The organism is Pseudomonas sp. MF08817 (genome assembly GCF_059862705.1).
This window is the reverse complement of record NZ_JCBCUY010000010.1, coordinates 57672-115342: the sequence shown is the minus strand read 5'-3', so window position 1 is coordinate 115342 and position 57671 is coordinate 57672. Positions and strand designations below refer to the sequence as shown.

48 protein-coding genes (1 of these 48 only partly in view) are annotated in these 57671 nt (G+C 65.0%); 27 read left to right on the top strand and 21 right to left on the bottom strand.

Features of this window, described 5'->3' with window-relative positions; all coding sequences use genetic code 11:
• The 3 genes in view from AC19YR_RS08480 to AC19YR_RS08470 are tightly spaced (each overlapping or abutting the next) and all read left to right on the top strand, a layout consistent with a single transcriptional unit that may run on beyond the window.
• On the top strand, positions 1-1549 hold the 3' portion of the coding sequence (locus tag AC19YR_RS08480) for a TonB-dependent receptor plug domain-containing protein (RefSeq protein ID WP_095110731.1). 419 nt of this gene lie to the left of the window's left edge; the window shows 1549 of its 1968 coding nt (coding positions 420-1968); its start codon lies beyond the left edge, outside the window; it ends in the stop codon at positions 1547-1549.
• Complete coding sequence (locus AC19YR_RS08475) at positions 1549-2307, top strand: (2Fe-2S) ferredoxin domain-containing protein (RefSeq protein WP_500597966.1); 759 nt, start codon at positions 1549-1551, stop codon at positions 2305-2307. Before AC19YR_RS08480 ends, AC19YR_RS08475 begins: the two co-directional genes overlap by 1 nt.
• On the top strand, positions 2300-3223 hold the full coding sequence (locus AC19YR_RS08470; RefSeq protein ID WP_095110733.1) for an ABC transporter substrate-binding protein: 924 nt from the start codon (positions 2300-2302) through the stop codon (positions 3221-3223). Before AC19YR_RS08475 ends, AC19YR_RS08470 begins: the two co-directional genes overlap by 8 nt.
• 246 nt (positions 3224-3469) lie before the next feature.
• Here AC19YR_RS08470 and AC19YR_RS08465 read toward each other — a convergent pair whose 3' ends face one another.
• Complete coding sequence (locus tag AC19YR_RS08465) at positions 3470-4522, bottom strand: diguanylate cyclase (RefSeq protein WP_500597965.1); 1053 nt, start codon at positions 4520-4522, stop codon at positions 3470-3472.
• Between the two features lie 204 nt (positions 4523-4726).
• On the opposite strand from AC19YR_RS08465, the gene hglS reads away from it, so the two are divergent.
• Positions 4727-6115, top strand: coding sequence for a 2-oxoadipate dioxygenase/decarboxylase HglS (hglS, locus tag AC19YR_RS08460; protein WP_095110735.1), 1389 nt, complete (start codon positions 4727-4729; stop codon positions 6113-6115).
• Between the two features lie 237 nt (positions 6116-6352).
• On the opposite strand, the gene AC19YR_RS08455 is transcribed toward hglS, so the two are convergent.
• From AC19YR_RS08455 to AC19YR_RS08445, 3 genes are all read right to left on the bottom strand, one after another.
• Positions 6353-7240: a serine protease gene (locus AC19YR_RS08455; protein WP_176465158.1), complete on the bottom strand. Its 888-nt coding sequence runs from the start codon at positions 7238-7240 to the stop codon at positions 6353-6355.
• Between the two features lie 4 nt (positions 7241-7244).
• A complete protein-coding gene (locus AC19YR_RS08450) occupies positions 7245-8741 on the bottom strand; it encodes a hypothetical protein (protein WP_500597964.1) in 1497 nt (498 codons plus the stop codon).
• A gap of 114 nt (positions 8742-8855) precedes the next feature.
• Positions 8856-10565: a sulfatase-like hydrolase/transferase gene (locus AC19YR_RS08445; RefSeq protein ID WP_500597963.1), complete on the bottom strand. Its 1710-nt coding sequence runs from the start codon at positions 10563-10565 to the stop codon at positions 8856-8858.
• A 442-nt stretch (positions 10566-11007) separates the two neighbouring features.
• Between AC19YR_RS08445 and AC19YR_RS08440 the strand changes: the two genes are divergently transcribed.
• The 18 genes from AC19YR_RS08440 to nirD all read left to right on the top strand — a co-directional run bounded on the left by AC19YR_RS08440 (position 11008) and on the right by nirD (position 32132).
• On the top strand, positions 11008-12360 hold the full coding sequence (locus AC19YR_RS08440; protein WP_095110739.1) for a UDP-glucose dehydrogenase family protein: 1353 nt from the start codon (positions 11008-11010) through the stop codon (positions 12358-12360).
• A complete protein-coding gene (locus tag AC19YR_RS08435; RefSeq protein WP_095110740.1) occupies positions 12357-13439 on the top strand; it encodes an NAD-dependent epimerase in 1083 nt (360 codons plus the stop codon). Before AC19YR_RS08440 ends, AC19YR_RS08435 begins: the two co-directional genes overlap by 4 nt.
• On the top strand, positions 13436-14179 hold the full coding sequence (locus AC19YR_RS08430) for a sugar transferase (protein WP_500597962.1): 744 nt from the start codon (positions 13436-13438) through the stop codon (positions 14177-14179). The genes AC19YR_RS08435 and AC19YR_RS08430 overlap by 4 nt, the downstream gene beginning before the upstream one ends.
• Position 14180: 1 nt before the next feature.
• A complete protein-coding gene (locus AC19YR_RS08425; RefSeq protein ID WP_500597961.1) occupies positions 14181-14828 on the top strand; it encodes a CpsD/CapB family tyrosine-protein kinase in 648 nt (215 codons plus the stop codon).
• 21 nt (positions 14829-14849) lie between these two features.
• Positions 14850-15872: a polysaccharide biosynthesis/export family protein gene (locus AC19YR_RS08420; protein ID WP_095110743.1), complete on the top strand. Its 1023-nt coding sequence runs from the start codon at positions 14850-14852 to the stop codon at positions 15870-15872.
• A 16-nt stretch (positions 15873-15888) separates the two neighbouring features.
• A complete protein-coding gene (locus tag AC19YR_RS08415) occupies positions 15889-17469 on the top strand; it encodes a GumC family protein (protein WP_095110744.1) in 1581 nt (526 codons plus the stop codon).
• A complete protein-coding gene (locus AC19YR_RS08410; RefSeq protein WP_500597959.1) occupies positions 17466-18554 on the top strand; it encodes a glycosyltransferase family 4 protein in 1089 nt (362 codons plus the stop codon). Before AC19YR_RS08415 ends, AC19YR_RS08410 begins: the two co-directional genes overlap by 4 nt.
• Positions 18551-19924, top strand: coding sequence for an O-antigen ligase family protein (locus tag AC19YR_RS08405; protein ID WP_500597958.1), 1374 nt, complete (start codon positions 18551-18553; stop codon positions 19922-19924). Before AC19YR_RS08410 ends, AC19YR_RS08405 begins: the two co-directional genes overlap by 4 nt.
• On the top strand, positions 19921-20886 hold the full coding sequence (locus tag AC19YR_RS08400) for a glycosyltransferase family 2 protein (protein ID WP_500597956.1): 966 nt from the start codon (positions 19921-19923) through the stop codon (positions 20884-20886). The genes AC19YR_RS08405 and AC19YR_RS08400 overlap by 4 nt, the downstream gene beginning before the upstream one ends.
• Positions 20879-22015, top strand: a complete 1137-nt coding sequence (locus tag AC19YR_RS08395) for a glycosyltransferase (protein ID WP_500597954.1) — start codon at positions 20879-20881, stop codon at positions 22013-22015. The genes AC19YR_RS08400 and AC19YR_RS08395 overlap by 8 nt, the downstream gene beginning before the upstream one ends.
• Positions 22016-22026: 11 nt before the next feature.
• Positions 22027-23028, top strand: coding sequence for a polysaccharide deacetylase family protein (locus AC19YR_RS08390; RefSeq protein ID WP_500597952.1), 1002 nt, complete (start codon positions 22027-22029; stop codon positions 23026-23028).
• A complete protein-coding gene (locus AC19YR_RS08385; RefSeq protein ID WP_095110749.1) occupies positions 23025-24329 on the top strand; it encodes a lipopolysaccharide biosynthesis protein in 1305 nt (434 codons plus the stop codon). The genes AC19YR_RS08390 and AC19YR_RS08385 overlap by 4 nt, the downstream gene beginning before the upstream one ends.
• The gene (locus tag AC19YR_RS08380; RefSeq protein ID WP_500597950.1) at positions 24326-26245 is read left to right on the top strand and encodes a hypothetical protein; all 1920 of its coding nucleotides are present in this window, start codon (positions 24326-24328) and stop codon (positions 26243-26245) included. Before AC19YR_RS08385 ends, AC19YR_RS08380 begins: the two co-directional genes overlap by 4 nt.
• Positions 26246-26282: 37 nt before the next feature.
• On the top strand, positions 26283-27488 hold the full coding sequence (locus tag AC19YR_RS08375; protein ID WP_500597948.1) for a GNAT family N-acetyltransferase: 1206 nt from the start codon (positions 26283-26285) through the stop codon (positions 27486-27488).
• Positions 27425-28255, top strand: coding sequence for a carbohydrate deacetylase (locus AC19YR_RS08370; RefSeq protein WP_500597946.1), 831 nt, complete (start codon positions 27425-27427; stop codon positions 28253-28255). Before AC19YR_RS08375 ends, AC19YR_RS08370 begins: the two co-directional genes overlap by 64 nt.
• A gap of 37 nt (positions 28256-28292) precedes the next feature.
• Complete coding sequence (locus AC19YR_RS08365) at positions 28293-28685, top strand: VOC family protein (protein ID WP_095110753.1); 393 nt, start codon at positions 28293-28295, stop codon at positions 28683-28685.
• 526 nt (positions 28686-29211) lie between these two features.
• Complete coding sequence (gene nirB / locus AC19YR_RS08360; RefSeq protein ID WP_095110754.1) at positions 29212-31770, top strand: nitrite reductase large subunit NirB; 2559 nt, start codon at positions 29212-29214, stop codon at positions 31768-31770.
• Positions 31770-32132 (top strand): nitrite reductase small subunit NirD, encoded by a 363-nt coding sequence (gene nirD, locus AC19YR_RS08355; protein ID WP_095110755.1) that lies wholly within the window; start codon positions 31770-31772, stop codon positions 32130-32132. The genes nirB and nirD overlap by 1 nt, the downstream gene beginning before the upstream one ends.
• An 890-nt stretch (positions 32133-33022) precedes the next feature.
• On the opposite strand, the gene AC19YR_RS08350 is transcribed toward nirD, so the two are convergent.
• The 7 genes from AC19YR_RS08350 to AC19YR_RS08320 all read right to left on the bottom strand — a co-directional run bounded on the left by AC19YR_RS08350 (position 33023) and on the right by AC19YR_RS08320 (position 38706).
• Positions 33023-33922, bottom strand: coding sequence for a SphA family protein (locus AC19YR_RS08350; protein ID WP_500597944.1), 900 nt, complete (start codon positions 33920-33922; stop codon positions 33023-33025).
• Positions 33923-34094: 172 nt separating this feature from the next.
• Positions 34095-35156, bottom strand: coding sequence for an NADH:ubiquinone reductase (Na(+)-transporting) subunit F (locus AC19YR_RS08345; protein ID WP_500597942.1), 1062 nt, complete (start codon positions 35154-35156; stop codon positions 34095-34097).
• A 10-nt stretch (positions 35157-35166) separates the two neighbouring features.
• The gene (locus AC19YR_RS08340; RefSeq protein ID WP_095110758.1) at positions 35167-35526 is read right to left on the bottom strand and encodes a phenol hydroxylase subunit P4; all 360 of its coding nucleotides are present in this window, start codon (positions 35524-35526) and stop codon (positions 35167-35169) included.
• Between the two features lie 61 nt (positions 35527-35587).
• On the bottom strand, positions 35588-37102 hold the full coding sequence (locus tag AC19YR_RS08335; protein ID WP_095110759.1) for an aromatic/alkene/methane monooxygenase hydroxylase/oxygenase subunit alpha: 1515 nt from the start codon (positions 37100-37102) through the stop codon (positions 35588-35590).
• Positions 37103-37159: 57 nt separating this feature from the next.
• Positions 37160-37432, bottom strand: a complete 273-nt coding sequence (locus AC19YR_RS08330) for an MmoB/DmpM family protein (protein ID WP_095110760.1) — start codon at positions 37430-37432, stop codon at positions 37160-37162.
• On the bottom strand, positions 37429-38424 hold the full coding sequence (locus tag AC19YR_RS08325) for an aromatic/alkene monooxygenase hydroxylase subunit beta (protein WP_095110761.1): 996 nt from the start codon (positions 38422-38424) through the stop codon (positions 37429-37431). The genes AC19YR_RS08330 and AC19YR_RS08325 overlap by 4 nt, the downstream gene beginning before the upstream one ends.
• Before the next feature lie 39 nt (positions 38425-38463).
• Positions 38464-38706 carry a phenol hydroxylase subunit gene (locus AC19YR_RS08320; protein WP_095110762.1) on the bottom strand — a complete coding sequence of 81 codons (243 nt, stop codon included), beginning with the start codon at positions 38704-38706 and terminating at the stop codon, positions 38464-38466.
• 352 nt (positions 38707-39058) lie between these two features.
• Between AC19YR_RS08320 and AC19YR_RS08315 the strand changes: the two genes are divergently transcribed.
• The 5 genes from AC19YR_RS08315 to AC19YR_RS08295 all read left to right on the top strand — a co-directional run bounded on the left by AC19YR_RS08315 (position 39059) and on the right by AC19YR_RS08295 (position 44141).
• Positions 39059-40741 carry a sigma 54-interacting transcriptional regulator gene (locus tag AC19YR_RS08315; protein WP_500597939.1) on the top strand — a complete coding sequence of 561 codons (1683 nt, stop codon included), beginning with the start codon at positions 39059-39061 and terminating at the stop codon, positions 40739-40741.
• Between the two features lie 287 nt (positions 40742-41028).
• Positions 41029-41559, top strand: coding sequence for an iron transporter (locus AC19YR_RS08310; protein WP_095110764.1), 531 nt, complete (start codon positions 41029-41031; stop codon positions 41557-41559).
• Positions 41560-41913 carry a cupredoxin domain-containing protein gene (locus tag AC19YR_RS08305; RefSeq protein WP_500597937.1) on the top strand — a complete coding sequence of 118 codons (354 nt, stop codon included), beginning with the start codon at positions 41560-41562 and terminating at the stop codon, positions 41911-41913.
• Between the two features lie 15 nt (positions 41914-41928).
• Positions 41929-42783 carry an FTR1 family iron permease gene (locus AC19YR_RS08300; RefSeq protein WP_095110766.1) on the top strand — a complete coding sequence of 285 codons (855 nt, stop codon included), beginning with the start codon at positions 41929-41931 and terminating at the stop codon, positions 42781-42783.
• Positions 42771-44141 (top strand): 4Fe-4S binding protein, encoded by a 1371-nt coding sequence (locus AC19YR_RS08295; protein WP_500597935.1) that lies wholly within the window; start codon positions 42771-42773, stop codon positions 44139-44141. Before AC19YR_RS08300 ends, AC19YR_RS08295 begins: the two co-directional genes overlap by 13 nt.
• Before the next feature lie 78 nt (positions 44142-44219).
• Here AC19YR_RS08295 and AC19YR_RS08290 read toward each other — a convergent pair whose 3' ends face one another.
• The 10 genes from AC19YR_RS08290 to AC19YR_RS08245 all read right to left on the bottom strand — a co-directional run bounded on the left by AC19YR_RS08290 (position 44220) and on the right by AC19YR_RS08245 (position 57606).
• The gene (locus AC19YR_RS08290) at positions 44220-44915 is read right to left on the bottom strand and encodes an anaerobic ribonucleoside-triphosphate reductase activating protein (protein ID WP_176465159.1); all 696 of its coding nucleotides are present in this window, start codon (positions 44913-44915) and stop codon (positions 44220-44222) included.
• On the bottom strand, positions 44912-45079 hold the full coding sequence (gene nrdD, locus AC19YR_RS08285; protein WP_095110769.1) for an anaerobic ribonucleoside-triphosphate reductase: 168 nt from the start codon (positions 45077-45079) through the stop codon (positions 44912-44914). The genes AC19YR_RS08290 and nrdD overlap by 4 nt, the downstream gene beginning before the upstream one ends.
• A gap of 31 nt (positions 45080-45110) precedes the next feature.
• Positions 45111-47126 (bottom strand): ribonucleoside triphosphate reductase, encoded by a 2016-nt coding sequence (locus AC19YR_RS08280; RefSeq protein ID WP_095110770.1) that lies wholly within the window; start codon positions 47124-47126, stop codon positions 45111-45113.
• 305 nt (positions 47127-47431) lie between these two features.
• Positions 47432-48424, bottom strand: coding sequence for a GTP 3',8-cyclase MoaA (moaA, locus tag AC19YR_RS08275; protein ID WP_500597933.1), 993 nt, complete (start codon positions 48422-48424; stop codon positions 47432-47434).
• A 25-nt stretch (positions 48425-48449) separates the two neighbouring features.
• A complete protein-coding gene (locus AC19YR_RS08270; RefSeq protein ID WP_095110772.1) occupies positions 48450-49385 on the bottom strand; it encodes a peptidylprolyl isomerase in 936 nt (311 codons plus the stop codon).
• Positions 49378-50076, bottom strand: coding sequence for a respiratory nitrate reductase subunit gamma (narI, locus tag AC19YR_RS08265; RefSeq protein WP_500597931.1), 699 nt, complete (start codon positions 50074-50076; stop codon positions 49378-49380). The genes AC19YR_RS08270 and narI overlap by 8 nt, the downstream gene beginning before the upstream one ends.
• Positions 50069-50824 carry a nitrate reductase molybdenum cofactor assembly chaperone gene (gene narJ, locus AC19YR_RS08260; RefSeq protein WP_095110774.1) on the bottom strand — a complete coding sequence of 252 codons (756 nt, stop codon included), beginning with the start codon at positions 50822-50824 and terminating at the stop codon, positions 50069-50071. Before narJ ends, narI begins: the two co-directional genes overlap by 8 nt.
• 2 nt (positions 50825-50826) lie before the next feature.
• On the bottom strand, positions 50827-52365 hold the full coding sequence (gene narH, locus AC19YR_RS08255) for a nitrate reductase subunit beta (protein ID WP_095110775.1): 1539 nt from the start codon (positions 52363-52365) through the stop codon (positions 50827-50829).
• Between the two features lies 1 nt (position 52366).
• Positions 52367-56140, bottom strand: coding sequence for a nitrate reductase subunit alpha (locus tag AC19YR_RS08250; RefSeq protein WP_095110776.1), 3774 nt, complete (start codon positions 56138-56140; stop codon positions 52367-52369).
• 68 nt (positions 56141-56208) lie between these two features.
• Complete coding sequence (locus AC19YR_RS08245) at positions 56209-57606, bottom strand: NarK family nitrate/nitrite MFS transporter (RefSeq protein WP_095110777.1); 1398 nt, start codon at positions 57604-57606, stop codon at positions 56209-56211.
• Between the last annotated feature and the right edge of the window lie 65 nt (positions 57607-57671).

Sequence of the window (57671 nt, the reverse complement as noted above, 5' to 3'; positions counted from 1 at the left end):
GCCTGCCAACGCCATCGAGCGCATCGAAGTGCTCAAGGGCGGCCAGAGCCTGCTGTTCGGCACCCAGGCCGTGGCCGGCGTCATCAATATCGTCACCCGCAGCCCGCAAAGCCGCGACATCGGCGGCGAGGTCAACCTGGGCCTGGACAGCTTCATGGGCAAAACAGGCGACGCCCGCGCCGAGCGCATCGTCAGCAACGGCTGGGGCGACCTGGGCCTTTTGGCCTACGTCAGCCACAACGTCTCCGACGGCTACCAACCGTTTCGTAACCGCGACTACAGCGCCAACACCACGGACAAAAAGCGTTCCTACGAGGTCACCACCTTCGGTGCCAAGGCCATCCAGGCGTTGGGCGACGATGCGCGCCTGGAGCTGTTCTACCAATACTCCGACGCCAACCTGGACTTCGCCCGGCCCGCCAACAACCGCAAAACCACCAACGACCGCGTGCAGCAAATCGCCACGGCCACCTTCGAGCACAGCCTCAGCGAACGCCTGAGCTATTTCGTCAAAGGCCACGTCAACGACTGGGACACCCGCTACACCCGCATCAACAACGCCCCGGGCGGCGCCACCACGGTGGTCAACGACAAGGATTACTGGGGCTTCACCGACTGGGGCGTGCAGGCCGAAGGCAAGGCCGAACTGGACGGCGGCCACGTGCTGGTGTTCGGCGCCGACAACCAGTGGTTCAAGGGCCAGGACGATGTGCTCATCATCGACGACAACCAGGCCCAGGCCCACGCCCTCTACACCCAATTGCGCCCGGTGATCGCCGCCCTGCCCGACTGGCACCCCAGCCTCGGCATCCGCCACGAAGCCATGAGCGGCGGCGATAGCGCCACCGTGGGCATGCTCACCTCGCTCTATGACCTCAACCCCAACTGGCAGCTGCGCGGCCAGTACGGCAGCGCCTACAAGCTGCCCAACGCCGAACAGTTGTTCGCCCGCGAAGACGATGAAATCGGCAACCGCAACCTCAAGCCCGAAAAAAGCCGCAACGCCGAGCTGGGGCTGGACTACAAGGGCGAACTGCTGAACCGCGACTTCAGTGCCAGCGTCACTGGGTTTAGGCGCAAGATCACCGACCTGATTGCCCTGGACGACATCCACTGGACCAACAGCCAGGGCGAGGTGCGGGTGCGCGGCGTCGAACTGGACGGCAAATGGCAGCTGGACGAGCGCTGGAGCCTGTCGGCGGACATGACCCGCAACCTGGTGGAAGGCAACCACGGCGTCACCCTGACCAACATCCCCAGCTTCTTCGCCCGCTCGCGCCTGGCCTTCGACGCCGACAATCGCCTGTGGGGCGTGGCCGGCGCGGTGCGCTACATCCGCAGCGTGGTGGGCGCCAAGGAGGTGGAATACGGCCACTACGCGGTAGTGGACGCCGACGCCTACCGCTACCTCGACAACGCCCGCCAGCACCGCATCAGCCTGCTGGTGGAAAACCTGCTCGACCGCGACTACGTCACCAGCCGCGCCAGCTCGGTGGACAACCTGGGGCGCCCGTTCACCAGCGAAGTGCGCTACACGTACCGCTTCTGATGAACACCCCACGCCCATACCAACAGGTGCTGTTCGTCGGCCCGGGCCTGCGTGACGGCTCGCAAGGCCAGGCCTTTGCCGCCGCGTTGCGCACCTTGCGCGGCGCGGCGCCGAACGAGCGGATCATCGACACCCTGCACAGCTTCGACGGGCTCTGGCAGGCCCTCCAAGCACCGCGCCAGCACCTCGGCGAGCAGGTGCTGGTGGTGGACCTGGAGCCCGCGTCCGACAGCGCCTACCTGGACTGGTTGCGCGATGAGCTGGCGCGCCGCGCGGCCGCCCACCCGCAGGCGCCAAGGCTCTGGGTCACCGCCTCGGCCCTCGGCCGCCGGGGCCTGGAGGCCGACGCGGTGTGCGCCGAGGTGGCGCGCAGCGAGCGCCACTTGCCCTGCGAGCGGGTGGCCCCGGTGGCCGCCGACCCAGGCTGGGAACACCCGCCGGCCCACGCCCGCCACCTGTTTTTGTGCACCGGCCCGCGTTGCGTGCGCCGGGGCGCCCTGGCGCGGTGGAAAACCCTGCGCCGCCATTTGCTCGACCATCACCTGGTAGAAACCCCGGGCGGCGTGCTGCTGACCCGCACCGCTTGCCAGTTCCCATGCAACCGTGGGCCGCTGCTGACGGTTTACCCCGATGCCTGCTGGTACCGCATCGCCACCGACGACGACGCCCGGCGCCTGGTGGACGAACACCTGCTGGGCAATAGGCCGGTTGCGGCCCTGCTGATCCATCCGCCCCCAGGAGGCGTGCCCGATGCGTAGATTCTTCGTTGCCGCTACGTGGCTGTGCCTGGCCGCCCCAGCCTTTGGCCAAACCTATGGCAACTGCGGCCAAACCTGGGCCGTGGCGCAGCCGCCGCAGCGCATCGTGGCCCTCAACCAGCACAGCGCCGACACCCTGCTCAGCCTCGGCGCCGGCGACTTGCTGGCCGGCGTGGCCTATATCGACGACGACGGCGCAGCCATTGAACACGGCGCCTATCGCGCCATCCCGGTGATTTCCCGGCTCTACCCTTCAGCCGAAGTGCTCTATAGCCAGCATGCCGACCTGGTGGTGGGCGGCTTTGCTTCGGCGTTCGACAACAACCTGACCTCGCGCGCCACCCTGGGCGCCAACGGCATCGCCAGCTACTTGATGGAATCGGCCTGCGACGGCCGCTCCCTGGATTTTTTCGGGCATATCCGCAACGACCTACGCACCCTCGGCGCGCTGGTGCGCCAGCCCGAGCGCGCTAAGCAGTTGATCGCCCGCCTGGACGCCGACCTGGCCGGCGCCCGCGCGCTGCATGACGAAAGCCGAGTGCTGTCGGTGTTCTACCTCGACAGCGAGGTCAATGGCCTGCACAGCGTCGGCACACGGGGTTTTATCACCGCCCTGCTGGCCGCCGCGGGCGGGCGCAACAGCTTCGCCGACGTCGACATCCCACGCCTGAACGTGAGCAATGAAGTGCTGTTGATGAACGACCCCGACGTGATCCTGCTGGCCGACGCCGTGTGGTCCCCGGCCAGCCGCAAGCGCCACCTGCTCCAGACCGACCCGCTGCTCTCACGCCTGCGCGCCGTGCGGGAAAACCGCCTGATCGACATCCCCTTCGCCCACCTCGTGCCCACCCCGGCCAGCGGCGCCGTGGCCCTGGACCTGGCCAAGCGGTTCAAGGCCATGGCGGGCAAGCGGTAGGGGTTTCACAGCGTAAAGAGCGACCTCTGTGGGCCGCGTTGCCGGGCTTTTGTGGGAGCGGGCCCGCCCGCGATGGCGGCATTGCAAGCGCTAGAGGGGCATCGGCTGTACCGACCTCATCGCGGGCGGGCCCGCTCCCACAGTTGAACTGTGATTTTCCTCTGTATGAGCGAGCCTGCTCGCGAGGGCGGCACGCAGTGGCGGTGACCAGGGGTAAGGGTAAGACAGTTGCTCCTACAAGGTGCTTCAGCCCACCGACGCCGCCACTCCACAAATCACCCGATTACGCCCCGTGGTCTTGGCGGCATACAAGGCCTGGTCGGCGTGGCTGAGCCACAGGGTGGCGTCGCTGTGGGCCGGGTCGTAGGCGGCCAGGCCGATGCTCAGGCTGACTTTCAGGCTCGGGCTCTGGGCATAGCCCAGGCAGGCAAAGCGCTCGCGCAGGGCCTCCATCACCTGGGCGGCGCTGTGCAGGGGCACATCCGGCAGGATCACGCAAAACTCGTCACCGCCATAGCGCCCGGCCATGTCGCTGGCGCGCAGGTTCTGCGTGAGGATGCGGCTCAACTGGCGCAGCACGATGTCGCCGGCGACATGGCCGTAGGTGTCGTTGATGGTCTTGAAGTGGTCGATATCGATCAAGGCAATTGCCCCGCTGCGTGATTGCTGGCGGCAGCGTTGGAACTCCAGGTCCAGTTGATCCTTCCACGCACCGTGGTTGAGCAGGCCGGTGAGGCTGTCGGTGCGGCTCAGGGCCAGCAGCTCGCGTTTGTGCCGGCCCAGGGTGGCGGCCTGGCGATAGCAGATCCAGCCCAGCGCCAGCGGGTAAAGGCTCAGCAACGGCAGGCTGGCATACAACTGCACAGGCGTGGTCTGGGGGATGAACAACGGGGCGAAAATCATCAGGGAAGTCGCCACGCCAAGGCCCTGGGCCATGAACCCGGCCAGCAGAAAGCGAACCCCGCCGATGGCGACGTTGTTCATCGCCATCATCGACAGCGAGGTGACACTGGGCAGCGGATTGAAATGCATGGCGCCGACCCAGAACCCGGCCATGTAGGAGTCGATCAGCAGGTTACGCCGCTCGCTGTCGTAGGGCGCCTTGGCCAGGCGCGAGCACAGGTACGCCAACGGCGCCCAGGCAAAGCCGTTGAACAGCATCAAGGCCCAGACCCAGGCCGGCGGGTGCAGCGGATACATCGCCGCGCCCACGCAAATAAACCCCAGGGCCAGGCCCAGGGTACGTGAGCTGTAAAGCCTCCTTGCCAGTGAACGTCCCTTGTCGCCGGTGTGAGGCATCGGGGGCCAAACTCCTGTGACAGGTAAACAGCGTGAGGGGAGTCTATCAGGGCAACGTCAAATAGCCATCACCGACCGGCAGACCGCGATCCAGGCACCTACAGCAGTCCGGCAAAGAATGAAGTCGGGAAGAAACTTCGTTTGCCAGCCCCCCGCTTGCCCAACAGAATCGCGCCATCGCCCTGTTGCCTGGAACCTACCGCCATGAGCCACCCGCGTTTTGTCAGCCCCGACCTGATCCGCCAGCGTTTTTCCCGGGCCATGTCCGACATGTACCGCCACGAAGTGCCGCTGTACGGCGTGCTGATGGAACTGGTCGCGCAGACCAACGCCCGGGTGCTGGCCAACGACCGCCAGGTGGCCGAGCAACTGCGCATGACCGGCGAAATCGAACGCCTGGACCTGGAACGCCACGGCGCCATCCGCGTCGGCACCGAGGCGGAACTGGCCACCCTCGCCCGCCTCTTTGCGGTCATGGGCATGGAGCCGGTGGGCTACTACGACCTCACGCCTGCCGGGGTGCCGGTGCATTCCACCGCGTTCCGCGCCGTGCACGAGGCGGCGTTGCAGGTCAGCCCGTTCCGGGTGTTCACCTCGCTGCTGCGCCTGGAGTTGATCGACAACCCGCCGCTGCGCGAATTCGCCCGCGCCACCCTGGCCCGGCGCGAGATCTTCACCCCCGCCGCCCTGGCCCTGATCGACAAGGCCCACACCGAGGGCGGCCTCGACGAGCGTGACGCCAATGCATTCGTCGCCCAGGCCCTGGAAACCTTCCGCTGGCATTCGCGCGCCACGGTCAGCGCCGCGCAGTACCAGCAACTGAGCCAGCAACATCGCCTGGTGGCCGACGTGGTGGCCTTCCCCGGCCCCCACATCAACCACCTGACCCCGCGCACCCTGGACATCGACGCCGTGCAGGCGCAGATGCCCGCCCACGGCATCACCCCCAAAGCTGTGATCGAAGGCCCACCGCGCCGCCACTGCCCGATCCTGTTGCGCCAAACCAGTTTCAAGGCCCTGGACGAGGCCATCGCTTTTGCCGGCCAAGATGCCAGCCAGGGCAGCCACAGCGCCCGTTTCGGCGAGATCGAACAACGCGGCGCCGCCCTGACCCCGGCCGGCCGCGCCCTCTACGACCGCTTGCTCGATAGCGCCCGCGACGCCCTGCAAGCGTTCCCCAACGAAAGCAACGCCCTGCGCTACGAGCAATTACTGGCCGAGCACTTTGCCGACTTCCCCGACGACTACCCCAACCTGCGGGACCAGGGCCTGGCTTATTTCCGCTATTTCGTCACGGCCAAGGGCCAGGAAGCCGCCGGCCAACTGCCTGCCAACGCGGGCCTGGAGGCGCTGGTCGCCGCCGGCCATCTCGGTTTCGAGCCAGTGGTGTACGAGGATTTCCTGCCGGTCAGCGCGGCGGGGATCTTCCAGTCCAACCTAGGGGACAACGGCCAGGGGCACTACGATTCGGCGTCCAACCGCCAGGCCTTCGAGCAAGCCTTGGGCCGCCCGACCATCGACGAATTGGCACTTTACGCCCAGACACAACAACGCTCCCTGGAGCAGTGCTTCAAGGTGCTGGGGCTGGGGTAACAGGAACGGGAATGAAACGCGGGAAGGAATAAGAAGGGAGTTCGCCCAGTGCAGTGGCCTCGGCAATCCATGCACCGGTAAAGAGCCGTGACACTGGGCGAACGGGGTGGATTCTAATCCAGGAAAAGCGCGCTGTGGGCGCTCATTTCAAGGTTTTTTCCGGGCAACGCAGAACCCGCTGAAACCCCCGGCCTAGAGCCTTCTTGAACTCACCAGTCCGACCATTTACAAGCCTGCTCAGCAGCGCTCGTAGCCACGGCTATCGAGCACCCTGCAATCGAGTTTGGCCGTGTCTTGAATCCACGTTTTGTGCACGGACACCTGGGTGTACACGCCCGGCAGCGGCGTGTCCTCGCAGCCCTCGCCAAAACTGACGATGCCCAGTTGCATCGCCTGCTTGTCCTTGCCCAGCACGTACAACGGACCGCCGCTGTCACCGCGACAGGCGCGCTTGGCGTCGCCGCCGCCCTGGTCACCAGCACACAAGGTCCCGCCCGGCAGATTCGGGCGTAAGTGCTTGCAGGCGGCGTGTTCCATCACAGGCACCGAGGCTTGGATCAAATCCCGCGAGCCCAGCCCCAAGTCACTGCGGGCCCCCCAGCCGGCCACGTGGAACTGCGGCTTGGCCGCCACCACACTCTTTTCCTGCGCCGCATCCGGCAGCTCAATGGCATGCAGGCCAGGCACCGGCTTGGCCAATTTCACCAGGGCGATGTCGTAGTACTTGGCCTTGCAGTCATAGCCGGGGCGAATCACCACCTCTTCAACCTGATAGGCCGGGGTTTGCTCGTTGAGGGTGACCGAGCCGAGCAACAAGTAAAACCCGTTCCTAGTCAGGTTCTGTTTACAGTCGCCCTCGCCATTGTGAAAACAATGGGCGGCGGTCAGAGCCCATTGGTCGTTAATCAACGTGGCGCTGCAAAAGGCTCCCGCCGCTCGGGGCTGGTCCTTGCGCAGCATCGCCACCTGCCAGGTGTTACTGCCCTGTGCCACCCGCGTGCCGCCCCTGGTCAACAAGTCATAGGCCATTTGTATGGTTGCCGTGTCCGCCACGGCCAGGCTCGCCACCGCGAGTGCCAGCAGCGCCGCGTGCGCCCAACGGGCGCTCATTCTTTTAAAGCCCATGGCATCAGTCCAGGTGCGGGTAAGGGGCGGCCCGCCCGGCATCGCGGTAGGCCTTGTTGGCTTTGATCTTGCTGTCCAGCAGCTTGGCCTTGGCCGCGCTCAGCTGCGAAGCTGGAATGTCGGGTACGGCACTGGTTTCAATCAGCACAGCTTGGGCGTACTCCACGGCGTAGTCGGCTTGCAGCATGCCCTCATAGCCTTCGCGCTTGGCCTTGTCCGCCGCATCCCGGGCCGCTTCCCGTTGCGCGGGGATCACTTTCGATTGCACCAGCGTCGAGAGTTCGTCCTTGGAGGCAGCCAGCGCATTGCCCAGGTAAGCGGCGAACTTGCTGCCTTCGCGGGTTTCCACCAGGGTGGCGGTGGTGATGAAGTAGCCGGTGGTGCCAGTGACCGTTGGCAGTGTCGAGCACTTTTGGGCCTCAAGCTCTCCCTCTGCATTGCGGGTGGGCGGTATTTGGCAGACCGAATTGGCCCAACTCACTTGCGCATCGCTGATATAGGCGTCCTTGAGGCCCTTCTCCAACGCCAAGCGCGAAGGTTCATTGCCATAGGTACAACGCTCGTCGTTCAACGCGAAGTTGCGCGGCACACTGCGATTGTGTTGCTGCAACTGGTGGCAATAGGCCTGCGCCGCCGCTTGCACCGAGGTGTCGTAAATCGGGGGCCGAGTCGGCAGCGCGGGCGTCTTGGGATGGTCGTGCCGGTAGCGGCTATTGATGATGTCGTAGGCCAGCACATAGGGCGCCGCCTGGGCTTCTTGGCGGGTTTGGGCGACCTTCGCGTCAGCCATGTCCGCGGGCAAGGGGACGGGCAAGCTCTCCATGCCGACCATATCGCCGATCTGCTTCTCGTCCCCGGCCCTGACGCCGGCGAACTTGAACTCGAAGGCGCTGAAGGGCGCAGCACTGCCCGGCGTGGCAAAGGTAACCGCGATTGAATAATCCCGAGTTTTCTTAAACCAGGAGCTTTCCTGAAATTTCTCAACTTTGAAGTAGGTAGGAATCAACTTTAAGTATTGTTTTTCCACTACCACCGCAATCGCTGACAGCCTGAACTGGACATTATTTATCCCTGCGAAGTTAGTGATTCCGTCAGCCCATGGATGCTCGGCAACCGTATCTTTGGTAGGGTCACCGAAGTTGGCGCGGACAATTTCCAGGCAACGGCTGCCATCACTCTTTTTTAAATCCCCCTCTTCGGTGACGTCATAAAACTTGCCGTCGACCCGCGCCTGGCTACTCACCGCCTTGCTCTGCCCTGCCGCTTTCAAGTAATCGGCCCCGGCATCAATGGCCCCCGAGATCAACTTCGGCACCACAATGGCAACCACAGCAGCCCCCACCACTGACTGGTAGGCCGTGTTGTTGGTAATGGTTTTCACACCACACTGAGTGCGCCACCCCACCCGCGTTTCAATCACCGAAGAAGGCGCTTTACTGGCAGGCGCAGACGCACAACCGGCAACTAACGAAGTTGCCAAACACAGACTGACAAGGCGCATGATTTCCTTCCCTTTATGACCTTGGCAAGGAACTGACTGCATCCCTGCATTGTTTTTTAAGTTGATGACCCGTGGTGACTTTCCGACAACGCTAGCAGTAGGCCATTAATCTGTCTAATCACCAAAAGCGCTTGGCCTTAGTGTGAAATCAACGGGGCCGGGGGGCGTGACGACCTGGCCCAGATCAATGTGTTTGAACAGTGGTTTAGCGCCCAGGCGTGCGTTGAAGCGGTAATTGAAGCTGAACGCATCCTCGGTGGGTTCGCTCAAGGGCTTGCCGTAGAGCGGGCGGATGGCCGCCAGGTCGTAGCCCATTAGCGCCAGCAACGTAGGAAAAATGTTGTAGTGGCTGGAACGGTCCTTGTTGCCGGGCAGTGCGGCTTGCCAGTCGAGGGTCTGCAACTGGCGGCCCTGGATCACCACCAGCGGCACCAGCCCTTCTTCTGGCATCGGGTCGCTGCCGCAATGGGTGTCCAGCCCCGGGTTGCCGCGTTCGTGCAGGTCCTGGCCGTGGTCGGAGGTGTAGATCAGCACCGCGCGGCTGAGGTCGGCCTGGGCAAATACTCGGGCAAAGAACTCGCCGACGTTCCACAGCAAGGTGTTCTGGTAGGCGTTGCGGTAGCGCTGCCAGTCGTCCGGCCGGCCGTCGAAGCCGTCGCGCGCGCCGGTGTCGGAGATATCGGCATAGCCCCCGCGCGGCAGCGCCGGCCGGTAGCGCATGAAGGCGTCGGGGTATTTGTCGTGCACCGGAAAGTGCGCGCCCACCTTGTTGATGACCACCAACTGCGGTTGGCCGTCGTTGAGCAAATCGATCAATTGCCGGGCCACGGCCATGTCGCGGTCACGCACGGGGACGTCATCGAACTGGATAAAGCGCTGGATGTCCTGACGCTCCAGGCGTGTCATCAGGTTCTGCAAATGCCCGCCGGTGCGCTGGGCGTCGATGTACACCGTGGCCAGCCCGGCCTGGCGGGCGTACTGCCAGATCGACGGTTGGGTGGCGTTGATCCGCAGGTAGTCCTCGCGGGTGCCGCCAAAACGCAGGGTGACATTGGTATCGGCACTGCAATTAGCAATCGCGGCGCCATAGCCGAAGTTGAAGATAGCCACCCCGGCGGGCGCTTGCCCCAGGTGGCTGGGCACACCGCCGGGGGTGTTGATGTCCAGGTAGTTGCCCGACACGCTTTCGTCGATCACCAATACGATATCGTGCCCCACCGCCCCACCCTGGCGCGCCAGGGTCACCGGTTGGCGCGAGCCCACGGAGGCCTGGGCGCTCTCGTAGGCCAGCAGGTTCAGGTACACCAGGGGCGTGAACAACCCCGGCAGGCCCATGGCCCCAGCCCCCGCCCGGGCGAACAACAACACCGACAGCGCCAGCACGGCCACGAAGGGCGCCGCCACCGCCAGCACCTGGGGCACCCGCGAAGGCTGGCGCGGCGCCACGCCAATCCCCAGCAACAGCAACAACCCCGAGCCCAAGGGCCAGATGAGCGCCGCGCCGTATTGCTGCAACGCCTCCCCGATAAACCCGGCCGAGTACACCAGCGAGACAAACTGGCTGTAGGTCAGGTAACTGGCTGTCACCCTCGCGTAGCCCTCGAAAAATACCGCCGCCCCCGCCAACACCACGGCCAGGCCCCAGCGCAGCACAGGTGGGCGGATGGCAGCAGTGAGCCACAGTGCCAGCACCAGCGCTGCGAACAACACGCCATAGGCCAGCAGCGGCCAGCCCCAGCCTAGGGCGGCGAGGCGTTCCTGGTACTGGCCCAGGCCCGTGAGCAGGTACAGGCCAAGCAAGATGGGTTTGAGGCTGTGGCGCATGGCGTCCCCGGAAAGAAGGCTCGATAGCCTTTATCAAAAAACCGCAGGGCGAAGAGTCAATAATTTGGCGATAGCAATTCGCGTGCCGTTTTTCTGATGAATCGACTCGAAAACTAGCAGCACCTGGGCAAAGAGCAAGTTCATGTTTCATTTTTACAAGCGTCAAAAAACGAACCGTCTCATTTCTGACGCAGACGGCTGCGCAGCCCTTCCAAATCAAGGCCTACAGCCGTTCGTCGTGTAAATCTGGCGAGAGGCTTTCACAGAAAAATGGGCTAAATCCCCGACCGCAAAGCAATTCATGGTCATTGGCAGAGCGTGGGAAAAAGATCGTCCGATAAAAAACATGTCATTTCATTGACACGATTTTTCCAGGCTGATCTATACCAACTCCAAGGTATTAATTCTATTTAGATAAATTGATTATTTAAGAGGCGTGAATATGGACGTCAGCGTATTCGGCACGGGCTACGTGGGCCTGATTCAAGCAGCCGCTTTGGCTGATATCGGCCATCGCGTGCTCTGCGTGGACACCGACGCCCAGAAGATTCGCCAGCTCCAGCAAGCCGTGCCCCCCATCAGCGAACCCGGCCTGTCGCTGATGCTCGAAGACAACATCAAGCACGGCCGCCTGCTGTTCAGCACCCAGGCCAGCGACGCAGTGGCCCATGCCACCCTGGTGTTTATCGCGGTGGGCACCCCGCCCGACGAAGACGGTTCCGCTGACCTGAGGCATGTGCTGGAGGTCACCCGGCAAATCGCCCAGCACATGGCTGCCGACCGTACCCTCATCATCAAATCCACCGTGCCGGTGGGCACCGCCGACCAGGTACTGGCCTGCGCCCGCGCCGAACTGCAACGCCAAGGCAAGCCAGAGCTGTGCGTGCGGGTGGTATCCAACCCCGAGTTCCTCAAGGAAGGCAGCGCCCTGCTCGACTGCATGCGCCCCGACCGGATCATCATCGGCACCAGCGACCCCATCGCCCAGGCGCAACTGGCCGACCTGTACGCACCACTGTGCCGCAACCACGAAAAACTGATGGTGATGGACAACCGCAGCGCCGAACTGACCAAGTACGCCGCCAACGCCATGCTGGCCACCCGTATCAGTTTCATGAACGAGTTGGCCAACCTGTCCGAACACCTGGGCGCGGATATCGAGGCGGTGCGCAAAGGCATCGGCTCGGACCCACGCATTGGTTACCACTTCATCTACCCCGGCTGCGGCTTTGGCGGCTCGTGCTTTCCCAAGGACCTGCGTGCCCTGCTGCACACCGCCGACCACAACGGCATGCCGCTGCGCCTGCTGCAAAGCGTGTGCGACGTCAACGACAGCCAGCGCAACATCCTCTTGGGCAAGTTGCGCGCCTACTTTCCCGAAGGCCTGGGCGGTAAATCGATCGCGCTCTGGGGCCTGGCCTTCAAGCCCAACACCGACGACATGCGCGAAGCCCCCAGCCGCTACTTGATGGAAGCCCTGTGGCACGAGGGTGCCACAGTGCGTGCCTTCGACCCCGAGGCCATGGCCGAATGCCGGCGCCTGTACGGCTATCGCGATGACCTGCAACTGTGCGCCACCCGCGACGACACCCTGGAAGACGCCGACGCCCTGGTGATCTGCACGGAATGGAAGAACTTTCGTGTGGTGGACTTCCCCTGGTTGGCCAGCAAGTTGCGCGCGCGGGTGGTGATCGACGGGCGCAACCTTTACAACCCCGAGCACATCGCGGCCGCCGGGCTGCACTATCGCGGCATCGGCCTACGCCACGTGGCCCCGCAAGAGGCCGCGAAGTGAAGGTCCTGGTCACCGGCGCCGCCGGGTTTATCGGCGCCCATTGCGTGTTGCGCCTGTTGCGCGACGGCCATCAGGTGCTGGGCCTGGACAACTTCAACGGCTACTACGACCCGGCGCTCAAGGAAGCGCGGGTGCGCTGGGTGCGCGAGCAGGCCGGGGACTTTGCCCTCGAACGCCTGGACCTGGCCGATGGCGTGGCTATCGACCAGTGGTTCGCCCGCGAGCAACCCGAGGCGGTCATCCACCTCGCCGCCCAGGCCGGGGTGCGCTACTCCCTGGAAAACCCGCGGGCCTATGTGGACAGCAACCTCACCGGGTTCCTCAACATCCTCGAAGGCTGCCGCCAGTACCCGGTGCGGCACCTGATCTACGCCTCGTCCAGTTCGGTGTACGGCGCCAACACGCGCACGCCCTATTCGGTGCACGAGGGCGCCGACCACCCACTGTCGATGTACGCCGCCAGCAAAAAAGCCAATGAGTTGATGGCCCACAGCTACAGCCACCTGTTTGCGATCCCTTGCACCGGCCTGCGCTTTTTTACCGTGTACGGCCCCTGGGGCCGGCCGGACATGTCGCCGATCCAGTTCGCCCGGGCCATCAGCGAGGGCCGCCCGCTGCAACTGTTCAACCACGGCCTGCACCTGCGCGACTTCACCTACATCGACGACATCATCGAAAGCCTGGTACGCCTGCTTGATCGGCCGCCCCAGGGCAACCCGCAATGGGCCGGCGACGCCCCGGACCCGGCCACCAGCCTGGCACCCTGGTGCCTGTACAACATCGGCGGGCAACGCCCGGTGGCGCTCAAGGCTTACGTGGCACTGCTGGAAAAACACCTGGGCCGCCAAGCCCGCGTCGAGTTACTGCCCCTGCAACCGGGGGATGTGCTCGACACTTGCGCCGATGCCGCGCCGCTAGAGCGCGCCAGCGGTTTTCGCCCACGGATCGCGCTGGACGAAGGCCTTGGGCGCTTCGTGGCCTGGTTTCGTGACTACTACCCCTTGCCCGATGTTGAGACACCACAAAACCGTGGAGCTTCGTCAGCGGCAGCGACCCATAAGCCGTGGAGAACCCCATGACAGGCCAACAATCCCATGCCACCACCCAACTGCGCCGCGACAAGCGCCTGGACGCCACCCACCGCATGCGCCTGGACGCCGCCATCCACCGCCAGGGCCGCGGCTGGCTCACCGGCCGCGAGGGCGGGCGGCCCTGGAGCCTGTCGCGCACCAACCGCGTGCTCGCCTGCCTCGGTGCCGTGGCCTTGCTGGTGCTGCTCTCGCCCCTGCTGCTGGCCCTGGCCGCCCTGGTCAAATGGAGCAGCCCGGGGCCGGTGTTTTTCGTGCAACAGCGCACCGGTTATCGCGGGCGGATGTTCGGCATGTACAAGTTGCGCACCATGGTCGCCAACGCCGAAGAGCTCAAGGAATCGCTGCGCTACCTGAACAAGCACGGCAGCGAGGCCATCGACTTCAAGATCGACCGCGACCCGCGCGTGACCCCGATCGGGCGCTGGCTGCGGCGCAGCAGCCTCGATGAACTGCCCAACCTGTTCAATGTGGTCATCGGCGACATGCGCCTGGTGGGCCCGCGCCCCACCTCCTTCAATGCCTACCGCTACCAGGACAACCACTTGGTACGCCTGAGTATTTATCCCGGCATCACTGGCCTATGGCAGATCAGCGGGCGCAGCAACATTGATTTCGACCAACGGGTAGAACTGGACCTGAGCTACATCAGCCAACAGAGCCTGATGCTGGACATGAAGATCCTGTTGAAAACCCCTTTCAAAGTGTTCAGCGGCCAAGGAGCAAGTTGAGATGGACGGTTCAACCAGCAAAAGCCCCACCTTCGCTCAACCCAGCGAAACCAACCTGACCTCGGCCCTGCTCGACCCGGACCTGCGCCTGTTGCTCATCACCGCCGCCAACACCGGCGATGGCACCAGCACCAGCGCCCTGGCCCTGGCCGGCCAACTGGCACAGATGAGCTGTGGCCGCGTACTGCTGCTGGACGCCTGCCAGGATAGCCACAACCTCAGCCAGCAACTGGGCCTGGGCCGCGAGCGCGGTTTTCGCGACTTGCTGTTCGATTCCCAACCACCGCCCCTGGTGCAGGACTGCATTGTCCAAGTGCCTAACCTGCCCTTCGACGTGATGCCCAATGGCCGCTCGCCGCGCGACGCCAGCCACTTGCACAGCGAGCACCTGCGCCCGTTGCTCAAGCAGTTGGGCGGCAAGTACCGCTTTGTGGTGATCGACGGCGGCGCGGTGTACTCGGCGGCCGACGCCCTGGTCATCAGCCCCCTGGTGGACGGCGTCATTCTCGTGGTGCGCGCCGAAGACACCCGCAGCGAAGTGGCCCAGGCCGCCACCCAGCGCCTGGCCCAGGCCGGGGCCAAGCTGATCGGCAGCATTTTCAATGGCCGCAAGTACTACATGCCCAAGTGGCTGTACGACAACCTCTGAGCCGCCACGAAGGATGACGCCATGAACACCCGACTGCTTGTCCTGCTGTTGCTGCCGCTGGCCGGTTGCACCAGCCATACCGAAACCCGCAGCACCCCGGTGCAGATCCTCACCGCTGCGCCCGCCAACGCCCAGGCCACCGATATCGGGCAAGTGGAACAAACCCTGCGCCCGCAGGACGTGCTGGAAGTGATCTTCCATATCGGCACCAGCGGCTCCAACGCCTACCAAGTGCAGGCCGGCGACCAAGTGGCGCTGACCTTCAACGCCGCCAGCCAGCTCAACGGCAATCGCCTGGTACTGCCCGACGGCACCATCGACCTGCCCGGCGCCAATGCCTCGGCGAAAATCGCTGGGCTGACCAGCGAGCAGGCGCGCGAGGAGATCCAGCGCATCTACACACAAAAGAGCCTGTTCAAGCCCAACCGCAACCAGTTGTCGGTGCAGGTCACCAGCCCGATGACCAACGAACAGAACCTCAAGAACACCCTTAACCACCCGGCCACCGGCATGAGCCGCGACATCACCGTGGGCACCGACGGCTACGCCAGTTTCCCCGAGATCGGTGCCCTGCCCCTGCAAGGCATGACCCTCAACCAATTGCGCGACCAACTCAACCAGCGCTACGCCCAGCTACCGGGGCGCATGACGGTGGATGTGCTGCTCAAGTCCACGGCGGGCAACGAGGTGTATGTGCTGGGTGAAGTGGGCATGCCCGGGGCGTACCCGATCCGCCGGCCGGTGTCGATCCTCGAAGCCCTGTCCCTGGCCCGCGGCCCCAGCATCAAGGCGCAACTGGGCTCGGTGGTGGTGATGCGGCGCAAGGGCAACCAGGTCGAGGCCTACCACTACGACGTGGCCAAGGCCCTGGAAGGCGATGCCACGCAAATGGCCTACCTGCAACCGGACGACATGCTGTTCGTGCCCAAGACCGGGTTGGCCAGCGCCGGCGAAATCGCCCGGCAACTGGCCGACGTGGTGCTGTTCCAGGGCATCGGGTTCAGCGTCGGCTATGACCTGAACGACAACAGCAATGACAACTAAAGCGCAGGTGCCCGCCATGAATCCCCAGGAAAACTACCTGCACGAGTTCTTCAGGATCCTGTTCGCCAACCGGCAACTGGTCAAACGGGTGTTCCTGCTGTTCGCCGTGATCGCCCTGCTGCTGCCCCTGTTGCTCAAGCAGAGCTTCGACATCACCGCCCAGGTCATCGTGCAGTCGAAAAAACTCTCGCAAAGCGACACCGCGACCCTGCTGGCCCAGGACACCGACAAGTTCGTGCAACCGTCGCTGTCGGACATGGAGACAGAGAGCAACATCCTGCGTTCGCCCACCCTGATCCGCCAGACCATCAGCCAGTTGCGCGAACGCGGCGAATACACGCCGCCCAAGGGCCTGCTCAGCCGCTGGGTGATGCGCCCGCTACGCGAGCAGGTACTCACACCCTTGCGCGAGCATCTGGTCAACCCAGCGCGCCAGGCCTTGGGCATGGAGGTGGACCCGCCGCGCGATAACACCCTGGACATGCTGGTGGAGAACGCCCTGCATAACCTCAAGGTGGAAACCCTGCCCGGCTCCAACGTGATCTCCATCACCTACCGCTTTGCCGACCCGACCCAGGGCACCCTGTTCGTCGCCCAATTGCTGGATAACTACCTGCAAAACCGCCAGGACCTGCAATCCAATGACCTGCCGCAGACCTTTTACGAGCAGAAGAAAAGCCAATACCGCGCGCGCCTCGATGGCCTGGAAGGCAATCGCCTGGGCCTGCTCGAAGGCATCGGCGCCTCCGACCCCAAGGAGGAAATCACCTTTCGCCTCAACGCCATCAACGTCGAGGAACAGGCCCTGAACCAGGCCCGCGACCGCTTGCTGCAAGGCCAGCAGTGGCTCGATTACCTCAAGGCCAGCCTGGCGGCGGCCAGCAGCCGCGACTTCACCTTCCCCTACACCTTCACCACCACCGTGGACAACCTCACCTATCAGGACCGCGAAATCGGCCAGATGGTCGAGCAACTGACCACCCTGGTGGCGCGCTACAACAGTGACCTGGCGATCTTCCAGCCCGGCAGCGAGCCGATGCTGTTGATCCGCGAGCAGATCAGCCGCGCGCGCCAGCAGTTCCTCAAAGTGGTCAACAACCGCATCCAGGAACGCAGCAGCGACCTGGACATCGTCCGCTCGGTGGTGGCGCAGAAAACCCAGCGCATCGCCGACTTCAAGGCGCGCATCCACCAACTGCAAGAAACCCTGAGCAAGCTGCGCCAGATGGACACCGAGATCGACGCCTTACACGCGGCGTTCTTCACCTATACCCAGCGCTATGAGGAAAGCACCCAACGGCCCCAGGACAACGGCCTGTCCAACGCCCGTGTACTGAGCCCGCCCTACGAGCCCACCGAAGCGGCGTTCCCCAAGCCCATGCTGATTATTCCGTTCGGCCTGCTCACCGGCCTGCTGCTGGCGATCACCCTGGTGTACCTGCGTGAGTTCTTCGACCACCGCTTCAAACACCCGGCGCAGATCACCCGGCAACTGGACCTGCCGGTGCTGCTTGTCATCAACGACCAGCAGCACGAGCAACCCAACCCGCACCCCAACTGGTCGATGCCGCGCCTGATGCACTGGGTGCGCAATTGAACAGCGCCGTCGAGGCTGCACTGCCGATCATCCACCTGCTGGGCAGCGGTGGTTTCTACGGCGCCGAGCGGATGCTGCTGGACCACTGCCTGGCGACGGCGGGCCGGCATCAGGTGCTGTTCCTCGGCGCGCCGGCGCCGCTGGTAGCGCGTTTTCGCGCCGCCGGGGTGCAGTGCCATGACTGCCCCGACCTGAGCACGCTGCTGCGCAGCCTGCATCGGCAAAGGGCCCAGCGGCCGTTGCTCAATGCTCACAATTTCAAGGGCCTGGTGTTCGGCTGGCTGGCGGCCTTGCTGTGGCGCCTGCCGTTGGTCATCACCCAACACGGCTTTACCCCGCGCAGCCGCAAGCAGCGCCTGTACACCTGGCTGAGCCTGCAACTGTGCCGCACCCGCGTGGTGGACCGGGTGGTGTGCGTGGCCGAGAGCATCGCCGTGCTGCACCGCCAGGCGCAGGTACGCGCGGACAAACTGCACGTCATCCCCAACGGCTTGCCGGCCGCGCTGGCCGCGCTGCCCAGCAGCCCGGGCGAGCACCCCTGGCTGGCTGGTTTTGTCGGGCGCCTGAGCCAGGAAAAAGGCCCCGACCTGTTCCTCGATGCCTTGATCCCGCTGTGCCGGCAACACCCCACGCTGAATGCGGTGATGCTCGGTGACGGCCCCGAACGCGAGGCCTTGCAGGCGCGTATCGACGCTGCCGGGTTGGCGGGGCGCATCCACCTGCCCGGTTACCAACACGACATGCAGCCCTGGTGGGCGCGGCTCAATGCGCTGGTCATCAGTTCGCGCACCGAAGGCACGCCGATGATCCTGCTCGAAGCCATGCAGGCCGGCGTGCCGGTGGTGGCCTTCGCCGTGGGCGGGATTGGCGACGTGATCGTCGATGGCCACAACGGCTTGCTCGCCCCGGGCCTGGACAGCCCCGCGCTGGCACGCCAGCTCACCTGCCTACTGGAGCAGCCGCAACGCGCCGGGCAATTACGCGACAACGCCCGCCACACCCAGCGCGAGCGCTACGACCTGGCCGCACTGGCCGGGCGTTGGGGGCAGTTGTACCTGAACACCGCACGGGGCGCACGGCCATGATCGTGCCACTGTCGCTGGTCGCCCTGGTGGCGCTGTTGGCCCTGGCCTTATTGGCCAGCCCTTTTCCGTACCTGGCACCCGGCGCCGTGCTGGGGTTGCTGGGCGTGGTGCTGCTGTATCGGCGCCCGGCCTGGGGCTTGCTGGCGTTGGTGGCGGTGCTGCCGTTCGAGGGGTTGTTCCGCGACAGCAGTTTTTCCGCGGCCAAGTTCCTCGGGCTGTCGCTGATGCTGGTGCTGGCGCTGCAACTGGCCCTGCGGCAAATCCCCGCCAGCCACTTGCGCAGCAACCTGTGGCCGCTGCTGCTGGGCTTCAGCGCCCTGTACCTGCTGAGCCTGTGGGCCTCCGATGACCGCCAGGCATCCCTGGGCGACCTGCGCAACCTGCTGGTGGGCCCGGTGGTGTTCGTCATCACCCTGGTGCTGGGCCGCGGGCTGAACCTGGGGCTGTTCTGCCGCTTGACGGTACTGGGCATCGCCCTGACCTGCGCCATGGCCCTGCTCTCCAGCCACTTTCAAGACGAGGGCCGCGCCGCCGGCCTGCTCGACGACCCCAACCTGATGGCGATGATTGTCGCCTTTGCCGTGCCCCTGGCCCTGTTGCTGGCGATTCACAGCCACAGTGCCGGGCAACGGCTGCTCTGGCTGGGCTGCACCGGGCTGTTGCTGGCGGGCATGACCGCCACGCAATCGCGCTCGGGGCTGCTGGTGCTGCTGCTCAGCCTGGGCCTTGGGGTGTGGCATTACCGCTCGCACCTGCCCGGCATTCGCCCACGGCACTTGGGGTTCGCCATGCTGGCCCTGGCCATTGCCGTGCCCCTGGCGGCCTACACCGTGCCGGCGTCCTACTTTGCCCGTATGCAGTCGTTGGCTGCGCTGGGGGGCAACGTCAGCACCCAGGCCGACGAATCCCTGGGCCGGCGCGCCTCATACGTGTTGGTGGGGGGGCAATTGATCCTGGAGCACCCGTTGCTCGGCGCCGGCCCCGGCACTTTCCCCCAGCATTACGCCAACAGCGGTTACGCCAAGCTGTTCATTGCCTCGCACCGCAAACCCGGCGACCTGCTGCGCGAAGCCCATAACACCTACCTGGGGCTGCTGGCCGAAACCGGCATCCCGGCGGCGCTGCTGTTTATCGCCATGATTGCCCTGGGCCTATGGAATTTCCTGCGCGCGCGCGCCCTGTGCCTGCGCCGGGGCGCCCACGAGCAGGCCGACCTGCTCACTCACCTGGGCATCAGCCTGTTGGTGCTGGCCCTGTTTTTGTTGTTCCTCAGCGTGCCCAACCTCAAGTACCTGTGGATCATGCTGGCGCTGTCCGCCGTGCTGCGCCAACAGGTGGAACAGGCCACACGCCAGGAGGCGCGGCCATGACCGGGATCAGCATCGTCATACCCATGTACAACGAAGCGCGGCACATTGGCCGCACCTTGCAGGCCGCGCGCCTGGCGGCACGGGCGGCTGGCCTTGAGTGCGAGCTACTGGTGATGGATAACGGCTCCCAGGACCAGGGCCCGCAGATCGCCCGCGACTGCGGTGCCCGCGTGTGGTCGCTGCCGGGCCTGGCCATCGGCGCCCTGCGCAATGCCGGCGCGGCCCAGGCGCAGGGGCAATGGCTGGCGTTTATCGACGCTGATATCGAAATGCCCCCCGACAGCCTGGCACTGCTCACCGGCCTTGAGGCCAGTGGCCAGGCCGATGTGCTGGCGCTTGATTGCGACACCCCGGCCCAGGCGCCGTGGTTCGCCTGTGCCTGGCAGCGGCGTACCCTGCGCCCGGCCCATCGCCCGCGGCCACCGGCGCCGTGGCTGCCCAGCGCCAACCTGCTGATGCGCCGCCACTGGTTCGAGCAGGTCGGCGGCTTCGACGAACACCTGCGCACCGGCGAAGACAAGGACCTGACCCAGCGCCTCAGCCGCGCCGGCGCACGCCTGCTGGCGGTCAACGACAGCCTGGCGCTGCACTGGGGCTATGAAGTCAATTGGCGCGAATGGATGGGCAAGGAGCTGTGGCGCCAGGGCAGCCATGTGCAACTGCTGCGCAGCCGTTTCAACTGGCGCCTGCTGCGCTTGCCCCTGCTCTCGCTGGGTGTGTGGGCCCTCGATGCCCTGGCCCTGGCGGCGCTGTTCGCCGGCCAGGCGCGCCAGGCCTTGTTCCTTTTGCTGCTGACCAGCCTGCCGGCGCTGGCCCTGAGCCTGCGCCAAAGCCTCAGTCACCGCGACCCCTGGCTGAGCCTGCAACTGTGGGGCCTGCACTGGGTACGCCTGCACTTGGCGGGCGCCGCGTTCGTGCTCAGCCTGTGTCATTGGAAAGCAAGGAGACCTGCCCGTGGCTGAAGTGATTTTCTGGTTGTGCCTGCTGTTGCCGTTCTATGCCTACGTCGGCTACCCGCTGCTGCTGACCTTGTTGGCGCCGCTGTTCAAAGCACGCCGGGTCGAGGCCGCCCGGCCGATGACGGTGAGCGTCATCATTGCCGCCCACAACGAGGCGCGGCATATCGAAGACAAGCTGCGCATGCTGCTGGTGCAGGATTACACCCCCCTGGGTCTGCAAATCATCCTGGCCAGCGACGGCTCCAGCGATGACACCGTGGCCCGTGCCCAAGCCGTGGTCGACCCACGCATTGAAGTGCTCGACCTGCCACGCCGGGGCAAGACCGCCACCCTCAATACCGCCGTGGGTCACGCCACGGGAGAGATACTGGTATTCACCGACGCGGACAATCAGTGGGCCAGCGACACCCTGGGCCACTTGCTCGCACCGCTCAACGATCCCCAGGTTGGGGCGTGCGCCGGGCACATGAGTATTCCGGTGCCGGGCAACGGCCTTAGCCTGGGCGACAGCCTCTACCGTCATTACGAGGGCTGGCTGCGGCGCATGGAAAACCGTACCGGGTGCATGGTGTCTGCCGACGGCGCGCTGCTGGCCCTGCGGCGCGAGTTGCTGCAATGGATCCCCGCCGAAGTCAACGATGACTTCTTTCTCAGTACCTGCGCGGCCGTGGGCGGCAAAACCATCGTCTACGTCGAATCGGCGCGGGTCACCGACCAGGGCGTCGATCAAGCCAACAGACAGTTTCGCCGCCGCCAACGGGTGACCGTAGGCGGCCTGCAAAGCCTGGCCCAGCGCAGCGAACTGCTCAACCCGCTGCGCCACGGCCTCTACGCCGTGGCGCTGATTAGCCACAAGCTGCTGCGCCGCCTGGCCCCGGTGCTGCTGGTGCCGCTGCTGCTGAGCAACCTGTGGCTGTGGGGCGAGCATGGCTTCTACAACCTGGCCTTGATCGCCCAGGTGCTCGGCTATGGCGTGGCCATCGCCGGGTTGCTGGACGTGCGCCATCGCCTGCCCAAGCCGTTTCGCCTCGCTGCCTTCGTGGTGGTGACCCTGGCCGGGATGAGCGCGGGCCTGTGGCAGTTCCTGCGGGGCCATCGTTACCCCCAGTGGACCCCCGACGAAAACCGCTGAGGACGGCGCCCATGGCTATCAAACAACTCGTCAAGCGCAGCGCCGGCTGGCTCTACCTCAACACGCCCCGGCCAGCGGCGCCCTTGCGCGGCGCCGGGGTGATCCTAATGCTGCACCGGGTGCTGGCCGACGACACCAGTGCCCTGCTCGCTCATCGCACTGAGCTGTGCATCGGCCCTCAGGCGTTCGAGCATTTGTTGCGTTGGCTCAAGCGCCATTTCGACTGTGTACCGCTGATGGACTTACTCACCGCCCCCGTGCGCGCCGCGCGGCCACGGGTGGCCTTGACCTTCGACGATGGCTGGCGCGACAACGCCATCAACGCCTTCCCCTTGCTGCAACACCATCAGGTACCGGCAAGCATTTTCCTCTCCACCGACTTCATCGGCAGCCGCCAGTGCTTCTGGTGGGAAAGCGTCGGCGAAACCCTGTGGGGCAGCTTCGGCGCCCAGGCGCGGCAGAACCTGATCGAGCACCTCTACGGCATCGGCCGCCCCGTGCCCGTCGCCCTGCTCGACAGCGCCACCGAGCCACAACGCAGCCAGGCCCTGGCCCAGTACCTGCAAAGCCTCAAGGCCATGTCCGCGCAAGGCTTGAGCCAATTGGCCGACGCCTGCCCCGCCCAGGGCACGCCCCAGGCACTGGACTGGCAACAGGTGCGCCAGTTGGAAGATTCCGGGCTGGTGCGTTTCGGCCCCCATGGCGCCAGCCACGCCATCCTCACCGGGCTGGACGATGAGCAATTGGAGCATGAGTTGCGCCGCAGCCACGAAGCCCTGCTGCGCGGCTGCCGCCAGCCGCTGCCGGTGTATTGCTACCCCAATGGCAACCACGACACACGGGTACGCGAACGCGTGGCCGCCCACCGTTACCCCTATGCCCTGGGCACCCGCCCAGGCGTCTGGCGCGGCGCCCACGACCCACTGGCACTGCCGCGCATCGGCGTCAGCCAGCACACCGCCCACCACCCGTCGCTGCTGGCCTGGCGCATGTATCAAGGGGCACGGCCATGACCCGCAGCCCCTACCTGCGGCACCTGGCCATGAGCATGGGCACCCGCGTGGCGATGATCGTCCTGCGCTTGCTGCGTAACGTGCTCCTGGCGCGCATCCTGGGCCCCAGTGAGCGGGGCCTGTTCGCCCTGCTCAGTGCCCTGCCCGAACTTATCAGCGCGGTCACCAGCGGCGGGCTCAACTCGGCCATCGCCTACCAGGCCGCCCAGCAACGGGCCATGGGTTTGCTGCTCAGCCAGGTATTGGTGTTCGGCTGCCTGCTCGGTGGGCTGGCGACCTGGCTGGGGGTGTGGCTGCTGCGCGAGTTCGGCGCCAGCCTTGAGATCACCCGGCAACTGGGCCTGCTGGCCTGGTTGCTGCTGCTGGCGGTGCCGTTGGCGGTGCTCAAGAACGGCCTGCTCAACCTGCACAATGCCTCCGGCGGGGTGGAAGGCTACAACGGCTTGCGCCTGATCGAGTCCGCCGCGCCGCTGCTGCTGTTCCTGGCGTTGTTCTGGATGTGGCAAACCGCGGCCCTGGAAGCGGCGCTGATAACCTGGCTGGCGGGGCTGGGGCTGGTGGTAGCGGTGGGCTGCTGGTGGCTTTCGCACAACCACGAACTGGCCCTGAGGTGGGACCGCCAGGGGCAAAACGAACTGCTGCACTACAGCGCCAAGAGCCACCCCGAAACCCTGTTCAGGCAGGTCATCTCGCGGGCCGATTACCTGTTCATCAGCACCCTGTTGGGCAGCACCGCCCTGGGCTTCTATGCCATGGCCAGCGCCGCCGCCGACCTGCTGACCATCGTCACCGAGGCCGTCACCACCCCGCTGATGAAACGCCTGTTGCAACAGGGCGAAGGCATCGAGAGCCTGACCGCCATGGCCCTGCGCCTAACCAGCACCGTGATGATCTGCGCCTGTGCCGGCATGGCGCTGCTGGGCGAATGGCTGATCGTCACCTTGTTCGGCGCCGAATACCGCCCCGCCTACCCGGCGCTGTTGGCCCTGCTGCCGGGCAGCCTGGGGCTGTGTTTCGTCAGCACCCTGCGCCTGGACCTGTTGGGCAAGAACCGCCCCGGCAGCATCTCCCTGGCCACCGGCCTGGGGGCCCTGCTCAACCTGGTGCTCAACCTGGTTCTGATCCCCCGGTACGGCATCGTTGGCGCCGCCATAGCTTCGTCCGCCACCTATTTGGCGGTGGCCGCCTGCCTGCTGGCGCTGTACTGCCGGCTCAACCGGGTGCCGGTGTGGCAGACGTTGTTCATCCTGCCCGGCGATTTGGTGTCGGTACGCAACCTGCTCACCCGGAGCCCGGCATGAAAGCCATGGCCCTGCTGCTCGGCCTGCTGCTGTGCCAGGGTGCGGCGGCGCAGGCCCTGAGCTGGGCGGCGATCCGCGATGGCAGCCTGTATCTGCAAACCGGGCAAGGCGACACCCTGGCCGTCAGTTGGACCCCAGCCTGGCAAGCCGATGCCAACCAGGAGCACCTGTACCTGCTGGACGGCCAGGGCCGTCTGCACGCCGAGCGCGTGATCGACGCCGACGAAACCCGCGGCCGCCAGCGCTGGCCCCTGGCCGCCGGCCGCTATCGCCTGGAGATCCCCGGCTACAGCTTCCGCCGCTACCGGGTAGAGCACGATGAACGAACCGCAGCCCTGTACGCACCGGTCAAGGTTCACTTCAACGCCGAACTGCCCGCCGACACCGAGCTGTACTTCAAGGTGGGCGCCGGCGAGCGGGCCTTTCTCGCGGGCAAGTTCCATGGCGGGGTGCGCGCCCTGCAAGCCGAACGCCTCGCCGATGGCCAGCGCCTGGCCCTGGCACTCAAACCCTACCCGCAGCACTGGCATTTCGACCAAGTGGCCCTGCCCGTGGCCACCACCGAGCAGGTCTGGCGCCTGCGCCTGCTGGGCAGCGGCAAGGCGGCGTTCTGGCTCGATGGCACGGCCAACCTGTTCGCCCAGCGCCCCGAACACCTGCAACCGCTGCGCGAGGACGACGGCCAAGTGCGCCTCACGCTGTACGCCGACGTGCTGGGCAGCACGCCGCGCCTGGGCAGCGGGTTGCCCTATGAACGCCTGCCGCCCGCCACCCATGAAGCGGTCCAGGCCCTGGGCCTGCGCACCGCCGGCTATTACAGCTTTGTCGATGTGGTAGGCAACCGGCCGCAGTTCGAAGATAAATTCCGCCAGCTCTACCGCGAACGGTTTGCCATCGACCACGACCTCACCCTGATGGCCGCCACCGGGCGCAAATCCGACCTGGTGGCCGACGACACCACCCAAGCTGCGCTCCAGGCCTGGCTGGCGAGCACCGTGGCCATGGCGAAGCCTGGGCTGCACTACATCAGCTTTGCCGACGAACCCAATGCCAGTTACCGCAACTACAGTTCCTTTCAACAGCTGTTCGACAGCCTGGCCTGGCAGGTGCGCCGCTACCCCGGCGCCCACGAAGCCGGCGTGCGCATCGCCATGCCCGCCAGCTCGCGCTTCGTCAACGGCCCGTTCTTGCCAAACGCCCGTGACTACCGGGGCATCGACTGGGCCCGGCGCCTGTTGCAGAACTCGGGGGAAAACGTCGACGCCCTGGCTTGGCACGAATGGATGGTGCGCGACCTGTTGGCCACCCGCACCTACCGCGACGCGGTCCGCCAGGCCGCCCAACTGGTGGGCCTGGACAGCGATGGCCGCCCGCGCAAGGCGCTGCTGCTGGACCAGACCAACATCTCCAGCGGCGGCTCGGTCAGCCCCTATGAACAAGACACCCACTTCGCCTCACTGTGGTGGGCCTCGGTGGTCATCAACGCCAGCCAGGACGGCTTGCTGGACATGCTCAACTGGTTTTTGCTGGCCGATGAAGACGACCACCTCAAGGGTTTGCTGCGCCCGCGCGCCGACGGCAGCTTCGAGCTCAAACCGGTGGGCCTGGCCCAGCAATTCATCAGCCAGCACTGGCTGGGGCAGGTACTGCGCCTGGACAACGACGCCTTTGAAGTCGATGTGCTGGCCATGGCCAGCGCCCAGCAGCGCAGCCTCCTGGGGGTGAACAAAGCCAACCGCCAGCAGCACATCAGCCTGCAAGGTTCCCAGGTTCAGTGCCCGCCCGCCGACAGCCAACTGCTGTACATGGGCGACGACAGCGTCAGCCGCAAGGCGCCCTTCGACTGCCAGGATGGGGTGGTGCGCTTCACCCTGCCCGGCCAAACCCTTTTTGCCCTGACATGGAACGTTATATGACCGCTCACCCTGCACCCCACGCGGCAGCCTGAACGCCATGGCCGTGCGTTTCCAATGGCTGGGTTCGCTGCGCGACCCGTTTTTCCCCCAGGGCGCCTACGAACAATTGCGCCAGCGCTGCCCCGACGCCACGCCATTCAATACCCTGGCCTGGTTGCTGGCGGCCGAAGCGGCCCTGGGCCCGACCCAGCAGTTGCAGGTGTTACTGGCCTGGCAGGCCGATACCCTGTGCCTGTGCCTACCCCTGGTCAGTGGCCGCGAGCGTTTTGCCGGTTGGCCGTTTCGCGTGGTGCGCCACCTGGGCTTTCCCTTGGCCGACCGCCTCGGCTGGCTGGCGGAACTGGGCGTGGCAGACCTGCAACAAGCACTGGGGGAAATCCGCCGCCGGCAACCCCACGCCCTGCTCCAACTCAGCGAGCTGACCGACCTGCCGGACCGCCACAGCACCCTGGCCCACTGGATGTACCGCAGCTCCACCGCCGAGCGGCGCCTCAGTTGCCGGGTGCCGGTGCACCTGATCGGCGACGCCGACCGCGAGGAAGTCAGCGGCGCCCCCCGCTATAAACTGCGCCGCGCGCGCAAGCGCATTGCCGCCTGCGGCGCCCAGGTGCGGCGCTGGGTACCCGACGCGGCCAGCATCGGCCCGCTGCTGCAAGCCCTCAGCGATGTGGAGGCGCAGAGTTGGAAAGGCGACGAGGGCGTGGGCATCTTCAGCCCCGCCAACCGCCCGTGGATCATCCAGGCCTTCACCGCCCTGGCCGAGCAAGGCCTGGTGCGGGTGGTCAGCCTGGAGCTGGACGGGCGCTGTATCAGCTATCGCCTGGGCTTGCTCGAGCACGCTCGGCTATACGACTACAACCTGGCCTTCCTACCGCAATACGCCGACCTGGGCAGCGGGCGTGTGCTGCTGCAAGCCTGGATCGACTGGGGCCTGGACGACGGCTGGCGCTGGGTAGACGCCTCGCGGGTCAGCCTGGACAACTCCAGCCACCAACTCCACGAACGCATGAGCGACCAGGTCGAGCACTGGCGCTGGAGCTTCTATTCCTGGCGCCCCAGCGGCATTTGCCTGGGCCTGGGCCTGCGCCTGTGGCACCTGTTCAAGCCGTGGCTGCGCCGGCGCGCCAACTCCAACCTCGCACCACCGGCACCACCCATCCCCTGCCAGGAGGCACCGCCATGCCCAGCCACGTCATCATCAACGCCGACGACTTCGGCCTCGACGCCCACGAAAACGCCGTGATCCTGCAAGCCTTCCAGGCCGGCCTGATTAGCAGCGCCACGGCCATGGCCAACATGCCCGCATTTGCCCAAGCCTGCGCCATGGCTCGCCTGCCGCTGCTGCGGGGGCGCGTCGGCCTGCACCTGAACCTCACCCATGGCCGCCCCCTGAGCCAGGCCATCGTTGCGCAACCGGCGTTCTGCAACGGCGCCGGCGAATTCGACTTGCGCCTGCCGCGCCACTGCCTGTGGCTCCAGGCCTCGGTGCGCGAGGCCATCCACCAGGAACTGCACGCCCAATGGCAACGCTGCCTGGACCTGGGGCTCAAACCCAGCCATCTGGACTCCCACCAACACGTGCACAACATCTGGCCCATCGGCGAGATCCTCGCCCGCTTCGCCGCCCAGCACGGCGTACCGGTGCGCCTGGCACGCAACCTGGGCAGCCGGATCCACCCCGTCAAGCGCCTGTACAAAACCCTGCTCAACCGGCGCCTGCGCCAACTGGCCGCAAGCACCGCCGACTATGTCTGCACCCCGGCAGACCTGCGCGACCTGGCACCGCCCGAGCGGGGCCTGCTGGAAGTCATCGCCCACCCCAGCCTGCTCGACGGCGACTTCGGCGATACCTACCTGCGCCCCGAAGAGTCCTTGAGCCAGGTCCTGCAACAGCGCCTGGAAGGCATCGAGCGAGTGTCCTATGGCCACCGGGCCTCATCCGGCGGGGCCTGGAGCAATGCCGGGCGCCGGCACACCGATGCCTTTCAAAAACAGCAGCCGGGCAGTTAAGCTGCGCCCCCCATCATTGGCAAAGGAACGCTGCCCCATGAAGTTCGGATACACCATCGTCTACGTCCCCGACGTCGCCGCCTCCCTGGCCTTTTTCGAACAGGCCTTTGGTTTTGCCCGCGGGTTTTTGCATGAATCCGGAACCTACGGCGAACTGGCCAGCGGTGAAACCACCCTGTCCTTTGCCGCCCACGAACTGGGGGAGATGAACTTCCCCGGCGGCCACATCCAGGCCCACGCCTCAGCGCAACCTTTAGGGATGGAAATCGGCCTCGTCACCGACGACGTCCACGGCGCCCACACCCGCGCCCTGGACCATGGCGCCACGGAGCTCAGCGCGCCACAGCGCAAACCCTGGGGGCAAGTGGTGTCCTACGTGCGCTGCCCGGACGGCACCTTGGTGGAGTTGTGCACGCCGATCCAGGCTTGATTGCGCGGTGATGGCGAACCAGTGGGCCGCGTTGCCGGGGGCATTTGTGGGAGCGGGCCTGCCCGCGATGGCGGCATTGCAAGCGCTAGAGGGGCATCGGCTGTACCGGCCTCATCGCGGGCAGAGCCCCACAAAGGCCGATCATTTCTACTGGCCTCTGGGATAAGGCCCTGGTGCCCCAAAAAGAGTATTTCCGCTCCCGGATGCCCTGATCTGGTTCATCCCCTTTCTCGCCACACCCCACCATCAGCCGCGTAAAACCCTCTGCCTAGAGCCCTGCAACCCCATATATCCAACACTGGCACGAACCCTGCTACACCCCAGGCACACCCCCGAGTGGTCATCGACGACCACTGGCCTGCCCAGGCACGGGCGCGGTGATCCAGGCAACGCGGCCCAGGTCCCTCACCGCTAGCACAACGAACGCCAGGCAAAGACGCCTGGAGCTGATTCCCCAGCTCCAGGCGTTTTTTTTTGCTTTTTATTTGGCCCCCGCCCGGGCCGCGACCCGTTTCGAGGAAAGGCTATGAACCCCACCGTCACCCCCACCCCACGCGAAACCCTGGTGATTATCGGCAACGGCATGGTCGGCCATCATTGCGTCGAGCAACTGATCGAACAGGGCGCCCTGGCCCGCTATGAGGTGCATGTGTTCGGCGAAGAGCGCCAGCGCGCTTATGACCGCGTGCACCTGTCCGAATACTTCGCTGGGCGCGACGCCGAGTCCCTGGCCCTGGGCGATGCCGACCTCTACCTGCGCCACGGTGTGCACCTGCACCTGGGTGAACCGGTGCTGGCGCTCGACCGCGAGGCCAAGCAGATCGTCACCGGCGCCGGGCGTCAGGCCTACGACTGCCTGGTGCTGGCCACCGGTTCCTTCCCCTTTGTGCCGCCGATTCCCGGTGCGGCGGGCCCTTCGCGCCTGGTCTACCGCACGCTCGACGACCTCGACACTATCCGCGCCGCCGCCACCACCGCGCGCCGCGGTGTGGTAGTGGGCGGTGGGCTGCTGGGGCTGGAGGCGGCCAACGCGCTCAAGTCCTTGGGGCTGGAGGCCCATGTGGTGGAGTTCGCCGCGCAACTGATGCCGGTGCAACTCGACAGCCTGGGCGGCGAGGCCCTGCGCTCGCGCATCGAAGCCCTCGGCGTGCAGGTGCACCTGTCCCGCGCCACCCGGGAGATCGTCGCCGGCGAGGACTACGCCTACCGCATGAACTTCACCGACGAGCAGTTCCTGGAAACCGACCTGATCCTGTTCTCCGCCGGCATCCGCCCCCAGGACGCCCTCGCCCGCGACGCTGGGCTGGACGTGGCGCCCCGGGGCGGGGTGATGGTGGACAACCACTGTCGCACCAGCGATGCAGCGATCTTCGCCATCGGCGAATGCGCCTCGTGGAACGGCAGCGTGTTCGGCCTGGTCGCCCCCGGCTACACCATGGCCCGCACCGTTGCCGCGCACCTGGCCGGGCACGTGGCGCAACCCTTCACCGGCGCCGACATGTCCACCAAGCTCAAGTTGCTGGGAGTGGATGTCGGCTCCATCGGCGACGCCCACGCCACCACGCCGGGCGCACGCAGCTATCGCTACATCGACGAAGCCAGCGCCAGTTACCGGCGCCTGGTGGTGTCCGCCGACGGCAAGCATGTGCTGGGGGCGGTGCTGATTGGCGACAACAGCTACTACGACACCCTGCTGCAATACGCGCAAAACGGCATCGCCCTGCCCCAGGAACCGGCCAGCCTGATCCTGCCCAGCGGCGGCGCGGCCCCGGCGCTGGGCGCCGACGCTCTGCCCGCCAGCGCCACCCTGTGCTCGTGCCACAACGTCAGCAAAGGCGCGGTGTGCTGCGCCATCGACGCCGGGTGCAGCGACCTCGGTGCGCTCAAGCAACTGACCCGCGCCGCCACCGGTTGCGGCGGTTGCAGCGCCCTGCTCAAGCAAGTGTTCGAGCATGAACTCAGCGCCCGTGGCGTGGCGGTGGACAAGAGCCTGTGCGAGCACTTCGCCTATACCCGCCAGGAGCTCTACGCCCTGGTGCGCGTCGAAGGCATCGAGGATTTCGACCAACTGCTGCGCCGCCACGGCCGTGGCCACCTGGGCTGCGACATCTGCAAGCCGACTGTGGGTTCGATCCTCGCCTCGTGCTGGAACCAACCGATCATGGACCCGGCCCGGGTGGCCCTACAGGACACCAACGACACCTTCATGGCCAACATGCAGAAAAACGGCACCTACTCCATCATCCCGCGCATCGCCGCCGGCGAGATCACCCCCGACAAGCTCATGGTGCTGGGCGCGGTGGCGAAGAAGTACGACCTCTACACCAAGATCACCGGCGGCCAGCGCATCGACCTGTTCGGCGCGCAACTGCACGAACTGCCGGACATCTGGGGCGAACTGGTGGCGGCCGGGTTCGAGACCGGCCACGGCTATGGCAAATCCCTGCGCACGGTCAAATCCTGCGTGGGCAGTACCTGGTGCCGCTATGGCGTGCAAGACAGCGTGGCCATGGCCCTGCACTTGGAGAACCGCTACAAGGGCCTGCGCGCGCCGCACAAATTCAAACTGGCGGTTTCAGGCTGCACCCGCGAATGCGCCGAGGCGCAAAGCAAGGACATCGGCGTCATCGCCACGGAAAAAGGCTGGAACCTTTACGTCTGCGGCAACGGCGGCATGCGCCCGCGCCACGCCGAGCTGCTGGCCACCGACCTCGATGACGCGACCCTGCTGCGCTACATCGACCGTTTCCTGATGTTCTACATCCGCACCGCCGACAAACTGCAACGCACCTCGGTGTGGCGCGAAAGCCTGGAGGGTGGCCTGGACTACCTCAAAGCCGTGGTCATCGACGACAGCCTGGGGCTGGCGGGCGAGTTGGAGGCGCAGATGCACCAGGTGGTCGAGCGCTACGAATGCGAATGGGCCAACGCGATCGCCGACCCGGAAAAACTCAAGCGCTTTCGCACCTTCGTCAACGACCGACGCGCCGACCCGGACATCCACTTCGTCAAGGAGCGCGGCCAGCGCCGCCCGGTCCACAACCATGAACTGCAACTGATAAGCGTCACCCAGGAGGCCCACTGATGACCCCGCCAAACACCCTGCGAAACGCCGCCCCAGCCGTGCACTGGCAAGCACTGTGCAGCCGCCAGGACCTGGTGGCCGACTCGGGCGTTGTCGCCTGGTTCGACGGCGCCCAGGTGGCACTGTTCTACCTCAGCAGCGAAGAGCGCCTATACGCCGTGGATAACCGCGACCCGCAATCGGGGGCCAACGTGATCGGCCGCGGCATCGTCGGCCACCTCAAAGGCCACCGCGTCATTGCCTCGCCGCTGTACAAACAGCACTTCTGCCTCGACGACGGCCACTGCCTCGAAGACCCCCAGCAACAACTGCGCACCTGGCCGGTGCGGCTGGTGGGAGATGTGGTGGAAATAGCCGGCTGACAAGTGCCCGCGCCCTTGCAGGCAATACAGCGGTGGCGGCTGTACCGGCCCCATCGCGGGCAGGCCCGCTCCCACAGTTGAACTGTGGTGCGGGTGGGATGTTCATTTTCCTTGGTGGGAGCGAGCCTGCTCGCGAGGGCGGCACTGAGTGGCGATGACAAATGGCAGGGGTAAGACAGTTGCTCCCACAGGTCCTGCCAGCAGCACCACTGGAACGGTGGGAGAGCGGTGTCGGCTGTGCTGGCCCCATCGCGGGCAGGCCCGCCCCCACAGTTGAACTGTGGTGCGGGTGGGGTGTTCATTTTCCTTGGTGGGAGCGAGCCTGCTCGCGAGGGCGGCACTGAGTGGCGATGACAAATGGCAGGGGTAAGACAGTTGCTCCCACAGGTCCTGCCAGCAGCACCACTGAACGGTGGGAGAGCGGTGTCGGCTGTGCTGGCCCCATCGCGGGCAGGCCCGCCCCCACAGTTGAACTGTGGTGCGGGTGGGATGTTCATTTTCCTTTGTGGGAGTGAGCCTGCTGGCGAGGGCGGCACTGAGTGGCGGTGACAAATGGCAGGGGTAAGACAGTTGCTCCCACAGGTCCTGCCAGCAGCACCACTGAACGGTGGGAGAGCGGTGTCGGCTGTGCTGGCCCCATCGCGGGCAGGCCCGCTCCCACAGTTGAACTGTGGTGCGGGTGGGATGTTCATTTTCCTTTGTGGGAGCGAGCCTGCTCGCGAGGGCGGCACTGAGTGGCGGTGACAAATGGCAGGGGTAAGACAGTTGCTCCCACAGGTCCTGCCAGCAGCACCACTGAACGGTGGGAGCGGGCCTGCCCGCGATGGCGGCGGTACAGGCGATGCACTTCTGGCCGCTGCAACACTGCCACCGCAGGCACGCACACCGCCTCAGAACGGTACTGTCAATTTCATCCAGTACGCCTGCCCTTCAGCACGGTTGCGCACTTGGGTTTCCTGCTCCCATTTGGCAGTGAGGAACCAGCCGTTGGGGTTGGTGTACTTCACCGAGGGGCCAACGGCGAAAACCCGGCCCTTGTTATCGTCGATGCGCTCGCCGTACTGGCGGTCGTCGGTAGTCTGGCGGTAGACGTAGCCGCCCACCCCCACCACCCAGCCATTGCCCAAGCCCCAGCCCAGGGCGTAGTCCACGTGCAGTTCCTGGCCGGAGCGGTAGTCGGTGTCGTCATTCTTGAGGTTGAAGTCGTACATGATCTTCGCGTCCAGGTTCCACCCCGCCGGGTCGATGTACGACAGCGCCAGCACCGGTTCGATGCCCCAGTAGTTGCGCCCGATGTTGGTCTGGTCGTGGCGCTCGTAGCGCCCGGTCGGGGCCAGCAGGTCGAGGGCGACGATGGCGTGCATTTTCTCGCTCAGGTGATAGCCCAGGGCCGGGCCGAAGATCACATCCCCCAGGCCTTGCTTGCTTTGCGAATGGCCATTGATCGAAACCTTGAGGTCCACCAGCGGCACCAACGCATGGAACGCCAGGCTGGCGCCCAGCACCTGCTGCTCGGTGACCCAGATCAGGCGCGGGGCGATGGAGTTGGCGCGAATGCGCAAGTCCACCGGCACCTTGCGCCCGTCATTGCCGCGCAAGGTGTCGGCCTCGTAATGGCCGACAAAAAACTGCGAGTACAGCCCCGGCGGCGGCATGGCCCCGGACAGGTAGTTTTCTGCGCCATTGGGGTAGGTAGAACCGCCGCCCTCGGTGGCCAGCGCCGGCAGCGCGACGCCGGCCAACAGGCCGCACAGCAGGGAAGCATTGGTTTTGCAGGTGAATGGGCTCATCAGGGTTGACCTTTTATTGTTGTTATCCGGGTTGATGGCGTTGCTTCTCTGTGGCCAGCGGGCTCGCCCGCGCTGGGGTGCGCAGCAGCCCCCAAACCGTGCCCGGCCGAACAGCGATTTACGGCCGCTACGCGACCGAGCGCGGGCGAGCCCGCTTGCTACACACAAGGCGCTAGATGCGCTTGAACAGTGCCGAGCGGTTGCCTTGGCTGGCGCCGTCGGCGGCGCTGTAGAAACGCTCCATAAAAATGTCGCGCTCGAACAGGCGCCCTTGCATCAGGCAACTGATCGCCGCGTCGATCATCGGCGGCGGCCCGCACAGGTAGGCCTTGTTGGCGCTGAAGCGGCCGTCGAAATGGGCCTTGGCCGCTTCGTGCACGTAGCCTTTGAAGCCTTGCCACTGCGGGTCGTCGTCGGCCTGGCTGAGGGCCGGTACGTAGCTGAAATTGGCGTGGCGCCGCGCCAAGTCCTCGAACAGTTCGCGGTTGTACAGTTCGGCGCGGTTGCGCGCGCCCTGGAACAGCACGATGCGCCGCCCATCACCGCGTTGCAGCAGGTCGAGGATCATCGATTGCGGGCTCGACAGCCCCGAGCCGCCGGCGATGAAAATCAGGTCGCCAGCCTGGGAATCACGGACAAAAAACTGCCCGTAAGGCCCGGCCACCGCCACTTCATCACCCACCTGCAAGCCCTGGTGGATATACCCGGTGGCCGCCCCACCCTCCACCCGCCGCACGTGCAGCTCTATTTCGTCGGCGCGGGTGGGCGGGTTGGCCAGGGAAAATGCCCGGGTGCCGTCGATGCCCGGCAGTTGCAGGTTGATGTATTGCCCAGGTTGGAACGCCATGGGCCGGTCCAGTTTCAGGTGCAAGCCCTTGATGGTGGGCGACAGGTCGGTCAGCGCGGTGACCCGCGCCCGGTAGTCCTGTACCGGGTGGCCGGCGAAATCGGCGTCCACGTCCAGGTCGGCCTCGATCACCATGTCGCTCTGGGGCATGGCGCAGCAGGCGAGGATCTTGCCCTCGTCGCGCTCCATGTCCATCAGGGCGAAGGTGGACGCCGCACCCAGGTCGGCTTCGCCTTCCAACACCTGGACCTTGCAGGTGGCGCAGGTGCCGTGGCCGCAGGCAAACGGCAGCCACACGCCCTGGCGTAGCGCCGCTTCGAGGATGGTCTGGCCCTCCTCGACCTCGATCTGTTCGCCAGTAGGCTCGATGGTGACTTGATAACTCATGGGCGCCTCCTCAATTGCCAGTGCCGGCGATGCCGTTAAGCCCAGGGGTGTCCAGGTGCAGCAGGCTCTTGTGGTCGATGCCATTAGCCGCCAGGCTCAGGGCTGGGTCGGGCACGAACGGGCGGTCGTTGAGGCGCCAGTGGGCGGTGGTGAAATCCACCTGTGCCGCATCCGGGTGCGCCACCAGGGCCGGGCGCAGCACCTGGGTGAGGAAGTCGGCAAACAGCATCTGCGGCGGCAGCGGCCAGGTGAACGGCGCGCAAAACATCAGGTGGCGTTCCCAGCACAGGTACACCAGTTGCAGGCCGTTGAAGTTTTCCTGGCGATCCAGGGCGATGGCCTCGTAGGGGCCGATGGCAGTCACGGGCATGGTCTTGTCCTTTCTTGTTATGGGTCGATGCCCCGGGGCTAAAGCCCCGGGTTGGGCGGGTTCAGCCGGCCTTGTGGTTGGGGTGCCATTGCTGCCAGCGCTGGTGCTCGGTGGAGCCCAGGTACTCGAAGTTGTCTTCGCCGGGGGTGATGTTGTAGTAGTCGCGCACCACCGACTCCACGTCCGCGCCGCCGCAGTTGCCCTGCAGGATCTGGTGCACCGGCAACCAGGCCTGGATGTACTTGTGCGGCTCGAAGGTGAAGATGTCGCAGCAGCCATCGGAGCAGAAGTGGTAGCGCTCGCCCTCATGCTCGGCGCTGCGGTGGCTCAGGGTGCTGGGGTCGTCGGGCTCGCTGAACGCCAGGGGGATCTGGCAGATCTGGCACAGCATCGGCAGGGTCGGGTTGTAGAAGCGCTCACCCTTTTCCTGCAGGGCGCGCCAGTGCTCGAAGCGCGGGCGGTAGATCGCGTCGAAGGTGTCCGGGTACTTTTGCGAGAGCCAGTCCAGCTCTTCGTCGGTGGGCATCCAGGTGTGGAAGTTGGTGGCTTGGCTGTACTGGTAGAAGATCGACCAGGCCTGGTGGGTGATGTGTTCCTTGCCGATGTTGGCCTCTTCCACGTACTTGGGCGCGCGGATGCCGTAGCGCTCCAGGTCCTTGAACAGCGCCCCGCCCGCCTCCTCGAAGTACACGCCCCAGGCCTCGGACCAGGACATGACTTTGTTGGGCAGCATGTAGTCCATCATCATGCCCACCAGGGTCAGCAGGCGATAACCGCGCCAGAACCACTTGTCGATCCAGCGCTGGATGATCGGCACGTTGTCTTCGTGCTGTTCGAGCAAAAACTTGATGACCTCCAGGCCCAACGTCATGTGCCGCGCCTCGTCGGACTGGGCCGAGAAACCGAAGGTTACGGTGGCCATGTCGCCGTTGAACGCCGCGCCGGACATGAAAGGCACGAACAACAGGTTGGTCAGCACGTACTCGAAGGAAAACGAAATCGCCGTGAGGAACTCGAACGGCCCCGCCGTGCGCGCGTCCTCGAAGAACGACTTGGGCACCGAGAGGAACCACACCCGGTCGTGCATATGGGCGAAATCATGCAGGCCGTTGAAGTGCTTGTTGTAGTGGCTCATGGCGTGGATCTGGGTCTGCACATGGCGCAGTTCATCGATGGCCTGCATCTGGCAGGCCACCCGTGCACCGGCGCCACTGAACTGCCGGCCAACCCGGGCAAACCCTTGGTAGGCCTGGTATTCCAGAGGCGTGACGCCGGACAGGAACAGCTTCAAGGCGTTGACGTAACGGGCGTCCGACAGGCTGGTGTGGCCGTTGTTCTGGGCAAAGGCATCGAAGATCGCGTAGAGCTTTTTCTCTTTCTCGGCCTGGTACTTCCAGTAGGTGTCCATGGTCAGGCGAAAGGGGTCTTCCCACTTGTCCCAGTCGGTGATCTTGATGCCCTCGAAGCGCTCCAGCGGGTAGATGTCTTCGTGGCGCTGGTAGCTCGGCTCCCAGTCCAGGTCCCGGGTCATGCAACGGTATTTTTCTTTGGCGTTCAGGCGTTTTTTCACGGCCATGACGGTTCTCCCGCAAATGTTCTTATTGTTGAAAAGCTACGGCACGCACGCCGCGGGTCAGGTGTTCCAGTGCAGGGAAAAACAGTCGTCCTCTTCCTCGACGTTGCCGCCCAGGGTAATCACGTACATGAGCATTTCCTGGATGTCCCAGGGGCTGGCGGTGAGGGCCTCGACCGTCTCGCGGCGGATGTCCAGGCGCGCGTCGGCCTCGATGCGGATCATCGACGGCTGGTGCTGCACCACGGCGCCGGGGTTGTCCTGGACGATGGCCTCGACAATGGCGCGGGCGTAATCGTTGTCCTGCAGGTTGATGTACACGCGCGAGGTCATGGCGCCACCCCGCTCAGGCCGATTTTCTTCAGGCGCACGGCAAACTCGCTGCACACCGCGTCCAGCGCCGCGTCGCCCGGGCCCATGGCTGCCAGCGGGCGCACGGCGGCCAAGGCGCGGCGGCTCCACTGATCGACCCAGGTTTCGACCCGCGCCAGGTTAGCCGGGCTTTCAGCAATCACGGTCTTGACCAGGGCATCGACCCAGCGCTGGCTCTCGGCGAACCACAGGCGCATGAACTCGGTGAGCATGCCCACCTGCCCGGCGCCGTTGGCGCTCAGTTGTTCGTCGAACTTGTGGAACAGCAGCGGGTACACCAGGCCATCGCTGACCAGGTTCTGCGCCAGGGTCAGCTCGAACCAGTCGCGCACCACCAGGCTGTCCTCGACATAGCGGCGCAGGCCTTGCCAGGCTGGGTCGCCCAGCCATTGCTGCTTGGCTTTGGCCAGCAGCAGGACGTCGCCGTCGTCGAGCATCAGGCCGATGCGCGACAGGTACTGGGCAATGCCCAGGCGATCCATGGCGTGGAACATGTGCATCTGGGTCAGGCTGGTGCCCAGGCCATCGGCGGCGATGTTGCTGTTGTTCATGTTCGCCCCCAACTCGGCGTGACGCAGGGGCAGCAGCAGCGCGCTGATCTGCGTCAAGCTCACGGGGTCGAGGCCAGCAAGCATGTTGCGCTTCTCGCAGAAGGCGTAGTCGTGCTCGGCGTTTTCCTGCATCCGCGCCCGGGCCTGGACGTAGGCGCCGTAGTAATACTGGCGCGGGTCGCTGACCTTGCCCCAGTCGGCCATGACCACGGCGGTGCGGGTCGGGTCGTTGAGCAATTTGTCGGGCTGCCACAGCGGGCGGTAATGGAAATTGGTGGCGGCCTCCAGGTCGAAACTGGCCTCCTGATAACGGCTGGCGGGCTTGTCGCCAAAACGCCGGCGGGTATGGCTGAAGGTATGGCGCAAGGTCTGCACCGTGGTGGTCTTGATTTCTACACTCATGGCTTGGGGTCCTTTGTTTTTGTTATGGGCCGGTGTGCGCTAGGCGTCGCCGTAGCGCCACTTGCGCATGTCGGCCTCGATGGCCGCGCACATCTGCGCATCCATGTGCTGCACCCGGTTGGCCTGGCAGAACTGGGCGAAGGCCGGGCGCGGCATGACCAGTTCGACATACAGGTCGGGCGTGCCGATGGCGAAGTCGAACTCGACGAAAGTGGCGGCTTCGTCACTGCGTACCCGCACATAGCGCGGCAAACGGTCGAACGGGGTGGATGGGGTGGGCATGCTCAACTCCTCACAGGGGCCAGAGGGGCTAGAGCAATGGCTGTGCCAGGACCGTTTCAAAAACCTTGGATTATTTCTATCCCATTGATTTACATCGTTAATAAATAAAATTAGGGAGCGCGCCGGGGTGTCTGGATGGTCTCGACCCCAGCCCGGGCGAGCGGGGTTTTTCATCATTTGATCCATCGCCCCAAGGCCGTTTGAGCAAATGGTGCAAGGCGCTGTGGCAATTGACTTTCGCGGCGAATTCAGGCCGTTTAATAAGCGCCTGAAAGCAACCTGTGGGCGCCTGCCACACCGCCACAGGCAATACCCAAAGTCCCTACTAAAAAAACAACAGGGGTTAGCGTGCATGAGCATCAAATACCGGGCCACGGAGCACGCTCCGCTGGTCAAGGACCTGGCCGAACGCATCCGATTCCTGGGCAGCGAAGGCAAAATCTGGCTCGACGAACAACGCATGTTGCTGATGCAGGTGTCGGCCATGGCGTCGTGCCGGCGCGAGTTGATCGAGATGATCGGCGAAGAACGGGCCAAGGGTTTCTTCCTGCGCCTGGGCTATCAGTCGGGCCTCAAGGACGCCGAACTTGCCCGCAAACTTCGCCCTAATGGCAGCGATATCGAGATGTTTCTCACCGGCCCGCAACTGCATTCCCTTAAGGGCATGGTCAATGTGCGGCCGCTGAAAATGGACATCGACCTGGAGCGCGGCCACTTCTACGCCGACATCGAATGGCTCGATTCCTTCGAGGTGGAAAACCACCAGAGCGAGCACCTGCCCTCGCACCAACCGGTGTGCTGGATGCTGCTGGGTTACGCCATCAGCTACACCTCGTTTTTCGTCGGGCGCCAGATCATCTTCAAGGAAATCAGCTGCCGCGGCTGCGGTGACCTGCACTGCCGGATCATCGGCAAACCCGCCGAGCAATGGGACGACGCCGACGCCTTTATGCGCTATTTCCAGAGCGACCCGATCATCGAAGAGCTGCACAGCCTCAAGATCCAGATCGAGAGCCTGAACCAGCGCCTGGAACTGCGCGCCGGGCAGTTCTATGGCATTGGCCAGTCGGCGATCTACCGCAAGACCTGCGCCCTGATCGACAAGGCCGCGCCGGGCAAGACCTCGGTGCTGCTGACCGGCGAAACCGGGGTGGGCAAGGAAATCATCGCCCGCAGCGTACACCTGCGCAGCGAGCGCGCCGACGGGCCGTTCATTGCCCTCAACTGCGCGGCAATCCCGGCGGACCTGATCGAATCGGAGCTGTTCGGCGTGGAGAAAGGCGCGTTCACCGGCGCCCACCAATCACGCATGGGGCGCTTCGAGCGGGCCAATGGCGGCACCCTGTTTCTCGATGAAATCGTCGAACTCACGCCCAGGGCCCAGGCCAGCCTGCTGCGGGTGTTGCAGGAAGGCGAACTGGAACGGGTGGGCGACAGCCAGACCCGCCGCGTCGATGTGCGGGTCATCGCCGCTACCCATGAAGATTTGGCCCAAGCCGTCAAGGCCGGGCGTTTTCGCGCCGACCTGTATTACCGCCTGAACGTCTACCCGGTGAAAATCCCCGCCCTGCGCGAGCGCCGCGAGGATATCCCGCTGCTGATCGAACACTTCCTCGACAAGCTCCACGCCACCTACCCGAAGAAAAACCTTGGCCTCTCCGACCGCGCCCTGGAGGCCTGCATGCGCTACGACTGGCCAGGCAATATCCGCGAGTTGGAGAACCTGATCGAACGTGGGGTGATTATCACCGACCACAACCAAAGCATCTGCGTCGACGCCCTGTTCCCGCACCTGGGCGACGAAGCCCAGAGCATTGGCCTGGGCAGCGACGGCAACCTGGTCAGCCAGGAACGGGACGTGGCCAGCGATTGGGCCGAACAACTGATGGACCGTGGCCTGAGCCTGGAACAGGTCGAACAGGCCATGCTCAACAGCGCCCTGCAACGGGCCGGGCAGAACGTCTCCGAAGCCGCACGCCTGCTGGGCATGACCCGCCCGGCGTTGGCCTATCGCTTGAAAAAAGCGCCGTTGTAGCAAGGGCTTGCGACAGAGGGGAGCGGTGCGTCAGGGCTGCCGCCATCGCGGGCAAGGCCCGCTCCCACAGAGGCTGCGGCTTGCCACACATCCCGCCAGCACCACGCCTCCACGGTGGGAGCGGGCCTCGCCCGCGATAGGGCCGGTACAGGCGATGCACCGCTGGCGGCAGGAGGGCGGCTATCACCGTTGAGGCCTATCACCGGAAAAATTGACAATAATCATTATTATTCGCAGCAAAGCTTCCTAGACTCGGGTTCCCACTCCCTCGAGCCCAGGAAATTCCCATGCGCACGCCCGTTTCGCTGTCTGTTGCCCTGCTGCTTCTGTCGCCCCTGGCCCAGGCCAAGGAATACCCGATTGGCGAACCGCAGTTCTGCCCTGGGCTGGAGGTGGGCGCCGTGTATTTGCAACCCATCGAGATGGCGCCAGCAGGGATGATGCGCGCCACCGCCGATTCCGATGTGCACCTGGAAGCCGATATCCGCGCCACCGCCGACAACCGCCAGGGCTTTCAGGAAGGCAGTTTCGTGCCCTACCTGAATGTGGCCTTCAGTTTGAAAAAACAGGGCGCCAGCGACGAGATCAAAGGGGATTTCCACGCCATGGTGGCCAATGACGGGCCGCACTACGGCGACAACGTCAAGTTGCTCGGCCCAGGCAAGTACCAGCTCACGTTCACTGTGCTACCACCCTCGGGCCACGCTTCGCTGGGCCGCCACACCGACAAGGAAACCGGCGTCGAACCCTGGTTCGAGCGCTGCGAACTCCAGTACGAATTCGTCTACGCGGGGATCGGCAAGAAAGGCGGCTATTGAATGGCGATCCCTTCCCGCTTCGCCCAGACCCACCGGCGCTTCGGCGCGCTGCTGTTGGCCCTGGCGGTCACGCCGCTGGCCGCCGCGCCGCTGCCCACCTATGAGCTGAGCATCGACGACGGCCATTTCACCCCGGCCCTGTTGGAAGTACCGGCGGGGCTGCGGTTCAAGATCGTGCTCAAGAACATCGGCCAAGGCCCGGCGGAGTTCGAGAGCACGCCGCTACGGGCGGAAAAGGTACTGTCGCCGGGGGTGACCACCTTCGTCGTGATCCACCCGCTCAAGCCTGGCCACTATCCGTTCTTCGACGAGTTCCACCCGCAATTGCCCGAGGGCGGCATTCTCGCCCGCTAACCGCTGGAGCCTTGCATGAATCAATCGATGTTCATCGTCTGGCGCGAAAGTGTCGAAGCCCTGTTGGTGATCGGCATTCTCCAGGCCTGGGTCGGCCAACAGGCCCAGGCCTCGCGCCTGCACCGTTTCCTGTGGGGCGGCGTGCTGTTGGGGCTGCTGCTGTCGGGAGTGCTGGCCGGGCTGATCCTGTTTGCTGGCGAGGCCATGAGCGGCGCGGCCAATGAGTGGTTCCAGGCTGCGCTGACCCTGGTCGCCAGCCTGCTGATCGTGCAGATGGTCAGTTGGATGCACCGCCACGGCCGCACCCTGCGCCACGACCTGCTGCGCGACGCCGATCACCAGGTGGCGCGCCAGGGCGGCCTCGGCCTGCTATTGCTGGCGATGCTGGCGGTGAGCCGCGAAGGCAGCGAAACCGTGGTCTTCCTCTATGGCCTGGGCGCGCGCCTGCAAGGCTCGGCCCTGGGCCTGTTCGCCATCGGTGGCGTACTTGGCCTGTTGCTGGCGGGCCTGACCGTGGCTGTGTTGCACGGCAGCCGCCGGTTCATTTCCTGGCGCAGTTTTTTCGCCATCAGCGAAGTCATTCTCCTGCTGCTGGGCGCCGCGCTGCTGGTCAGCGCCACCGAGCGCATCGGCGGCCAGTTGCTTGCCCTGGATGTGCCGCAATGGGTGTATGGCGCGGTCGGTGAGGGCCTGTGGGACACGGGCCCGTGGTTGGATGACGGCCGTGGCCTGGGCAGTTTCCTCGCCGATTTTGCCGGCTACCGGGCCAGCCCCAGCGCCGCCGTGCTGCTGGCGGTGGTGGCTTACTGGCTGGGCGTCGGTGGCTGGCTGCGCCGCGCCTCCCGCGAGCGCCTGCCATGTCCGGCCTGAGCCTGGGCAACCGTTGGCTCGCACGCCTGGGCGATGGCATGCGCCGCCATGGCGCAGCGATCCGCGCCATGCAATGGGCGGTGGTGCTGTTCTACGCCGTGCTGCTGGTGATCCCAGCGTGGCTGCCGTTGCCCGACAGCCAGGCGCGGATGCTGGATAACCTGACCCTGTTCGCACAGTTTCTGTTCTGGGGCCTGTGGTGGCCGTTCGTGCTGTTGTCCATCGTCCTGTTCGGGCGCCTGTGGTGCGGCGTGCTCTGCCCCGAAGGTTCCCTCAGCGAATGGGCCAGCCGCCACGGCCGTGGCCTGGGCGTGCCGCGCTGGCTGCGCTGGGGTGGTTGGCCGACCCTGGCGTTCTGCCTGACCACCCTCTACGGCCAATTGATAAGCGTCTATGACTACGCCCAGGCCGCGTTGCTGATCCTCGGCGGCTCCACGGTGGCCGCCGTGGCGGTGGGCCTGATGTTTGTGCGCGGCAAGCGCATCTGGTGCCGCTACCTGTGCCCGGTCAGCGGCGTGTTCGCCCTGCTCGCGCGCCTGGCCCCGGTGCATTTCGCCGTGGACGAACAGCGCTGGCTGGCCAACACCGCCCCGCGCCTGCCCCCGCCCAACTGCGCGCCGCTGCTGGACATCCGCCGCATGCGTGGCGCCAGCGACTGCCATGCCTGCGGGCGCTGCAACGGGCAACGCGGCGCGGTGCAGTTGATCGCCCGCTCCAGCAACGCGGAAATCCTCGACGCCGACCCGCGCAGCGTATCGCTGTGGGATGCGCGCTTGCTGCTGTTCGGCGTGATCGGCCTGGCCATGGGCGCCTTCCAATGGACCGTCAGCCCCTGGTTCATCACCCTCAAACAGGCCCTGGCGCAGTGGCTGGTGGAGCACGATGTGCTGTGGCCCCTGGACGACAACGCCCCCTGGTGGCTGCTGACCCACTACCCGCAACTCAACGACAGTTTCAGTTGGCTCGACGGCGCCAGCATCGTCCTCTACCTGGGCCTGAGCGCCCTGCTGCTGGGCGGTGGCCTGATGCTCCTGCTGCGCCTGGCCGCGCGCCTGGGCCGCCAGCCCTACCTGGCGCTGGCCCTGACCCTAACCCCCGTGGGCGCCGCCGGGTTGTTCCTCGGCCTCTCGGCCACCACCGTCAAACTGCTGCGCTACGAAGGCCTGATCCTGGCCTGGGTACAACCGGCCCGCGCCTTGCTGTTGCTGGCGGCCATTGCCTGGTGCCTGGCCCTGGGCTGGAAACGCCTGGGCCGCGACCCCGCCGCCCCCACCCGCCGCCTCGCCGCCATGGCGTGCCTGATAGCCGCAAATGGCGGCGTGGGCCTCGGCTGGTGGTTGCAATTCTGGGGGTGGTAGAGGGGGGGTGAGCGAAAAGCTGCAAGCTCCTGCCTCTGCTTGCAGCTTGTAACTCACAGCTCACAACTGCTCCCCCTCCTATCCTCGCAAGATGAATTCCGGAAACAGCTCGCGCATTTGCGCCCATAGTTCTGCCTGGCGGGTTTGGGGGGAGATGAGGGACAGTTCGGGGTCGAGCATGCGGGCGGTGCGGACCAGTTGGATGGCGAAGCGTTTTACCCCGCGCTCGCTCAGTTGTTCGGCCAACTCCAGCAGGCGCGGCGGGTCGAACAAGTGCCAGTGCACGGTGGTGCGGCATTCGTAGTCCACGCCGCTGTCGAGCAGGTGGTCCAGGCTGCGCCAGTTGGCGGCACCGCTGCCGGCCACGCCGGTCACGCTTTCGCTGTCCTGGGGCAGGGCTTTGACGTCGAAACCTACCCAATCGGCCAAGCCCACCACTTTGGCGAACGCTGCGGGTTTGATCCCGGCGCTGTGCAGGCCGATGCGAAAGCCCATTTGCCGCACTTCATGGATGGCCGCCGGTAAGCCTTCTTGCAGGGTCGGTTCGCCGCCGCTGAACACCACGGCGTCGAGCAGGCCTTGGCGGCGTTGCAAAAACGCCAACACCCGGCACCAATCCAGCTCGGCGCTACCGCGCGGGCCGATCAGGTCCGGGTTGTGGCAGTAACGACAACGCCAGGCACAGCCCTGGCAAAACAGCACGCAGGCCAGTTGCCCGGGGTAGTCGAGCGTGGTCAGGGGCACCAGGCCCCCGACCCTGAGCATTCGACTCATTGGCGGGCGGCCATGGCCGCGGTTTCGGTGAAGTGCTGACGCTCGCGGTGTTCCGATTGCTTACCGGGGTTGAAGGCCGCGACGGGGCGGTGGTAGCCCATCACCCGGGTCCAGACTTCACAGCGTTGGCGTTGGTCTTGCGGCAGGGTTGCGGTGGCATTCATGGTGAGACTCCTTGCGGTGGGTAAAGGGAAATCAGTCGGCGCTGCCAAGCACCTGGGCCTGTTGCAGCAGGGCTTCGTCGCACTTGGGGCAGAACTCGTGTTCGCCGTCGAGGTAGCCGTGCACCGGGCAGATGGAGAAGGTTGGCGTCACGGTCAGGTACGGCAGGCGGAACCGGCCCAGGGCGTTGCGCACCAGTTGCTTGCAGGCCTGGGTCGAGGAAATGCGCTCGGCCATGTACAGGTGCAGCACGGTGCCGCCGGTGTATTTGCATTGCAGCGCATCTTGCAGTTCCAGCGCCTCGAAGGGGTCGTCGGTGAAGCCCACCGGCAGTTGCGAGGAGTTGGTGTAGTACGGCGCCGTGGCGCAACCGGCCTGGAGGATGTCCGGGTAGCGCTTGAGGTCTTCCTTGGCGAAGCGGTACGTGGTGCCTTCGGCCGGGGTGGCTTCAAGGTTGTACAGGTGGCCGGTTTCTTCCTGAAAGCGCAGCAGGGTGGCGCGTACATGGTCGAGCAGGCGCAGGGCGAATTCGCGGCCCTGTTCGGTGTGCGTGCCCTCTTGGTCACCACTGAAGTTGCGCAGCATCTCGTGCAGGCCGTTGAGGCCGATGGTGGAGAAGTGATTGCGCAAGGTGCCCAGGTAGCGCTTGGTGTAGGGGTAGAGGCCGGCGTCCATGTGGTGCTGGATCACCTTGCGCTTGACCTCCAGGCTCTCCATCGCCAGTTCCATCAGGGTGTCCAGGCGCTGCAACAGGCCGCTGGTGTTGCCCCGGAACACATAGCCCAGGCGCGCGCAGTTGATGGTCACCACCCCCAGCGAACCGGTCTGCTCCGCCGAGCCGAACAGGCCGCCGCCACGCTTGAGCAGTTCGCGCACGTCCAGTTGCAGGCGGCAGCACATCGAGCGCACCTGGTTGGGCAGCATGTCGGAGTTGAGGAAGTTCTGGAAATACGGCAGGCCATAGCGCGCGGTCATCTCGAACAGGCGATCGGCGTTTTCGCTGTCCCACGGGAAATCATGGGTGATGTTGTAGGTGGGGATCGGGAAGGTGAACACCCGCCCCTTCGCGTCGCCGGCCTGCATCACTTCGATGTAGGCGCGGTTGAGCAGCTCCATTTCCGCTTGCAGGTCGCCGTAGGCAAAAGGCATTTCCTCGCCACCGATCACCGGGATCTGCTCGCGCAGATCTTCCGGGCAGACCCAGTCGAACGTCAGGTTGGTGAACGGCGTCTGGGTGCCCCAGCGCGACGGCACGTTGAGGTTGTAGATGAACTCTTGCAGGGCCTGGCGGATCTCGGGGTAGGTCAGTTGGTCCTTGCGCACATAGGGCGCCAGGTAGGTGTCGAAGGAGCTGAACGCCTGGGCGCCGGCCCATTCGTTTTGCAGGGTGCCGAGGAAGTTGACCATTTGTCCCAGGGCGCTGCTCAGGTGCTTGGGCGGCCCCGCCTCCACTCGCCCCGGCACGCCGTTGAGGCCTTCGTGCAGCAGGGTGCGCAGGGACCAACCGGCGCAGTAGCCGGCGAGCATGTCCAGGTCGTGGATATGCAGGTCGCCCTCGCGGTGGGCCTGGCCGATTTCATGGCTGTAGACCTCATCCAGCCAGTAGTTGGCGGTGACCTTGCCCGACACGTTGAGCACCAGCCCGCCCAAGGAGTAGCCCTGGTTGGCGTTGGCCTGCACGCGCCAGTCGTCGCGGTCCAGGTACTCGTTCATCGAGGTGGCGACTTCCACCAGGGTCTTGCGGTCGCGACGCAGGCGTCCGTGTTGCTCGCGGTAGACGATATAGGCACGCATGGCAAAGAAGTAGCCGGCGTCCATCAACACCCGCTCCACCCGGTCCTGGATCTGCTCGACATGCAAGCGGCCATGGCCCTCCAGGCGTGCGAGTACGGCGTCGAGCAACACCTCGGCCTCAACCTCGGTGTACTCGCCCGTGGCCCGCCCAGCGGCGATCAACGCCTGGCGGATCTTATCGGCATCAAAGGCCACCAGGCTGCCATCGCGCTTATGCAACCGGTTCAGTCCCGCCGTAATCAACGTGCTCTGCATCCCGCCTCCAGACACTACATATAGGTGTTTATAGTTTTAAAAACACAAGATGCGGGAAAGACTACGGACAAAGCCCCCTCAGGCCATTGACCGACATCAAGTTTTGCAGGCGAAAAAAACCGCCCACAGGGGCGGCAAAAGGGAATTGATCGCATTAGGTGCGGGCCCTGCCCGCGAGGAAGCCGGGGCAGGCGCTGCACTTCTGGCGGCCGGAATGCCGCCATCGCGGGCAGGCCCGCTCCCACAGAAGAGAAACAAATCCCGCCCACAGCCACAGAGGAAAAACAAACCTCGCCCACAGCCCCTTAACCGCCACTCACACTCATAAACCGCAAAATCTGCACCGAACCATCGGGGCTGAAGTCGTGGCGTTGGGGTTTGCCGCGCAAGGCGGTTTGGATGGCTTCGATCAGCGGCGCGTCGTTCAAGGGGTAGCGGCGCAGCAGGCCGCGCAGGTCCAGGGCGTTTTCCTGGCCCAGGCACAGCAGCAGGCGCCCTTCCACGGTCATGCGCACCCGGTTGCAGGTGGCGCAGAAGTTGTGGCTGTTGGGCGAGATAAAGCCAATGCGCGTCTGCGCGTGGCGGGCCAGGCGCACATAGCGCGCCGGGCCGCCGCTGCTTTCGGTGCTGTCGAGCAGGGTGTGATCGCGCTCGATCAGCGCCCGCACCTCGTCACTGGAGCAGAACGACTCGCCGCGTTCGCGGCCCACCTCGCCCAGGGGCATCTCCTCGATAAAGCTGATGTCGATGCCCTGGTCGATGGCGTATTGCACCAGCGCCGGCACTTCGTCGAAGTTACGCCCCTTCATCACCACGCAGTTGAGCTTGACCCGGGCGAACCCCGCGTCCCGCGCCGCTTCGATCCCGGCCAGCACCTGGGCCAGGTCGCCGTTGCGGGTGATGGCGCGAAACCGCGCCGGGTCGAGGCTGTCCAGGCTGATGTTGATGCGCTTGACCCCCGCCTCCACCAGCGGCCGCGCCAGGCGCCCGAGTTGCGAGCCGTTGCTGGTCATCACCAATTCGCGCAGCCCTGGCAGCGCGGCGATGTGCCGGCATAGGTCGACAATCCCCGGGCGAATCAGCGGCTCGCCTCCGGTCAGGCGGATCTTGCGCACCCCCAGGCCGACAAACACCCCGGCCAGGCGCTGCAACTCTTCCAGGGTCAGCACCTGTTGGCGGGGCAGGAAGGTCATGTTCTGCGCCATGCAATACACACAGCGAAAATCACAACGATCGGTGACCGACATCCGCAGATAGTCGATCTGGCGTCCAAAACCATCCTGCATGACTGTTTTCATCCCATACTCCCCGTTGGCCAAAGGCTCACTGCACCAGCGGCGAGTCCGCGCCCTGCAAGGCGATACCGCGCACATCGGCGGCGCCGATCAGGGTTTGCAGGTATTGCACCAGGGCCTTTTGCCACACGCCTTGCTGCAACTGAGTGCGGATCGCCACCGCCACCGCTTCATAGGGCAGCGGCATGCCTTCCACGCGCTGATCGACGCTCACCACGTGCCAGCCGTAGCGGCTTTCCAGGGGCTTGGCGCACAACCCCGGGGCCAGGGTGAACAGTTGCCGCTCGAACTCCGGCACCGTCTGGCCCTTGCTGATTTGCCCCAGCGCCCCACCCTGGGCCTTGGACGGGCAGGCCGAATACTTGAGCGCCAACTCGGCGAAGCTGCCGGGCAGGTCAGCCAGGCGTTGCACCAGGATGTCCGCCTGCTCGCGCGCCAAGTGGCGCGCCTCGGCGTCGTCCGGCGCGCACTCCAGGAGGATGTGCCGCACCGCCAGCAACGGTGCGCTGTGAAAGCGCGCCCGGTTGCTCTCGTAGTAACGCAGGCACGTGGCCTCGTCGCATTGCGGCACCTGCACTTCGCGCTCCAGCAGCAGGCGGGTGGCCGCTTCCTCTTCGTTTTCCCCGGCGCCGACCTGCAACAGCAGGCCTAGCTCGGCGATACGCTGCTGCAACAGCTCGCGGATCACCAGGGCGCGGGCGGCCAGGAACACCGCCTCCTCGCGGCTTTCAGCCGGGTGGTATTGCAGCTCCAGGGCCATGGCCTCGGGGGTGATGGCCACGCCGTTGACGCTGACGATGGGCCATTCCTGCTCGCTGCTGGCGATCAACTCTGGCGCAGCCTCGGCCACGGGCTCGAATTCCACCGCGCCGCTGGCAGCCGCCACTGGGGCCAGGCTTTCTTTATTGGACGACCCGCAGCCACCGCCGCCGTTGCCGCCGCCACATCCGCAGCCACTAGACATGATTGCCTCCTTGGGCTTTTTGCCGAACGATTTGATAACGCCGCCCCAAGTACCACACCGGCGCGCTGACGATATGCACCAGGCGGGTGAACGGGAACAGCACGAACAGGGTCAAGCCGAGGAACACGTGCAGCTTGTAGGTCAGGCCCACCGGGGCGATGGCCGCCGCCGCTTCCATCGGGCGCAGCATCACGGTGTTCTGCGCCCAGTCGGCGAGCAGCACCATCACCGAGCCGTCCATGTGGGCGGTGGAGGCGGCGATGGTCAGCAGGCCCAGGAGCAACTGCGCCAACAGCACGAACAGGATCAGGATGTCCGAGGGGCTGGAGGTGGCGCGTACCCGTGGGTCGGTCAGGCGGCGGTTGATGAGCATCAGCAGGCCGATCAGGCACAGGCCGCCGAAAAAGCCGCCCGAAACCATGGCCAACAACTGCTTATGCTCGGTGCTGATGACGTGGTGGTAGATCGACGCTGGGGTCAGCAGGCCGACAAAGTGCCCGGCCAACACAAACAACACGCCGACATGGAACAGGTTGCTCGCCACGCGCATGCCGCGCCCGCTGAGCATCTGGCTGGAGCCGGCCTTCCAGCTGTACTGCGACAGGTCGAACCGCGCCCAACTGCCGATCAGGCAGATCGCCAGGGCGACATAGGGATAAATCCCGAAGGCCAACAGATTCCACTTATCCATGCTTCACCTCCACGGCAGGCGCGCCGGCCTGCCCTTCATGCTGAAAATCCACCCAGTGCAACGGCACCGCGCTTTCCTCGCGGGCCTTGCCCGGGGCGCTGGGCATCGAGCTGCAACGGTCCTGCTGCTCGGCCTTCATAAAGTCCACAGCCTCTTCTTCCCAGACCTTGTCCAGGGCTTCGAGGGAGTCGTCGCGTACCTCCGCCGCCACTTGCTCACGCAACTCGGCCACGGCCTTTTGCGGCTCCATGCCGGCGATTTGCAGCAACGCACGAAAGCAACTGGCGTAAGCGCTTTCGCGCTCGTCCAGGCGCGCCGCCAGCAGGGCCAGTAAATGCCCGACATCCGCCAGGCCCTCGCGGGCCTCGATGTCTTCACGGGTGGAGAGGAACTCCAGGTACAACGGGATGTAGTCGGGCAGTTCCTTGACGCCGATGGCGAACCCCGCCGCTTCGTACTGGGCCATCATGTCGACCATGGCCTGGCCCCGGTCGCGGGACTCGCCGTGGACGTGCTCGAACAGCAAAAGCGACAGCGAGCGGCCACGGCCGAACAGCGCGCCGTAGTGTTCCTGGCCGTCCATCAGGTCATTGCCGCAGATCAGCTCCAGCAGCTCGAACAAACCGCCGCGCTGCTTGGGGCTGATTTCCCGGGCCTGGATGATCGCCTGCTCCAGTTCATCGCGCCCCTCTATCAGGCCCTGGGTCGGGTAATCGAGGAGCAACGAAATCACTTTCAGGATGCGCATGCTCATTCCTCCCACAGCTGTACGGTTTTGAGCACGTCGCGGCGGTTGGCCTTCTTCGCGCCGAACATGTTGGTATCGGAACTGCCGCTGCAGCCGCTGCCGAAGCTGAAACCACAACCCGAACGCTCGGCGAAGGCGTCGCTCAGGGCCTCTTCACGGTGGGCGCTGGGCACGACGAAGCGGTCTTCGTAGTTGGCGATGGCCAGGTAGCGGTACATCTCTTCAACCTGGGCCACGCTCAGGCCGACGTCTTCCAGCACTTGCAAATCCTGCACGCCGTCCACCTGTTCGGAGCGCTTGTAAGCGCGCATCGCCAGCAGGCGCTTGAGGGCGCGCTTGACCGGTTTTTCATCGCCGGCGGTGAGCAGGTTGGCCAGGTAGCGCAACGGAATGCGCAGGCTGTCGACGTCCGGGATCACCCCGTTCATGCCCACGGTGCCAGCCGCGGCGGCGTTCTGGATCGGCGACAGGGGCGGCACGTACCAGACCATCGGCAAAGTGCGGTACTCGGGGTGCAACGGCAGGGCCAATTTCCAGTCCACGGCCATTTTGTACACGGGCGAACGCTGCGCCGAGTCGATCACCGACTGCGGCACGCCATCGGCCAGGGCCTGGCGAATCACCGCCGGGTCATTGGGGTCGAGGAAAATTTCCAGCTGCTTCTCGTACAGGTCCTGCTCGTTGGCGGTGCTGGCCACCTCGCTGATGCGGTCGGCGTCGTAGAGCAGCACGCCGAGGTAGCGGATGCGCCCCACGCAGGTTTCGGCGCACACGGTGGGCATGCCGGCCTCGATGCGCGGGTAGCAGAAGATGCACTTCTCGGATTTGCCGCTTTTCCAGTTGAAGTAGATTTTCTTGTACGGGCAACCGCTGATGCACATGCGCCAGCCGCGGCATTTTTCCTGGTCGATCAGGACGATGCCGTCCTCTTCACGCTTGTAGATCGCGCCGCTGGGGCAAGACGCCGCGCACGCCGGGTTGAGGCAGTGCTCGCACAGGCGCGGCAAGTACATCATGAAGGTGTTTTCGTACTCGCCATAAATGTCGGCCTGGATCTGGTCGAAGTTCTTGTCCTTGCGCCGCTTGGCGAACTCGGTGCCCAGGATTTCCTCCCAGTTGGGGCCCCACTCGATTTTTTCCATGCGCTTGCCCGACACCAGCGAACGCGGGCGGGCCACCGGTTGGTGCTCGCCCAGGGGCGCGGTGTGCAGGTGCTGGTAGTCAAAGTCGAACGGCTCGTAGTAGTCGTCCAGGCTCGGCAGGTCGGGGTTGGCGAAGATGTTCGCCAGTACGCGGAACTTACCGCCAATCTTCGGGTTGATCGAGCCGTTGGCGTTGCGCACCCAACCGCCCTTCCACTTGTCCTGGTTTTCCCATTCCTTGGGGTAGCCGATGCCGGGCTTGGACTCGACGTTGTTGAACCATGCGTATTCCATGCCTTCGCGGCTGGTCCAGACGTTCTTGCAGGTGATCGAGCACGTGTGGCAACCGATGCACTTGTCCAGGTTCAGCACCATGCCGATCTGTGAGCGAATTTTCATCTCAGTTCTCCTCGATATCGGTCGGCAATGGGCGCGGCAGGTCATCGCCGCTGGAGCCATCGAGCCAATCCACCTTGGCCATCTTGCGCACCACGACGAATTCGTCGCGGTTGCAGCCCACGGTGCCGTAATAGTTGAAGCCGTAGGCCTGCTGGGCATAGCCGCCGATCATGTGGGTCGGCTTGAGCACCACCCGGGTCACGGAGTTGTGGTGCCCGCCACGGGTCTTGGTGGTTTCGGAACCGGGCAGGTTCACGATCCGTTCCTGGGCGTGGTACATCATCACCATGCCCTCCTTGACCCGCTGGCTGACCACTGCGCGGGCGGTCACGGCGCCGTTGATGTTGAAGCACTCGATCCAGTCGTTGTCCTCGATGCCGGCGCGCTGTGCGTCGATCTCCGAGAGCCAGACAATCGGCCCGCCACGGCTCAAGGTGAGCATCAGCAGGTTGTCGCTGTAGGTGCTGTGGATGCCCCATTTCTGGTGCGGGGTGATCCAGTTCAGGACGATCTCGGTGTGGCCGTTGCTGCGCTTGTCCTTGACGCCGGCGATGGTCTGGGTGTTGACCGGTGGGCGGTAGCTCATCAACTGCTCGCCGAAGGCCTGCATCCACGGGTGATCCTGGTAGAACTGCTGGCGGCCGGTGATGGTGCGCCATGGGATGTTTTCGTGGACGTTGGTGTAGCCGGCGTTGTAGCTCACGTGTTCGTCTTCCAGGCCCGACCAGGTGGGGCTGGAGATGATCTTGCGCGGCTGCGCCTGGATATCGCGGAAGCGGATCGCCTCGTGGGCCTTGGGCAGCGCCAGGTGGCTGTGGTCGATGCCGGTGAACTGCGACAGTGCGGCCCAGGCCTTGACCGCCACATGGCCGTTGGTTTCCGGGGCCAGGGACAGGATCACTTCGGCGGCGTCGATGGCGGTGTCGATTTTCGGCCGGCCCTTGCTGATGCCTTCATCGCCTTCGCGGTAGTTCAGTTCACCGAGAAATTTCACCTCGTCATCGGTGTTCCAGTTGATGCCCTTGCCGCCGTTGCCGAATTTTTCCAGCAAGGGGCCGAGCGAGGAGAACTGCTTGTAGATGTTCGGGTAGTCGCGTTCCACCACATGGATGTTGGGCGCGTTCTTGCCCGGTTGCGGCGCCACGCCGGCGGTTTTCCAGTCGGTGCCGCCAAAAGGCTGGGCCAGTTCGCCGACGCTGTCGTGCAACAGCGGCACGGTCACCAGGTCTTGCTCGACGCCCAGGTGGCCGTCGGTCATGGCCGAAAACGCCTTGGCGATGCCTTTGTAGATTTCCCAGTCCGAACGCGATTCCCACGCCGGGTCGATGGCGGCCGACAGCGGGTGGATGAAGGGGTGCATGTCGGAGGTGTTCATGTCGTCTTTTTCGTACCAGGTCGCCGTGGGCAGCACGATGTCGGAGTACATGCAGGTGGACGACATGCGAAAGTCCAGGGTGGTCACCAGGTCGAGCTTGCCGATGGCGCCCTCCTCGACCCATTCGGCCTCGGTGGGCGTGCAGTCGCCGACCTTGCCGCTGTCTTCGTTCATCACCCCGTTCTTGGTGCCCAGCAGGTACTTGAGCATGTACTCGTGGCCCTTGCCCGAGGAGCCCAGCAGGTTGGAGCGCCACACAAACATATTGCGCGGGAAGTTCACCGGGTTGTCCGGTTGCTCGCAGGCAAAGCGCAGGCTGCCGTCCTGCCAGGACTTGACCACGTAATCCTTGGGCGCCATGCCGGCCGCGGCCGCGTCACGGCATACGTGCAGCGGGTTCATGTTCAGTTGCGGCGCGCTGGGCAACCAGCCGGCGCGTTCGGCGCGGATGTTGTAGTCCAGGGCGTGTTGGGGGAACTGCGACTTGTCGGCCAGGGGCGAGAGCACGTCGTGCATGTTCATTTTTTCGTGGCGCCACTGGGAGCTGTGGCCGTAGAAGAAACTGGTGCCGTTCATCTGCCGTGGCGGGCGGTTCCAGTCCAGGCCGAAGGCCAGGGGCAGCCAGCCACATTGCGGGCGCAGTTTTTCCTGGCCCACGTAGTGGGCCCAGCCGCCGCCGGTCTGGCCGACGCAGCCGCAGAGCATGAGCATGTTGATGAGGCCACGGTAGTTCATGTCCATGTGGTACCAGTGGTTCATCGCCGCGCCGACGATAATCATCGAGCGGCCTCGGGTCTTGTCGGCGTTGTCGGCGAACTCACGGGCGATCTGGATGGCTTTCTCACGGCTCACGCCAGTGATCTGCTCCTGCCAGGCCGGCGTGCCGGGCACGCTGGCATCGTTGTAGTCGCGGGCCACGTTGGCGCCGCCCAGGCCACGGTCGATGGCCAGGTTGGCGGCCGACAGGTCGAACACCGTGGCCACCTTGACCTGGCTGCCATCGGCCAGGGTCAGGTTGTGCACCGGCACGCGGCGGTACTGCACCGCATCGCCCGCCACGTGCTGGAAGTAGTCCTGCACTTCGCCGGCGAAATAGGGGAAGCCCACTTCGGCCACATCGGCGCCGATCAGGCTCAGTTTGAGGTCGATTTCACGGCCTTCGCCGCCCTCGCGCGGCAGGATGTTCCACTTGCCCTTCTCGCCCCAGCGGTAGCCGATGGAGCCTTGCGGCGACACCAGTTCGCCGCTTGCGTCCATGGCGATGGTTTTCCACTCGGGGTTGTTCTCCTGGCCCAGGTTGTCGGCCAGGTCCGAGGCGCGCAGGAAGCGGTCGGGCTGGTAACCGGCACCCGGGGCGAAACCGGTCATGGGCTTGAGCAGCACCAGCACCGGCAAGTCCGTGAAGCGCTTGGCGTAATCGGTGAAGTACGCGCTCGGTTTGTCCAGGTGGAATTCTTTGAAGATCACATGGTTGAAAGCCTGGGCCAGGGCGGCGTCGGTGCCCTGCTTGGGGTTGAGCCACAGGTCGGTGAGCTTGGCCACTTCCGAGTAGTCGGGGGTGATGGCCACGGTCTTGGTGCCCTTGTAGCGCACCTCAGTGAAGAAGTGTGCATCCGGGGTACGGGTCTGCGGGACGTTGGAGCCCCAGGCAATGATGTAGTTGGAGTTGTACCAGTCGGCCGATTCCGGCACGTCGGTCTGCTCGCCCCAAACCATGGGGGACGCGGGCGGCAGGTCGCAGTACCAGTCGTAGAAACTCAGGCACACGCCGCCGATCAGCGACAGGTAACGCGAGCCGGCGGCGTAGCTGACCATGGACATGGCCGGGATCGGCGAGAAGCCCACCACCCGGTCAGGGCCGAATTCCTTGACGGTGTAGACGTTGGCGGCGGCGATGATTTCGTTGACTTCGTCCCAGTTGGAACGGATGAAGCCACCCATGCCGCGCTTGCTTTTATAGGACTCGGCCTTGGCCTTGTCCTCGACGATGCTTGCCCAGGCTTCCACCGGTTTCATGGTCAGCCGTGCTTCGCGCCACAGCTTGAGCAGGGGCTTGCGGATTTTCGGGTACTTGAGCCGGTTGGCGCTGTAGATGTACCAGCTGTAGCTGGCGCCACGGGGGCAGCCGCGCGGTTCGTGGTTGGGCAGGTCGTTGCGCGTGCGCGGGTAGTCGGTCTGCTGGGTTTCCCAGGTAATCAGGCCGTTTTTCACATAGATCTTCCACGAGCACGAGCCGGTGCAGTTCACCCCATGGGTGGAACGCACGATCTTGTCGTACTGCCAGCGCGAACGGTAGACGTTCTCCCAGTCGCGGGACTCCTGGCGGGTCTCGCCGTGACCATCGGAGAATTCGCCTTGCTTACGCTTGAAAAACCGCAGTTGGTCCAATAGATGACTCATGTCGCTTTCCTCTCAGGCTTGCTGCGGGGTTCTGTGCCCCGCCCACGCAATGGTTGGATTCGGGTCGGTTAGCAGGGGGTCTGCGCACCCTTGCGGGCGTACCACCACCAGGTCACGGCAATGCAACTCAGGTAGAAGCCGACGAACATGTAGAAGGCCGCCTCCGGGCCGCCGGTCAGGGCCATGGAGCTGCCGAAGGTCTTAGGAATGAAAAACGCACCGAAGGCGCCCATGGCGGAGCTGAAGCCCAGCACCGCGGCCGACTCCTTGCCGGCGTTGCGCAGCGCTTGCTCGCGCGCGGCGGGCGGTTGGCCGGCGCTGGCCTTTTCGTGGAGGGTGCGAAAAATCACCGGGATCATGCGAAAGGTCGAACCGTTGCCCACCCCGGTGGTGATGAACAGCAGCATGAACATGCCCAGGAACCCGTAGAAGTTGCCGCCCTGGCCGTTGTGCGGCAAAAAGTGCAGCACGCCGAACACCATCACGATCATCAACACGAAGTTCCACAGGGTCACGCGGGCGCCGCCCAGTTTGTCCGCCAGCCAGCCGCCCAGCGGCCGCACGAGGGCACCGACCAGGGGGCCGAGGAAGGCGAATTTGAGCGCGATCACGTCCGGGAACGAGGTTTTGATAAGCAGCGGGAACGCCGCCGAAAAACCGATGAACGAACCGAAGGTGGCCAGGTACAGCCAGCACATCAGCCAGTTGTGCTTGCGCTTGAAGATCACCGCTTGCTCGCTGAACGAAGCGCGGGCGCTGGACAGGTCGTTCATGCCGAACCAGGCGATCAGGGTTACAGCGATGATGAATGGCACCCAGATGAAACCGGCGTTCTGCAACCACAATTGGCTACCGTCGGCCAGCACTTGCGGGTTGCCGCCAATGAAGCCGAACACACCGAAGGTAATCACCAGCGGCACGCAGAACTGCATCACCGACACCCCCAGGTTACCCAGGCCGGCGTTCAGGCCCAGGGCCGTGCCTTGCTGGGCCTTGGGGTAGAAGAAGCTGATGTTGGACATACTGGAGGCGAAGTTGCCGCCGCCAAAACCGCAAAGCAAGGCGATCAGCACGAACACGCTGTAGGGGGTGTTGGGGTCTTGCACGGCAAAGCCCATCCACAGCGCCGGGGCCAACAGCGAGGCGGTGCTCAGGGCCGTCCAGCGGCGGCCGCCGAAGATCGGCACCATGAACGAGTAGAACACCCGCAAGGTCGCGCCGGACAACCCGGGCAATGCCGCCAGCCAGAACAACTGGTCGGTGGTGAAACTAAAGCCCACGGCGTTGAGGCGCACGATCACCGTGCTCCACACCATCCATACGGCAAAGGCCAGCAACAGTGCGGGAATGGAGATCCACAGGTTGCGGGTGGCGGTCTGCTTGCCGCTGGCGCCCCAGAATGCGGGGTCTTCGGGGCGCCAGTCATGGATCACTGGGCCCGAATCGGGCTTTTGCGCAATGGTCATAATCACTCTCCTCGCATCATTAAAAGGGCTGCCCTGGCGTATGCGTGTGTGTAGCAAGCGGGCTA

Coding starts and splice junctions, on each gene's coding strand:
- AC19YR_RS08475 (WP_500597966.1), top strand. CDS start 1,549: ATGAACACCCCACGCCCATACCAACAGGTGCTGTTCGTCGGCCCGGGC.
- AC19YR_RS08470 (WP_095110733.1), top strand. CDS start 2,300: ATGCGTAGATTCTTCGTTGCCGCTACGTGGCTGTGCCTGGCCGCCCCA.
- AC19YR_RS08465 (WP_500597965.1), bottom strand. CDS start 4,522: ATGCCTCACACCGGCGACAAGGGACGTTCACTGGCAAGGAGGCTTTAC.
- hglS (WP_095110735.1), top strand. CDS start 4,727: ATGAGCCACCCGCGTTTTGTCAGCCCCGACCTGATCCGCCAGCGTTTT.
- AC19YR_RS08455 (WP_176465158.1), bottom strand. CDS start 7,240: ATGGGCTTTAAAAGAATGAGCGCCCGTTGGGCGCACGCGGCGCTGCTG.
- AC19YR_RS08450 (WP_500597964.1), bottom strand. CDS start 8,741: ATGCGCCTTGTCAGTCTGTGTTTGGCAACTTCGTTAGTTGCCGGTTGT.
- AC19YR_RS08445 (WP_500597963.1), bottom strand. CDS start 10,565: ATGCGCCACAGCCTCAAACCCATCTTGCTTGGCCTGTACCTGCTCACG.
- AC19YR_RS08440 (WP_095110739.1), top strand. CDS start 11,008: ATGGACGTCAGCGTATTCGGCACGGGCTACGTGGGCCTGATTCAAGCA.
- AC19YR_RS08430 (WP_500597962.1), top strand. CDS start 13,436: ATGACAGGCCAACAATCCCATGCCACCACCCAACTGCGCCGCGACAAG.
- AC19YR_RS08425 (WP_500597961.1), top strand. CDS start 14,181: ATGGACGGTTCAACCAGCAAAAGCCCCACCTTCGCTCAACCCAGCGAA.
- AC19YR_RS08420 (WP_095110743.1), top strand. CDS start 14,850: ATGAACACCCGACTGCTTGTCCTGCTGTTGCTGCCGCTGGCCGGTTGC.
- AC19YR_RS08415 (WP_095110744.1), top strand. CDS start 15,889: ATGAATCCCCAGGAAAACTACCTGCACGAGTTCTTCAGGATCCTGTTC.
- AC19YR_RS08405 (WP_500597958.1), top strand. CDS start 18,551: ATGATCGTGCCACTGTCGCTGGTCGCCCTGGTGGCGCTGTTGGCCCTG.
- AC19YR_RS08400 (WP_500597956.1), top strand. CDS start 19,921: ATGACCGGGATCAGCATCGTCATACCCATGTACAACGAAGCGCGGCAC.
- AC19YR_RS08390 (WP_500597952.1), top strand. CDS start 22,027: ATGGCTATCAAACAACTCGTCAAGCGCAGCGCCGGCTGGCTCTACCTC.
- AC19YR_RS08385 (WP_095110749.1), top strand. CDS start 23,025: ATGACCCGCAGCCCCTACCTGCGGCACCTGGCCATGAGCATGGGCACC.
- AC19YR_RS08380 (WP_500597950.1), top strand. CDS start 24,326: ATGAAAGCCATGGCCCTGCTGCTCGGCCTGCTGCTGTGCCAGGGTGCG.
- AC19YR_RS08375 (WP_500597948.1), top strand. CDS start 26,283: ATGGCCGTGCGTTTCCAATGGCTGGGTTCGCTGCGCGACCCGTTTTTC.
- AC19YR_RS08370 (WP_500597946.1), top strand. CDS start 27,425: ATGCCCAGCCACGTCATCATCAACGCCGACGACTTCGGCCTCGACGCC.
- AC19YR_RS08365 (WP_095110753.1), top strand. CDS start 28,293: ATGAAGTTCGGATACACCATCGTCTACGTCCCCGACGTCGCCGCCTCC.
- nirB (WP_095110754.1), top strand. CDS start 29,212: ATGAACCCCACCGTCACCCCCACCCCACGCGAAACCCTGGTGATTATC.
- nirD (WP_095110755.1), top strand. CDS start 31,770: ATGACCCCGCCAAACACCCTGCGAAACGCCGCCCCAGCCGTGCACTGG.
- AC19YR_RS08350 (WP_500597944.1), bottom strand. CDS start 33,922: ATGAGCCCATTCACCTGCAAAACCAATGCTTCCCTGCTGTGCGGCCTG.
- AC19YR_RS08345 (WP_500597942.1), bottom strand. CDS start 35,156: ATGAGTTATCAAGTCACCATCGAGCCTACTGGCGAACAGATCGAGGTC.
- AC19YR_RS08340 (WP_095110758.1), bottom strand. CDS start 35,526: ATGCCCGTGACTGCCATCGGCCCCTACGAGGCCATCGCCCTGGATCGC.
- AC19YR_RS08335 (WP_095110759.1), bottom strand. CDS start 37,102: ATGGCCGTGAAAAAACGCCTGAACGCCAAAGAAAAATACCGTTGCATG.
- AC19YR_RS08330 (WP_095110760.1), bottom strand. CDS start 37,432: ATGACCTCGCGCGTGTACATCAACCTGCAGGACAACGATTACGCCCGC.
- AC19YR_RS08325 (WP_095110761.1), bottom strand. CDS start 38,424: ATGAGTGTAGAAATCAAGACCACCACGGTGCAGACCTTGCGCCATACC.
- AC19YR_RS08320 (WP_095110762.1), bottom strand. CDS start 38,706: ATGCCCACCCCATCCACCCCGTTCGACCGTTTGCCGCGCTATGTGCGG.
- AC19YR_RS08315 (WP_500597939.1), top strand. CDS start 39,059: ATGAGCATCAAATACCGGGCCACGGAGCACGCTCCGCTGGTCAAGGAC.
- AC19YR_RS08310 (WP_095110764.1), top strand. CDS start 41,029: ATGCGCACGCCCGTTTCGCTGTCTGTTGCCCTGCTGCTTCTGTCGCCC.
- AC19YR_RS08305 (WP_500597937.1), top strand. CDS start 41,560: ATGGCGATCCCTTCCCGCTTCGCCCAGACCCACCGGCGCTTCGGCGCG.
- AC19YR_RS08300 (WP_095110766.1), top strand. CDS start 41,929: ATGAATCAATCGATGTTCATCGTCTGGCGCGAAAGTGTCGAAGCCCTG.
- AC19YR_RS08295 (WP_500597935.1), top strand. CDS start 42,771: ATGTCCGGCCTGAGCCTGGGCAACCGTTGGCTCGCACGCCTGGGCGAT.
- AC19YR_RS08290 (WP_176465159.1), bottom strand. CDS start 44,915: ATGAGTCGAATGCTCAGGGTCGGGGGCCTGGTGCCCCTGACCACGCTC.
- nrdD (WP_095110769.1), bottom strand. CDS start 45,079: ATGAATGCCACCGCAACCCTGCCGCAAGACCAACGCCAACGCTGTGAA.
- AC19YR_RS08280 (WP_095110770.1), bottom strand. CDS start 47,126: ATGCAGAGCACGTTGATTACGGCGGGACTGAACCGGTTGCATAAGCGC.
- moaA (WP_500597933.1), bottom strand. CDS start 48,424: ATGAAAACAGTCATGCAGGATGGTTTTGGACGCCAGATCGACTATCTG.
- AC19YR_RS08270 (WP_095110772.1), bottom strand. CDS start 49,385: ATGTCTAGTGGCTGCGGATGTGGCGGCGGCAACGGCGGCGGTGGCTGC.
- narI (WP_500597931.1), bottom strand. CDS start 50,076: ATGGATAAGTGGAATCTGTTGGCCTTCGGGATTTATCCCTATGTCGCC.
- narJ (WP_095110774.1), bottom strand. CDS start 50,824: ATGCGCATCCTGAAAGTGATTTCGTTGCTCCTCGATTACCCGACCCAG.
- narH (WP_095110775.1), bottom strand. CDS start 52,365: ATGAAAATTCGCTCACAGATCGGCATGGTGCTGAACCTGGACAAGTGC.
- AC19YR_RS08250 (WP_095110776.1), bottom strand. CDS start 56,140: ATGAGTCATCTATTGGACCAACTGCGGTTTTTCAAGCGTAAGCAAGGC.
- AC19YR_RS08245 (WP_095110777.1), bottom strand. CDS start 57,606: ATGACCATTGCGCAAAAGCCCGATTCGGGCCCAGTGATCCATGACTGG.